This window comes from Palleronia sediminis, from assembly GCF_004358695.1.
In the GTDB taxonomy this organism is placed as follows: Bacteria; Pseudomonadota; Alphaproteobacteria; order Rhodobacterales; family Rhodobacteraceae; genus Palleronia; species Palleronia sediminis.
Genome location: NZ_SNAA01000009.1, coordinates 54,416 through 107,712 on the forward strand (window position 1 = coordinate 54,416; position 53,297 = coordinate 107,712).

The following is a 53,297-nucleotide window of genomic DNA, read 5'->3' on the forward strand; positions in this document are numbered from 1 at the left end:
AGATGCGGCGGTCGACGCCCTCGCCCAGCTCGGGATACTCGGCCACGCGGAACACCGGCTCGTCGCCCGCGCGACGCTGGGCGAAATAGTCGCGCGTCAGCTTGGCCACCGTCCGCGATAGGATCGCGATGGCCACGAGGTTGACCGTCGCCATCACCGCCATCGAGGCATCGGCGATATCGAACACCGTCGTCACCGCCTGCAACGACCCCCAGACCACCATGGCCACGACCAGCAGCTTGAGCGCCATCAACGGGCCGCGCCCGCCGAGGCCCAGGAACTCCATCGCGCTCTCGGCATAGGAGTAGTTGCCGATGATCGAGGTGAAGGCGAAGAACAGGATCGCCGCGGCGACAAAGACCGGCCCCAGCGCGCCGACATGGCCCTCGAGCGCGATCTGGGTCAGCGCCATGCCGGTCGGCGCGTCCGGGGAATGGTCGACCGCCCCCGACAGCAGGATCATCAGCGCCGTCGCCGTGCAGATCACCAGCGTGTCGATGAAGACGCCGAGGCCCTGCACCATGCCCTGGCTCGCGGGGTGGTGCGGATCGGGCACCGCGACGGCGGCGATATTGGGGGCCGAGCCCATCCCCGCCTCGTTCGAGAACAGCCCCCGCTTCACCCCGTTGAGCAGCGCGGCCATGATCCCGCCGGTGAACCCCCCGGCCGCGGCCTCGAACCCGAAGGCCGATTTCACGATCAGCACCAGTACGCCCGGCACCTCGGTCACGTTCAGCCCGACGACGACCACGGCCAGCAGGATATAGGCCCCCGCCATGGCGGGCACGACCTTTTCGGCCACCCGGGCGATGGAGCGGATGCCGCCCAGGATCACGACCCCCGCCAGCGCGCCGACCCCCAGCCCGGTGACGAGGCGTGGCACGGCAAAGGCTTCCTCCATCGCGACCGAGATCGAATTGGCCTGGACGGCCGAGAATATCAGGCCGAAGGACAGGATCAGGCAGATCGAGAACACGTATCCCATCGCGCGCGAGCCGATACCGCGCGCCATGTAGAAGGCCGGGCCGCCGCGATACTGGCCTTCGGCGTTGCGCACCTTGTAGAGCTGGGCGAGCGTCGATTCCGCATAGGCCGTAGCCATGCCCACCAGCGCCACCATCCACATCCAGAAGATCGCGCCCGGCCCGCCGAGATGGATCGCCACCGCCACCCCCGCGAGGTTGCCGGTGCCCACGCGGCTGGCCAGCGATACGGTCAGGGCCTGGAACGGCGATATGCCCTCGGATGTCGTCTCGCGCGAAAAGGCGATGACGCGAAAGAACTCGCCAAAGCGGCGGAACTGCACGAACCCCGTGATCCACGTGAACCAGAGGCCCACGGCGAGCAGGCCGTAGACGAGGACATGCCCCCAGAGGACGGTGTTCAGGAAATCGACGATCGCCGTCATGGCGGCTCCTCATGTTGCGCGCCGGCCCGCGCCACGCGGCCGGCCGCTCGTCTTTTCAGTCCGTGCGACCCGTGCTAGGGGCGCTGCGTCCGGGCGGGCCCGTCGCCTGCCCCCGAATGCACAACGAGGACGCCACATGGCCACCGAACGCACCCTGTCCATCATCAAGCCCGACGCCACCCGCCGCAACCTGACCGGCAAGATCAACGCCAAGTTCGAGGATGCCGGGCTGCGCATCGTCGCGCAAAAGCGCATCCACCTGACCAAGGCGCAGGCGGGCGAGTTCTACAAGGTCCATGCCGAGCGGCCGTTCTACGACGAGCTGTGCGAGTTCATGGCCTCGGCCCCGGTGGTCGTGCAGGTGCTCGAGGGCGAGGGCGCCATCGCCAAAAACCGCGAAGTGATGGGGGCGACCAACCCCGCCGATGCCGAGGCGGGCACGATCCGCGCCGAGTTCGCCGAGAGCGTCGGCGAGAACTCGGTCCACGGCTCGGACGCGCCCGAGACGGCGCGCGACGAGATCTCGTACTTCTTCTCGGGTCTCGAGATCGTCGGCTAGGCGATCCGGCTTCAACGCCCCGCGCGCCCGGCACCCGTCGGGCGCGCGGCATGGCCCCCGGCATCCCGCTCGGGGGCCGCTTGCGGCAGCGCGTCCATGTGGCGGCGCAGCAGCGCGACATTGCGGCGATTGGCCTTCCAGCCCACATCGAAGAGATCGCCGACCAGCGGGATCGAGCCGACGACGAAATCGACCCCGATATTGGCGCATTGCCGCGCGATGATGCTGCGCGGCGCGCCCATCCGATAGCTTTCGAGCACGATCCAGCCGGTGGGCACGACGGCGGCGGCGTCGCCGATCCCCGGTATCAGTCCCATGATCGAATCATAGCCGACGCGGATGCCGATACCGGGCACGCGGAACGCGGCGTCGAGGGTGTTGGCCAACCGGTCGAGTCGGTCGAGGCGGTGCGCATGGGGTCGGTCTGTCATGCGGGACAAATCGCGCGGACGCCCCGCCGGTTCCGCATCCGCCCCTCAGATCGAGGCGAAATCGCGAAAGCGAAACGGCGGCAGCGCGTGCTTGACGGGGCGCGTCCCGCCCTTGGCATCGGTCTTGCGGTGCGGGGTCTCGGGGCGGTGCATGGCGTCGGCCTTTCGGATCGGTGCGGTTGCGCGGTTCAGTCTGGGGTCACAATGCGGCACCCCCGTGGCACGGTTTCGTCGCCCGCGCGGAAAAATCCCGGCACGGCGGCGCTTGACGGACCCCGCCCCGGCGCGCTTGACTGCGGCGACGGGCCGATGCGCCCGGACGGGCAGGGGGGATGCGTCCGCGATGGAAATGACCGGCAGCAATCAGATCGACGCAGATCCCGACCGCGTCTGGGCGGGGCTGCTCGACCCCGAGGTGCTGAAATCCTGCATTCCGGGCTGCACCGAGATGACCGGCACGGTCGAGGACGGCTATGACGCGGTCGTGGTCCAGAAGGTCGGCCCGGTAAAGGCCACGTTCAGGGGCCAGATCCGCATCGAGGACATCGACCCTCCGCAAAGCTGCACCATCAGCGGCGAGGGCAAGGGCGGCGCGGCCGGGTTCGCCAAGGGCGGCGCCCATATCGTGCTGAGCGCGGCCGAGGGCGGCACGCGGCTCGACTACACGGTCGATGCCAAGGTCGGCGGCAAGCTCGCGCAGCTCGGCGGGCGGATCATCGACGGGTTCTCGAAAAAGATGGCCGACCAGTTCTTCGAGTGCTTCAAGGACAGGCTCGACGCCGCGGCTGCAGGCGAGGCGGCGGGGGGCGATGCGTCGAATGCGACGCAAAATACAGGTGACACGGGCGGCGACAGCGGCAAGGATCAGGAAGCGGGCGACGGAAAACGGCGCTGGTTCGGCACGCGACCGGCCGGCTGACCGCACGATCGCTTCGGGGGAGGAGACAGGCGATGCACAAGGTTTCGATGACGGTGAACGGCAGGCCCGTCTCGGGCGAGGTCGAGGGGCGCACGCTGCTCGTCGATTTCCTGCGGGTGAACCTGCGGCTCACGGGCACGCATGTGGGTTGCGACACCTCGCAATGCGGGGCCTGCACGGTCCATATGGACGATCAGCCGGTCAAGGCGTGCTCGGTGCTCGCCCTCGATGCCGAGGGGGCCGATATCGCCACGATCGAGGGCATGGCCAATGCCGACGGCTCGCTTTCGACGATCCAGCAGGCGTTCCAGGACTATCACGGGCTGCAATGCGGCTTTTGCACGCCCGGCATGGTCATGGCGGCCGCGGCGCTCCTGCGCGAGACGCCCCGACCGACCGAGGCCGAGGTGCGCGAATATCTCGACGGGAATATCTGCCGCTGCACCGGCTATCACAACATCGTCAAGGCGATCATGGCGGCCTCCGGCCAGGAGGTCGTGCCCGTCGCCGCGGAATGACCGGCCGCGGCCGCGCACCGACTGTCCGGCCAGTCGCCGGGTTTCCAGGGGAGGAGACATGACATGCCCAAGGATGGCGGCATCGGCAGCAGCCCGAAGCGGCGCGAGGATATCCGGTTCCTGACCGGAACCGGGCGCTATTCGGACGACATCAACCTGCACGGGCAGGCCTACGCGCATTTCGTCCGCTCGGACGTGGCGCATGGCCGGATCCTGTCCATCGGGACCGAGGCCGCGATGGCCATGCCCGGCGTCATCCGCGTCTTTACGGCCAGGGATTTCGAGGGGGCGGGCGGCATCCCCTGCGGCTGGCAGATCACCTCGCGCGATGGCAGCGTCATGCAAGAGCCCAAGCACCCGATCCTGGCCGAGGGCAAGGTGCGCCATGTGGGCGACCCCATCGCCGTCGTCGTCGCCGAGACGCTGGCCCAGGCCCGCGACGCGGGCGAGGCGCTCGAGATCGAGATCGAGGATCTGCCCGCCGTCATCGACATGCGCTCCGCGCTGGCCGAGGACGCGCCGCTGGTGCATGAAGATCTGTCGTCAAACCTTTGCTACGACTGGGGTTTCGTCGAGGAAAACCGCGAGGCCACGGACCGCGCGATCCGCGAGGCGGCCCATGTCACCACGCTGGAGCTGGTCAACAACCGCCTCGTCGCCAACCCGATGGAGCCGCGCGTGGCCGTCGGCGACTACGCCGCCCATAGCGACGAATCCACGCTCTACACCACCTCGCAGAACCCGCATGTCATCCGCCTGCTGATGGGGGCCTTCGTGCTCAACATCCCCGAGCACAAGCTGCGCGTGGTGGCGCCCGACGTGGGCGGCGGCTTCGGCGCCAAGATCTTCCACTACGCCGAAGAGGCGTTCTGCACCTTCGCCGCCAAGGCGCTGCGCCGTCCCGTGAAATGGACCTCCTCCCGGTCCGAGGCCTTCATGTCCGACGCCCATGGCCGCGATCACGTCACCCGGATCGAACTGGCGCTCGACGCCGATAACAACTTCACCGCGCTGCGCACCGAGACGCTGGCCAATATGGGCGCCTATCTCTCGACCTTCGCGCCCTCGATCCCGACATGGCTGCACGGCACGTTGATGGCGGGCAATTACCGCACGCCGCTGGTCTACGTGAACGTCAAGGCGGTGTTCACCAATACCGTTCCCGTCGACGCCTATCGCGGCGCCGGCCGCCCCGAGGCGACGTTCCAGCTCGAACGCGTGATCGACAAGGCCGCGCGCGAACTGGGCGTCGACCCGATCGCGCTGCGCCGCCAGAACTTCATCACCGAGTTTCCGTACCAGACCCCGGTCGCGGTGCAGTACGATACCGGCGACTACCACGCGACGATGGACAAGCTGCTCGAGATCTCGGACCACGCCGGGTTCGAGGATCGCGCGGCCGACTCGCGCGCCCGCGGCAAGCTCCGCGGCTTCGGCATCTCGCATTACATCGAGGCCTGCGGCATCGCGCCGTCGAACCTCGTCGGCCAGCTCGGGGCGCGCGCCGGGCTCTACGAATCGGCCACCGTGCGGGTGAACGCCACAGGCGGGCTGGTGGTCATGACCGGCAGCCACAGCCACGGGCAGGGCCACGAGACGACATTCGCGCAGGTCATCTCGGACATGATCGGCATCGACGCCGACATGGTCGAGATCGTGCATGGCGACACCGCGCGCACCCCGATGGGGATGGGCACCTATGGCTCGCGCTCGATCGCGGTCGGCGGCTCGGCTATGGTGCGTGCCGCCGAAAAGGTCATCGCCAAGGCGAAAAAGATCGCCGCCCACCTGATGGAGGCCGCCGATAGCGACATCGAACTGGCCGACGGCCGGTTCACAGTAGCGGGCACCGACAAATCCGTGGCCTGGGGCGACGTGACGCTCGCGGCCTATGTCCCGCACAACTACCCGCTCGAGGATATCGAGCCGGGGCTCGAGGAAACCGCGTTCTACGATCCGGCCAATTTCACCTTTCCCTCGGGCGCCTATGGCTGCGAGGTCGAGCTCGATCCCGACACGGGCGAGGTCACGGTTCTCGGCTTCACCGCCGCCGACGATTTCGGCAATGTCATCAACCCGATGATCGTCGAGGGCCAGGTTCACGGCGGGCTCGCCCAGGGCATCGGACAGGCCCTGATGGAGAATTGCGCCTATGACGAGAACGGGCAGCTCATCTCGGCCAGCTACATGGATTACGCCATGCCGCGCGCGGCCGACCTGCCGATGTTCCGGGTCGATCACTCCTGCGTCACGCCCTGCACCCACAACCCGCTCGGGGTAAAGGGCTGCGGCGAGGCGGGGGCCATCGGCTCGCCGCCGGCTCTGGTCAACGCGGTGCTCGACGCGCTCCACCGCGGCGGCCACCGGGTCGACCATATCGACATGCCGTTGACGCCCGCCCGCGTCTGGACGGCGATGCAGGGCTAGACCGCGTTCCGGCCGGGCGCGCGCCGCCCGGCCCTCCGCCTTTCCAGGAGAGACCGATGTACGATTTCGACTTCATCCGGCCCGCCAGCGTCGAGGACGCCGTCGCCGCGCTCGCCACCGACCCCGAGGCCATCGCCTTTTCGGGCGGCCAGACCCTGATGCCGGCGATGAAACAGCGCCTCGCCAGCCCCTCCGCCGTGGTCAGCCTGACCGGGATCGCCGCGCTCAAGGGCCTGCGCGACGAGGGCGGGCGCCTCTGGATCGGGGCCGCGACGACCCATGCGCAGGTCGCGCGCGAGGCCGCGGACAGCTATCCCGCCCTCGCGTCGCTGGCCGGGCGGATCGGCGACCCCTCGGTGCGCGCGCGCGGCACGATCGGCGGCTCGCTGGCCAATAACGACCCCTCGGCCTGCTACCCGGCGGCGGTGCTGGGTTCGGGCGCGACCGTCGTCACCGACCGGCGCGAGATCGCGGCCGACGATTTCTTCGAGGGGATGTTCACCACCGCGCTCGAAGAGGGCGAGATCGTGACCGCGGTGATCTTTCCGCGCCCCGCCCGCGCCCGCTATGAAAAGTTCCGCCAGCCTGCCTCGCGCTTTCCGCTGACCGCGGCCTTCGTGGCGCAGTTCGACGACGGGGTGCGCGTGGCGATCACCGGCGCCTCCGAAGGCGGCGTGTTCCGCTGGACCGAGGCCGAGCGGGCGCTCACCGGGAACTTCGCACCCGAAAGCCTGGACGACATCGCCCCGCCGGATGCCGAGGGGATGATCTCGGACCTGCATGGCAGCGGCGCCTACCGCGCGCATCTGGTCAAGGTCATGACGCGGCGCGCGGTCGCCAACGCCTGACCGGGCGCCGCCCGTGCCGGGCGCGGCGCGGACCGCGCCACGCCCCCATTCCGCCGTCACGCGACACCGGAACGGCCCGCATCCCCCCGGCCGCGCTCCATGGCGCTCCGCCCCGTTTCTCTGTTTCCCTAAATACTCACCTTCCGGTGCCCGGCCGGTCAGTCCTCGCTGACATGCACCGCGACGAGATCCAGCTCCGCCTCGCCGGGCTGGATCGCGCGAAAGCTCTCGCGCACGCCCGAGGCCGTCAGTTCGCGGTTCACCACGAGCAGCGTGTTGGGGTCGTGATCGGCGCAGAGCTCTTCCATGAAGGCGATCTCGTCCTCGGCCACGGGCCGCGCCGCGGCCAGGTCGGGGGCGCCGTAATGGCTGACGAAATGGGCGGCCAGCCCTTCGACCAGGGCCGCGCGCTCGGCCGGCTGTATCTGCGCCACCGCCACGAAGGTCGAGCGCCCGAACCCCTCGGCCGACAGCCACCCGTTCGCGAAGGCCTGCCGCGCCTTGCCCGACAGGTCGCCCTCGCCGAAATTCGAGAACTCGAACCCGCCGGCGATGGCCCATTCGCCTTCGGGGGCGGGGCGGGCGAAGACGTTGCCGTCGCTCTCGTCGAAACGGATCGTCCGGGCGAGCTTCATCATGGTCCGGTCTCCAGCATCGCGGTCAGGGGCAGGGCGCGGGTGCCGCTCTCCTGTCTTAGGATGAGCTCCCCCTCCGCGTCCATCCCGACGAAATGGCCGCGATGCGTCGCGCCCGCCACCTGCACCGTGCCGTCCTGTCCCAGTCCGGGCGCGCGGCCGGTCCAGTCGCGGTGGATGCGCGCGCGCTCGCCATCGACCCAGGCGTTGATCCAGACCAGCCCGTGCCGCCCCCAGGCCTCGAGCAGGTCCATCGGGTCGATATCGGCGCAGCCCTCGTCCCAGAGGGTCGTGCGGTCGGGCGCGGCGCCGGGCTCGTCATCGGCCTCGGCAAAGATCGGCACCTCGATCCCCACGGCCAGCCAGTCGATCCCGGCCGCCGGATCGGCATGGGGCGCCATGGCGCGCATGCCCCCGCAGGCCGCCCCGTTCACCAGGAACCCCGCGGGCCAGTTCAGTTGGAACGCGATCTCCGAGGGCGAGAGCACGCCGAAGGCGTCCGCGAACCCGTTGGCCAGCGCCAGCACCACCGTCAGCGCCTCGCCCAGCGGCGGCTCGGGCGCGAGCAGCATGGCCGCGCGCAGCCGGTCGGGGCGCAGCTCGTGGCAGATGAGCCCCGGATCCTCGCCCGCGGCGCCCGCGCGGGCCGCCGCGCGCATCACGTCGCCCGTGACCGCCCGCCCGCGCAGCAGCGGGGGCAAATGGGGGCGGTCGGGCTCAGACATGGCCATCGGCGATCAGCCGGCGCGCGATGTCGCGAAACGCCTGGGCCTGCGGGCTTTCGGGCTTGCTGGCCACGATGGGCGCGCCGCCATCGCCCGCGCTGCGGATCTCGAGGTCGAGGGGGATCTCGCCCAGGAACGGCAGGCCCAGCCGCTCGGCATCGGCGCGGGCCCCGCCGTGGCCGAAAATATGCGCCTCGTGCCCGCAATTGGGGCAGATATAGGCTGACATGTTCTCGATCATGCCCATCACCTTGACGTTCATCTTGCCGAACATGTCGAGCGCCTTGCGCGCGTCGAGCAGGGCGATGTCCTGCGGGGTCGACACGACGATGGCGCCCGCCACCTCGGTTTTCTGGGCAAGCGTCATCTGCACGTCGCCCGTGCCGGGCGGCAGATCGACGATCAGCACGTCGAGCTGGCCCCATTGCACCTGCGCCAGCATCTGCTGCAACGCGCCCATCAGCATCGGCCCGCGCCAGACGACGGCCTCGTCCTCCTTGGTCATGAGCCCGATGGACATGAGCGTGACGCCGTGGTTGCGCAGCGGCAGGATGGTCTTGCCGTCGGGCGAGGCCGGCCGCCCGGTGATGCCCAGCATCCGCGGCTGCGAGGGGCCGTAGACATCGGCATCGAGCATCCCGACCTTCTTGCCCTCGGCGGCCAGCGCCACGGCGAGATTGGCGCTGACGGTGGATTTGCCGACGCCGCCCTTGCCGCTGGCCACCGCGATCACCGCCTTGACCCCCGGCAGCTTTTGCGGGCCGGTCTGCGCGCGGGCCGCGCCCCCGATCTTGAGGTCGGGCGGCGGGCCCTTGGTGGCATGGGCCGTCATGATGGCCGAGACCTGCCCCTTGCCCGCCAGCGCCTCGAGCCGCTCGACCGCCTCGAGGCGCACCGGCTCCATCGCGGCGGCGTGCTCGGGCGCCACCTCGAGCACGAAGCGGATGCGCCCCTCGTCGACGGTCAGCGCACGCACGGCGTCGGCGGCGACAAGATCGGTGCCCGTGCCGGGATGCGTCAGCGCCTTGAGGATATCGAGAACCTCGTCGCGGGTGACGCTCAAGACTGGGTCTCCGTGCGGATGGTGCCCTCGACCTCGTGCTCGAGATCGAGCCCCTCGACCGTCAGGCGCACCCGCGCGACCATCGGCCCGTCGGGCAGGGTGCCGGCCTCGCGGGCGCGGGTGACGGCGTTCTCGATTTCCTTCTGCGAGGTCACGCCGACCTGCTTGAGGAATTTCCGCATCGACATGTTCAGGTCTTCGTCCATCGTCACGCTCCTTGCAGGCGGGGCCGCGGCGCGCCCTGCGATTGCCATTGCCGCCGTTTCGCGGTTTTCTCCCCCAAGACGTGGGCGAGGACAAGCGACAGCGCAAGGAGGCAGGGCGATGCAGGGACCGGTTTCATTCGGGCGCCGGGTGGCCCGCGCGGCGCTCGTGGCCGCCGCCGCGGCGCTGGCATCCCCCGCCGCGGCGCAGGACGGGCCGCTCGGGATCACGGGCGATGCGGGGCTGCGCGCGGCGGGGCTGCTCGACTTTCTCGCGCCGCGCTTTGCCCTGAAACACGCGCAGCCCGTCGAGATCGTCGAGGACGGCGCAGCGGTGGCGCTGACGCGCGACGGCGCCGGGCCGGTCGCGCTGCGCACCGCGGACGGGGCCGCGATCCACGTCGTCACCGCCCCCGATCCCCGCGCCGAGGCGTTCCGCGACTGGCTCCTGTCGGATATCGGGCAGCGCACGGTCGCCGCCTTCGTGGGGCCGCAGGGCGCGCGGTTCTCGCCGGCGGCGGCCGCCCCCGATGCCGCCCCGGCCGCGCCGGTAGCGGGCGATGCCGACGAGGGGCTGCGTCTGTCGAAACTGCATTGCGGGCGGTGCCATGTCGTCGATTCCGACAATCCCTTCACTGGCATCGGCTCGGCGCCGTCCTTTGCCGCGATGCGCAATTTCCCGGACTGGCGCCTGCGGTTCGACAGGTTCTACGACCTCAACCCGCATCCCTATTTCACGCAGGTCGCGGGCGTCACCGAGCCGTTCGACCGGGCGCCCCATATCGCGCCGGTGACGATGACCCCCGACGAGGTTGCCGCCGTCACGGCCTTTGCCGCCCGGATCGCGCCCAAGGATCTGGGCGCGCCGGTGGCCTCGCGCTGAGACGCTACTGCTTGTAGTCGTCCGTCGTGCGGGTGCGCGGGCGGTTCCCGGCCGCGAAGGGCGCGGCATCGGAATGGTACTGCGCCTTGACCCGGCAATCGTCGCACATCTGGATCAGCTTCACGTTGTCCGAGTTGATGAACATCGAATGGCTGGCGAGCTTTTCGACGATCCGCTCGATGGTCGAGGCCACGCCGAAGGGCGTGCCGCAGGAAATGCACTCGAAGGGCTCTTCCTCGTTCATGATCCGCGGGGCGAGCGCCGCGTCCGACGGATCGAGCCGCGGATCCAGCGTGATCGCGTCCTCGGGGCAGATGTTGGCGCATAGCCCGCATTGCAGGCAGGCATCCTCGGTAAAGGTCAGCTGCGGCTTGTCGGGATTGTCGAGCAGCGCCCCCGACGGGCAGAGCGAGACGCAGGACAGGCACAGCGTGCAGGCGTCGCGGTCCACCGCCACCGCGCCATAGGGCGCGCCAGCGGGCAGGGCGATGGGCGCGGTGCCCTCGGGCGCCAGCGCGCGCACGGCAAGCCGCGTCACGTCGCGGCGTCGGCCCAGCGGCAGGATCGGTTCGGCGTCGATGGGGTCGGGCGCCCCGGCATAGAGCGCATCCGACAGCGCATCGGGATCGGCGAGGTCGAGCAGCCGCATCCGCCCCGTGCCCAACCCCGCGCCTTCGGTCAGCGCGTCGACCAGCGCGGCCTGCGCGCCCAGCGTGTCGCGATCCGCGCGCGGGCCCAGCACGATCTCGACCCCGTCGAACCCGCAGGCAAGCGCGGCCATCGCCTCGGCATGGCCGAAGGCGGCCAGCGACCCGATCTCGAAGGGGATCACCGCGGCGGGCAGGCCGCGCCCCATCCGCGCGGCCAGCGCGATCATCTCGCGCCCGTGGCCCGCATCGTGCACCAGCAACCGCGCCGCGCGGCCGCCCGCCTCGCGATAGGCCGCGCCGAGCGCGCGGATCTGGCCCATGATCTCGCCCACCGGCGGGTCGTCATAGGCGATGGCCTGCGACGGGCACACGGCCGAGCACGCCCCGCATCCCGCGCAGATATCGGCATCGACCGTCACCGCGTCGCCATCGGGCAGGATGGCACCCGTCGGGCAGACGTCGAGGCATCGCGTGCAGCCGGTCTGCCGGGCGCGCGAATGGGCGCAGAGCGACGGCTCTAGCTCGACGAACAGCGTCTTTTCGAACGTGCCCACCATCTGCGCCGCCTCGAAGACGGCACGGGCCACGGCGCGCGGATCGCCGGGATCGGGACGCAGGTAGCCCTCGCGCTTTTCATGGGCGGGAAACAGCGGCGTGCCCCCGGTCAGGTCGAGGATGACGTCGCAGGTCGATTTCGCCCCGTCGCGCGGCGCGTCGAAGCCGAGCGGCCCGCGCCCCTCGGGGCGGGCGGCGCGAAAGCCGTCGATGGCGATCTCGAACCGCCCGAAGGCGCCCGCGGCGCGGCGCAGCCGGCCATGGACCACGTCGAACCGCCGCTCGGGGCCGGGCAGGATCTCGGGCAGGTCGGTGACGAGCGCCGTCACCGCCAGCGCATCGGCCAGGTCCTCGGCCGCGGCCAGCGCCGCCTCGGACGGCCCGATGACGAGGCATACGCCATCCGACACCACGTCGCGCGTCTTGGCCGGCGTGCGGGGCCGCGCGCCCAGCGCCAGCAGCGCGGCCATCTTGGGCGCGGCGGCCGCGCCCTCGTCCGACCACCCGGCGCGGTCGCGGATGTCGATGCAAAGGGGCGCGGGCACGTCCAGTTCCTCGGCCAGCGCCTCGAAGGCCGGGGCCTCCTGCCGGCAGGCCACGATCACGTCGGCCTCGGGCGCCGACAGAGCCTCGGCCACGCGCGCGGCCTGGGTCGTGCACAGCGCCGTGCCGACCTTGGGGCAGGAGTGGCCGGTCGCGCGCGCGATGGCGTCGCGGTCGACGGGCTGGGTGCCGCCGCAATCGCACAGAAGTAACGTGGTCGGCATCGTGCGGCTCCTTCGCTGGACAAGCCCCCCGGCGCGCTGGCATCCTGAGGGGCCGGCGCGCAGACTAGGCGCAGCGGCAGGGGAGAACAAGTTGACCCGACCTCACGATCGCGAACGTACCGAAACGCTGCCCGTGGGCGTCGTGCTCAGGCGTGCGCCCGGCGTCACGCGATGGGCCGCCCATAGTTGGCGCGCGATCGCGGTCCTGCCCGGCGCGGGGCCGGGGCGCTGGACCGAGCTGCGCCGCGAGGGCGAGATCGTCGACTACCACGCCGCGACCGTCCCGCTCGAGCTGTTCCGCGCGGAAACGGAAAGCTATCTCGTCGCGCTGAACGGGCGGCCACCCTCGGTCTATGCGATCCTGCGCAAGCCCGGCCCCGGCGCCGCGGCCCGCCCCGAGGTCGTCAAGGTCACGGCCTCGGCCTACGAGGCGCAGGATTACGGCGACAACGGCGAGGATATCGTCGAGCCTGTGCCGATGCCGCCCGGTCTCGAGGCCTGGATCGGGGATTTCTGCCGCGCCCATCACAAGGACGAGGCTTTCGTGAAACGCCGCCGCCAGCCGCACGAGGACCGCCATGACGAAGGCCGCGGCGACGCGCGGGTGCGCCAGCCCGCCGACGTCTATCGCGCGCCGGGCATGCTCAGGCGGGGGGGCGACGAATGAGCCGGGGCCGCAAGGACGATCCGGGCGGCGGCGATTTCCTGTCGCGCTGGTCCCAGCGCAAGCGCGCCCGCCCCGAGGCCGAGGCCGAGGCGCCCGACCCGGCCGACGCGCCCGCGCCGCCCGACCCGGTCGATCACGAGACCGAGGCCGAGACGCTCGAACGGCTGGGCCTGCCCGATCCCGATACGCTTGAGGCGGGCGACGATTTCCGCGCCTTCATGGCGCGCGCGGTGCCCGAATACCTGCGCCGCCGCGCGCTGAGAAAGCTGTGGGTGTCGAACCCGGTGCTCGCCAATCTCGACGGGCTGAACGATTACGACACCGATTTCACCGGCGGATCGGTCCCCACCGGCACCCTCAAGACGGCCTATACCGTGGGCAAGGGGATCTTTGCGCGCGTGGTCGAGGCGGCCGGTCCCGACGATGATGCGGCCCCCGATGCCGACACCCCCGAGCGGGTCGCCGATGCGGGCCGCGACGCTCTGCCGCGGGACACGATGCCGCCCAATCCGGTCCGGCTCGGCCCCGCGCCCGCGGCGCCCGAGACCGCCCCTGAGCCGGTCGAAATTGCTGCGGCCAACCCCGCCGAAACCCCCGAGGATTCCCCGCCCGCGCCGCGCCGCCGCATGAGATTCGACTTCGACGCGGAGTGAAAACCTGAGCAATTTCATCGGGTAACGGGACGCAAAAGTGACGACGATTTGACTTGATCGCCGGCAAGCTCCGACGCCATATGATTGGATGCAATGGTGTGCGATACGCGTGAGGAGGCGACGGTCGACGTGCAAACAGAGCCCATGACACCGGAAATCGGCGAAGAGGACGCGCTGCGCGCGGATCTCTACGACTTCCTGTCGGCGCTGCTCTCGCGGCCGCCGCGGGCCGATCTGCTGGCGCGCACCCGTGCGCTGTCGGGCGACGAGACGCCGCTGGGCCAGGCCTTTGCGACGCTGGCCAAGCTGGCCGGGCAGGCGACCGAGGCCTCGGTCGAGCGCGAGTTCAACCGCCTCTTCATCGGCGTCGGCCGGGGCGAGCTGCTGCCCTATGCCAGCTACTACATGACCGGGTTCCTCAACGAAAAGCCGCTGGCCGCGCTGCGCCAAGACATGGCGCGCCGCCGGATCGCGCGGGCGCCCAACGTGTTCGAGCCCGAGGACAACATGGCCAGCCTGTGCGAAAGCATGGCGGGGCTGATCCGCGGGCGGTTCGGCGCGGTGGCGTCGCTGCCCGACCAGCGGGCGTTCTTCAACCGCCACCTCGCCCCCTGGGCCGCGCATTTCTTTACCGATCTCGAGGGCGCGAAGACCTCGGTATTCTATGCCCCGGTCGGCGTGATCGGCCGGATCTTCATGGGAATCGAACGCGATGCGTTCCGAATGATCGGCGAGAGCGGCACATGACCCGCCCCGCCGCGACGAAAACCACTCACCGCACGAAGGAGGAGAGGATGAGAAAGATCACCACGCCGGCAGAGGCCGGGACCGATACGGGGCGCCGCGGCTTTCTCAAGCTCGCCATCGCCGCCGCGCCCGCCGCGGCCGTGACCGCCGCGGGCGGCCAGGCCGCCGCCGCCACCGCCGAGACGGAAACCGCCGGCTCGGGGCTGCGCAAGACCGCGCATACCAAGGCTTATTGGGACAGCGCGCGCTTTTGAGGCGCGGGCCGACCGAACCACGTTCCAAGCGGCCCCTCGCGGCCAGCCAGGGAGGATAAGATGCTCAAGAAAAAGACAAATGCAGCCCCCGCACGCGGCCGCGCCGCCGGGCTCGTGGGCCGGATCGCCGAAAAGACCGTCGACCGCCGCGCCTTCCTGCGCAGCTCGGGGCTTGCCGTGGGCGGGCTCGCCGCGCTCGGCGCCACGGGCGGCACCGTCACGCAGGCCAGCGCGCAGACCGCCGTCGACAACGCCGTGCAGACCGTCAAGACCGTCTGCACCCACTGCTCGGTCGGCTGCACCGTCATCGCCGAGGTCAGCAGCGGCGTCTGGACCGGGCAGGAGCCCGGCTGGGACAGCCCGTTCAACCTCGGGTCGCATTGCGCCAAGGGTGCCTCGGTGCGCGAGCACACCCATGGCGAGCGTCGCCTGAAATACCCCACCAAGCTCGTCAACGGCGAGTGGGTGCGCGTGAGTTGGGAAGAGGCCATCGACGAGATCGGCGGCCAGATGCTCGACATCCGCGAGAAAAGCGGCCCCGATTCGGTCTATTGGCTCGGTTCGGCCAAGCACAACAACGAACAGGCCTACCTGCTGCGCAAGTTCGCCGCCTATTTCGGCACGAACAACGTCGACCACCAGGCGCGCATCTGCCACTCGACCACCGTTGCGGGCGTCGCGAATACATGGGGCTACGGCGCCATGACGAACTCGTATAACGACATCCACAACTCCAAGGCGATCTTCATCATCGGCGGCAACCCCGCCGAGGCGCATCCGGTGTCGCTGCTGCACCTGCTGAAGTCCAAGGAAGAGAACAACGCCCCGCTGATCGTCTGCGATCCGCGTTTCACCCGCACCGCGGCCCATGCCGACGAATTCGTGCGGTTCCGGCCCGGCACCGACGTGGCGCTGGTCTGGGGCATCCTCTACCACATCTTCGAGAACGGCTGGGAGGATCGGGAGTTCATCCGCACCCGCGTCTGGGGCATGGACCAGATCCGCGAGGAGGTCGCGCAATGGACCCCCGACAAGGTCGAGAACGTGACCGGCGTGCCCGGATCGCAGCTCGAGCGGGTGGCGCGCACGCTTGCCAACAACCGCCCCGGCACCGTGATCTGGTGCATGGGCGGCACCCAGCACACCAACGGCAACAACAACACCCGCGCCTATTGCATCCTTCAGCTCGCGCTGGGGAACATGGGTCGCGCGGGCGGTGGCACGAACATCTTCCGCGGCCATGACAACGTGCAGGGCGCGACCGATCTCGGCGTCCTCGCCGACACGCTGCCGGGCTATTACGGCCTGTCGGACGGCTCCTGGGCCCATTGGGCCCGCGTCTGGGAAGAAGACCTCGACTGGCTGCGCGGCCGCTTTGCCGTGATGGAGGGGGCCGGCGCCGACGGGGCCGACCGCATGATGATGAACGAAAGCGGCATCACCGTGCCGCGCTGGTTCGACGGCGTGCTCGAGCCGGCCGAGAATCTCGACCAGCCCGACGCGGTCCGCGCCATGGTGTTCTGGGGCCATGCGCCCAACTCGCAGACGCGCCTGCCCGACATGCGCCGCGCGATGAGCAAGCTCGACCTGCTGGTGGTCATCGACCCCTATCCGACGGTGACGGCCGTGCTTCAGGACCGCCAGGACGGCGTCTACCTGCTGCCCGCCTGCACCCAGTTCGAGACCAGCGGCTCGGTCACGGCGTCGAACCGGTCGCTGCAATGGCGCGACAAGGTCGTGGACCCGATCTTCGAGTCCAAGCCCGACCACACCATCATGAAGCTCTTCGCCGACAAGTTCGGGTTCACCGACCGGATGTTCCGCAATATCGAGATCAACGGCGACGAGCCGCTGATCGAGGACATCACCCGCGAATACAACCGCGGCATGTGGACCATCGGCTATACCGGCCAGTCGCCCGAGCGGCTCAAGACCCACATGGCCAACCAGCACACCTTCGACCGCACGACGCTGCGGGCGCTGGGCGGCCCGGCCGATGGCGACTATTACGGCCTGCCATGGCCGAGCTGGGGCACCGCCGAGATGAACCATCCCGGCTCGCCCAACCTCTACGACATCTCGATCCCGGTGAAGGACGGGGGCATGGGCTTCCGCGCCCGCTTCGGGGTGGAGCGTGACGGCGACAACCTTCTGGCCGAGGGCGTGGCGCCCGTCGGGTCCGAGATCATGGACGGCTATCCCGAGTTCACGATGCAGATGCTCATCGACCTGGGCTGGGACGGCGACCTCACCGCCGAGGAACGCGCCACGATCGAGACCATCGCCGGGGTGGATGCCAACCGCACCACCGATGTCGGCGAATCCGCCGAGGCCGGGCCCTACAACTCGGACGATCTCGAAAAGGTGGGCGCCGTCAACTGGAAGACCGACCTTTCGGGCGGCATCCAGCGCGTCGCGATCAAGCATGGCTGCGCCCCCTACGGCAACGCCAAGGCCCGCTGCGTCGTCTGGACCTTCCCCGACCCGGTGCCCGTCCACCGCGAGCCGCTCTATACCCCGCGGCGCGATCTGGTGGCCGAGTATCCCACCTATGACGACAAGAAGTTCTGGCGCGTGCCGACCATGTATGCCTCGATCCAGCAGCAGGATTTCAGCAAGGAATATCCCATCGTGCTGACTTCGGGCCGCCTGGTCGAATACGAGGGCGGCGGCGACGAGACGCGGTCGAACCCGTGGCTCGCCGAGCTCCAGCAGGAGATGTTCGTCGAGGTGAACCCGCGCGACGCCAACGATCTGGGCATCCGCGACGGCAGCAACGTCTGGGTTCAGGGCCCCGAAGAGGGCCGCGTGCTGGTCAAGGCGATGGTGACGGAACGCGTCGCCCCCGGCGTGGCCTTCATGCCGTTCCACTTCGGCGGCTGGTACCAGGGCGAAGACCTTCGTCACAAATATCCCGAGGGGGCCGATCCGATCGTCCTCGGGGAATCGTGCAACACCGCGCAGACCTACGGCTACGACTCCGTCACCCAGATGCAGGAGACCAAGGCCACTCTCTGCAAGATCTGGGCTGCGTAAGGGAGGAATGAGACATGGCAAGAGCTAAGTTTCTCTGCGATGCCGAACGATGCATCGAGTGCAACGCCTGCGTCACCGCATGCAAGAACGAGCACGAGGTGCCCTGGGGCATCAACCGCCGGCGCGTGGTGACGATCCAGGACGGCAAGCCGGGCGAGCGGTCGATCTCGGTCGCCTGCATGCACTGCTCGGACGCGCCCTGCATGGCGGTCTGCCCGGTGGACTGCTTCTACCAGACCGCCGACGGCATCGTGCTGCATTCCAAGGATCTGTGCATCGGCTGCGGATATTGCTTCTACGCGTGCCCCTTCGGCGCGCCGCAATACCCGCAGGCGGGCAATTTCGGCAGCCGCGGCAAGATGGACAAATGCACCTTCTGCGCCGGCGGGCCCGAAACGGACATGTCCGAGATCGAGTTCCAGAAATACGGCCGCAACCGGATCGCCGAGGGCAAGCTGCCCATCTGCGCCGAGATGTGCTCGACCAAGGCGCTGCTGGCGGGCGATGGCGACGACGTGTCGGCCGTCTATCGCGAGCGTGTCGTGGCCCGCGGCTTCGGCTCGGGCGCCTGGGGCTGGGGCACCGCCTACGACCAGAAGGGCGGCTGAGCCGTCGGAACGCGGCCGGGCCCCGCGGCGGGCCCGGCCAGCCGCTGCCGATCCGGCATCGGGGGCGGGCCTGAGGTCCGCCCTTTCGCGCAATGGAGTTCACGATGACGACGATTACACGCCTCATGCTCGCGCTGTCGCTGGTCTTCGCAGGCGCGCTTGCCGCCCCCGCGCAGGACTACCAGACCGAGATGGTCCCCCCCGACGCCACCGCCGAGATGCCGGGCCAGACGCTCGAAGATATCCTGGCGCGGCAGGAGGGGCTGACCGGTCACGGCCGAGAGCCCCGCGATTTCGAGGCGGCTGTCGACAACGCGGCCTCGGGCCCGCTGGGCACGCTCGGCGGGATCTCGGATTCGGTGATGTGGGACGGCCTGCGCTTCGGCACCGCGCCCGACATGCGCGTGTCGGCCGGCGGCGATGTCGCCAAGGTCATCATGCAGGATGGCGGCATGTGGTGGTGGGATTTCCGCGCCGGCCAACTGGCCACATGGGGCGGCTACTGGCTGCTGGCCGTGATCGGGCTGATTGCGGTGTTCTATTTCGTCAAGGGCCGCATCAAGATCTCGGGCGGCCTGTCGGGGCGCGAGATCCTGCGCTTTGACTGGGTCGAGCGGTTCGGCCATTGGCTCATCGCCAGTTCCTTTTTGATCCTCGGTGTAACGGGGCTACTGCAACTCTATGCGCGCAAGCTGTTGATGACCCCGCCCGACACGCCCGGCGATCTCGGCAACGTGCTGGCGCGGCAGGACGGGTTCTCGGCCGCCACCGTGCTTGGCTATACCAAGTGGATCCACAACAATATCAGCTGGGCCTTCATGATCGGGATCGTCATGATCTTCGTGCTGTGGATCGCCCATAACATCCCCAACAAGACCGACCTGAAATGGCTGGCCAAGGGCGGCGGCTTCATCGGCAACACGCACCCCCCCGCCAAGAAGTTCAACGCCGGGCAAAAGCTGATCTTCTGGTCGGTCATCCTGCTGGGCGGGTCGATCTCGGTCTCGGGGCTGTCGCTGCTGTTTCCATACCAACTGCCCATGTTCGAGCCGACATTCGCCAAGCTCAACGATTTTGGCATTCCCGAGCTTCTGGGCCGCGCGCAACCCTTTCCGGGCGAGCTGACCCCCCAGGAAGAGATGCAATACGCACAGCTTTGGCATTCCATCGTCAGCTTCGTGCTGCTCGGCATCGTGATCGCGCATATCTATATCGGCTCGATCGGGATGCAGGGTGCCTGGGCCGCGATGGGCCGGGGCCGCGTCGATTACAACTGGGCCAAGGATCACCACTCGCTCTGGGTCGAAGAGGTCGAGGCCCGCCAGGAGGGCAAGGCCGGTCGACCCAAGGCCGCCACCCCGGCGGAGTGATCGCGCCGATGCGGCGGCTCGCGCTCGCATTCGCGGCGTCGCTGGCCGCCGCCCCGCTTTGGGCCGATCCGGCCGCGACGCTGGTCGGCCATGGCGGGCCGGTCATGGATATCGACGTGCGCGCCGACCGCGTGCTGACGGCCAGTTTCGACTATGCCGCCGGGCTGTGGCGCCTCTCCGATCCCGAAACCCCCGTCTGGCTGGACGGGCACCGCGCCGCGGTCAACGCCGTCGCGTTTCTCGATGACGCGAGGGCGCTGTCGGGGGGCGACGATTTCGACGCGATCCTGTGGGATCTCGACCGCGCGCAGCCGATCCGCCGGTTCACGGGGCACAAGGGCAAGGTTGTCGCGGTCGCCCCTTCGCCGGACGGGGCGCGCCTTGCCACGGCAAGCTGGGACGGCACCGCGCGCATCTGGGACATGGCCACGGGCGCGGTGCTGGCCACGCTCGACGCGCATCGCGGCCCGGTCAACGATATCGCCTGGGGGCAGGGTGCGCTGTTCACCGCCAGTCAGGACGGGCGCATCCTCGAATGGGATCCCGCGGACTGGAGTCTCGTGCGCGTCGTGGCCGAGCACGGGTTCGGCATCAACGTGCTGGCGCTGGACGAGGCGGCGGGGTGGCTGGCCTTTGGCGCGCTCGACGGGGGAACGCGGGTGCTGGCCCTGTCCGACCTGGCGCCGCTGGCCGACCTGACCGCCGACCGCCGCCCGGTCCTCGCACTCGCCCTTTCGCCCGATGGCGCACGGCTGGCCGTGGGCGACGGCGAAGGTTACCTGATGGTCGTGGCGACCGCCGACTGGTCGGTCGAGCGTGACATTCGCGCCGCGCTGAACGGCCCCGTCTGGGCGCTGGCCTTCGCCGATGGCGACACGGTGATTTCGGGCGGGATCTCGGATGCGGCCACGATCTGGCCGCTGGGCAGCGACGTCGCGCGCCCCGATACGGCCGAAACCGCGCGCGCCTTTCAGGCCGATCCCGCGACGCTCGGCAATGGCGAGCGGCAGTTCCAGCGCAAATGCTCGGTCTGCCATACGCTGACCGGCGACACGGCCCGCCGCGCCGGCCCGTCGCTGGAAAATGTCTTTGGCCGTCGCGCCGGCACCTATCCGGGCTATGCCTATTCCGACGCGCTTGCCGGGTCGGACATCGTCTGGACCGCCGAGACCGTCGCCCGCCTGTTCGAGATCGGCCCCGACCACATGACACCGGGCAGCAAGATGCCCATGCAGCAGATCGCTTCGGCGCAGGACCGTGCCGACCTGATCGAGTTTCTCGAAATCGCAACACGCCCGGAGTGACCCGCCATGAAGATGATCGTTCTCGGAACCCTCGCCAGCTTTGCCATCGCCGCCGTGGCCTGGTTCGTGCTCGACACCATCCCCTATAGCAGCGCCGACAGGGGGACCGTCGGCGGGTCGGTCCGGCTCGACGGCACCGACTGAGCCGCCGCTTGCGCGGGGCGGCCGCGCGGCGCACCATCCCCCGGCACGATGGCCGGAGGGTTCATGCCCCGTTTCACCCGCAGCTTTACCCAGCAGGAGCCTTTGCCCCCCGAGGCGCAACGCGCCGCGCTGGCGGTGATGCAATCGGGGCGGCTGCACCGCTATAACACCGCGCCCGGCGAACGGTCCGAGGCCGCGGCGCTCGAGGCCGAGTTCGCGGAATGGCAGGGCGCGCGTTTCTGCCTCGCGGTCGGATCGGGCGGGCAGGCGATGCAGATCGCACTGCGCGCCGGCGGGGTCGGGCCGGGGGATAGCGTTCTCACCAATGCCTTCACGCTGGCCCCGGTGCCCGGCGCGATCGCGGCGGTGGGGGCGCGACCGGTGCTGGTCGAGATCACGCCCGACCTCGTGCTCGACCTCGACGACCTTGCGGCGCGGGCCGCCGCCAGCGGCGCGCGGGTCCTGCTGCTGTCGCATATGCGCGGGCATCTGTGCGACATGGAGGCGCTGATGGCGCTGGCGGATCGGCTGGGCCTGACCGTGATCGAGGATTGCGCCCACACGATGGGCGCGCGGTTCAAGGGGCGCCGCGCGGGCGGGTTCGGGCGCGCGGCCTGTTTTTCGACCCAGACCTACAAGCATATCAATTCGGGCGAGGGCGGGCTGCTGACCACCGACGACGCAAATCTCGCCGCGCGCGCCACGATCCTGTCGGGCAGCTACATGCTGTATGACCGGCACGGCGCGGGGCCCGATCCGGCGGCATTTGTCGATATCCGGCTCGACACGCCCAACATGTCCGCGCGGATGGACAATCTGCGTGCCGCGGTGCTGCGCCCGCAACTGGCGACGCTCGAGGCGAATGTCGCGCGATGGGGGGGCTTGTACGACCGGCTGGCGCGGGGGTTGCAGGGCATTCCGGGCGTGGCGTTGCCCCGCGCGGTCGAGGGGGCCGCGCGGGTGGGCTCGTCGCTGCAGTTCCGGCTCGACGGAATCGATGCCGGGGCCGCGCGCGCCGTGGTGGCGCAGGCCGCCGCCGAGGGGGTGGAGCTCAAATGGTTCGGCGCGCCCGAGCCCGCCGGGTTCACCTCGGCCCATCCGAGCTGGCGCTATGTCGCGGCGCAGCACATGCCCGCGACCGACAGCATCCTTGCCGGGCTGTTCGACCTGCGCCTGCCGCTGACCTTCACGCCCGAGGATTGCGACGTGATCGCCGCGGTGATCGCGGAGGCGATTGCCAAGGCGACGGGATAGGCCCGAAGGCGGTCAAAGCAGCGGCACATGCGGGGCGGCGGCACGGTCGAGCGTGCCGTCGAACCGCGGATCGACCATGATTTCGACCTGCCGCCGCGTGGCGGCAAAGCCCGCGCCCTGGTAGAACCGCAGCGCATGCGGGCTGTCGAGCGTGCAGGTCTGCACGGTGAACGCCTCGATCGGGCCGGCAAAGGCGCGGTCGAACGACCTGGCGACCAGCCAGCGGCCGATGCCGCGCCCCGCGAACCGCCCCGACAGTCCCAGAAAGGCGAGGCAGGGCCGGCCCGGCAGGCGAAAGTCGAGCTCGAGCAGGCCCGCGGCCTCGTCATCCACCGTCACGCGGTAGATCTCGACCAACGGATCGGCTAGCAGCGCCGACAGCGTCCGCGTGTCCATATGCAGGCGCGATTGCCATAGCCAGTCGCGCCCGATCTCGGCGAAAAGCCTGCGATAGGTCTCGGGCGACATGGTGCGGTCGCGGTGCAGCGCCACGCCCTCGGGCGCGGGGCCGGCAGGCGTATCGGGGGGGCTGCGGCGTTCGAGATGGGTGACGACGGCCGCGACATGGCCCGAAGGCAGGTCGTAGAGGCCGGGCGACAGGGCGGGGGGGCGTGAGGGCGATTCGGTCATGCGCGCGACATTAGCGCGGGGCGCCCCCGCTGTTCGACCCCCGTTCGCGGGTGCGATGCACATGCGACCGCCCGGCATCCGCCAGTCTCGGCGGGCCGGGTCGGTCCGTGGTCTTGGGGGAACGGCGCCGTTCACTGTATGGAGTGGCGCCGTTCCGTGGCGTACCGGTCAGCGATCCGCATCGGGGCGTCCGCCGCATCCGGTTGTCAGCCCGGACGCGTCGATCGGTGGACCGGGGCGGCCGATGAGCCGCCCCCCTTGGATCTGTCCGCCACGGGTCGTAAGGCCGGGGCGCGGGAGCTCTTGCCCCCGTCATAGCGCCCTGCCGGTTAAGATCGCGTAACCGCCGCGCACGCCTTCAGCGCAGGATCGACGCCCCGGCATAGCGCGCCGTCTCGCCCAGCATTTCCTCGATGCGGATCAACTGGTTGTACTTGGCCAGCCGGTCCGACCGCGACAGCGAACCGGTCTTGATCTGCCCGCAATTCGTGGCGACGGCCAGATCGGCGATGGTCGCGTCCTCGGTCTCGCCCGAGCGGTGCGACATGACGTTGGTATAGCGCGCGCGATGCGCGATATCGACCGCGCGCAGCGTCTCGGAGAGCGTGCCGATCTGGTTCACCTTGACCAGCATCGAGTTGGCGCAGCCGCGCGCGATGCCTTCTTGCAGGCGGGCGGGGTTGGTCACGAAAAGGTCGTCGCCGACAAGCTGGACGCGCTGGCCCAGCCGCTCGGTCAGCAGCTTCCAGCCGTCCCAGTCGTCTTCGGAGCAGCCGTCCTCGATCGACAGGATCGGGTAGTCGGCGCAGAGCTTTTCAAGGTAGTCGACGTTTTCCTCGGAGGTGAGCGACGCACCTTCGCCGGCCATCTCGTAGCGGCCGTCGCGGTAATATTCGGTGGCCGCGCAATCGAGCGCCAGCATGATCTCGTCACCGGGCTTGAACCCGGCGGTCTCGATGGATTTCAGCACGAAATCGAGCGCATCGCGAGTCGAGCTGATATCAGGGGCAAAACCGCCCTCGTCGCCGATCCCGGTCGAAAGCCCGGCCTGCGACAGCTCTTTCTTGAGCGTGTGAAAGATCTCGGCCCCCATCCGCACCGCCTCGCGGATATTGGCGGCGGCCACGGGCATGATCATGAATTCCTGGATGTCGATGGGATTGTCGGCATGTTCGCCGCCATTGATGATGTTCATCATCGGCACGGGCAGGGTGCGCGCGGCGGTACCGCCGACATAGCGGAAAAGCGGCTGCATCGTGAACTCGGCCGCGGCCTTGGCGGCGGCGAGGCTGACGCCCAGGATCGCGTTCGCGCCCAGCCGGCCCTTGTTGTCGGTGCCGTCGAGCTCGATCATGGTGGCGTCGAGCGCCTCCTGCTCGGTCGCGTCCAGCCCGACCACGGTCTCGGCGATCTCGCCGTTCACCGCCGCCACCGCCTCGAGCACGCCCTTGCCCATGTAGCGGCCCTTGTCGCCGTCGCGCCGCTCGACCGCCTCGTAGGCCCCGGTCGAGGCGCCCGAAGGCACCGCCGCGCGGCCCATCGAGCCGTCTTCGAGGATCACGTCGACCTCGACCGTGGGATTGCCCCGGCTGTCGAGGATCTCGCGGGCGGTGATGTCGATGATGGTGCTCATGGGGGCCTCTTTCGCGGTCAGGTTGGGTCGCGCGCAGGCTTACGCCCCTCGGGCGCGGGTGGGAAGGCCCCTGCGCAGCCGCCTTTCGCGCCAGAGCGCGTAGAGCCCGCTGCCCACGACGAGCCCCGCGCCCAGCAGCGTCAGCAGGTCCGGCCGCTCGCCCAGCAGCACCACCCCCAGCACCATCGCGAACAGGAGCCGCGAATAGCGAAAGGGGATCACCGTCGCCACGTCGCCGATCCGGGTGGCGCCGACCAGCAGCGAATAGGCAAAGACGCCGATGCCGACCGCCCCCGCCGTGGCGATCCAGGCGGGCGCGTCGCCCGCCACCGGCCCCGGCCCCAGCACGAGCAGCACCATCGCCGCGGGCGTGAGCGACAGGTAGGCCCAGAAGGACAGTTGCAGCGACGGGATCTCGGGCGGGATTCGGCGCGAGGCCACGTCGCGCACCGCCAGCATCAGCGCGGCAAAGGCCGCGAGCAGGGCGGGCGGGCGGAACCCCTCGAGCCCCGGCCGCAGCATGACGAGCACACCGGCCAGCCCCACCCCCACCGCGGTCCAGCGCCGCCAGCCGACCGTCTCGCGCAGCCACAGCGCGGCGCCCATGGTCACGAAGAGCGGTGTCGCCTGGAGGATCGCGGTGTTGAGCGACAGCGGCACCAGCCCCAGCGCGGTGACATAGGACAGGGTCGCGACGATCTCGGCGCCGTTGCGCGTCAGGACCAGCGGGTGGCGAAAGGCGGGCGCGGCGAGCGGCAGGCCCCGCGCGCGGCACAGCGTGGCAAAGATCACCGCGCCGCCCAGCGCCAGCACGGTCAGGATCTGCGCGGTGGGCAAGGCGGCCGAGGCGACCTTGATGAGCATGTCCTCGGCCGCGAAGGCCGCCATGGAGCCGACCATCAGCCCGATGGCGCGCAGGTTGTCGGGGTTCATCGCCGCCGCTTTCCGCGCAGCTCGAGCCGGTGCCCGACAAGGTCATAGCCCAGCCGCCGCGCGATTTTCTCTTGCAGCTTCTCGATCTCGGGATCGACGAACTCGATCACGTCGCCGGTCTCGATGTCGATGAGGTGGTCGTGATGCTGGCGCTCGGCATCCTCCCAGCGGGTGCGGCCGTCGCCGAAGGCGTGCGATTCCAGCAGGCCGCTATCCTCGAAGAGGCGCAGCGTGCGATAGACCGTGGCCAGGGACAGGCTCGGCTCGACCTTCTGGGCGCGCTTGTGCAGCTCTTCGGCGTCGGGGTGGTCGTCGGCGGCGTCGAGCACGCGGGCGATCACGCGGCGCTGGTGCGTCTGGCGCAGGCCCGCCGCGGCGAGCCGGTCGAGGATGCTGTCGGACATGGCCTGCCTTTCCTGCGGGAGCAGCCTGCCTTCTAGCGGTCGTTCGCCCCGGTGAGAAGGCGCCCCTCCATCACGGGCACGGCCTGTCCCGAAACCGTCACGCCAGATGGCCCGGCGGCGACGCCGATGCGGCTGGGGCGGCCCATGGCGACGCCCTGCGAGATCTCGATCTCGACCGGGCCGCCCTCGCTATGGGCGATCCATGCGCCCAGCGCGGCCGCGGCGCTGCCGGTGGCGGGATCCTCGGGGATGTCGTCGAGCGGCGCGAACATCCGCGCCTCGATCCGGGGGCCGTTGCGGACATGGGCATAGATCGCGAAGTCGAGCGGCAGCCTGTAGCGGTCCTGCGCCGCGCGAAAGGCAGCCGTGACCGGGGCGGCGGCGTCGAGATCGGGCAGCGACGCCAGCGGGGCCAGCACGAAGGGCAGCCCGACCGAGGCCACGGCGGGCGGCCCGGCCAGCCGGCTCGCGTCGAGGCCGAGACAGGCGGCGACGGTGGCCGCGTCGATCTCGGGGCCGAGCTCGAGCGCGCGGGTCTGGGTAAAGCGCGCGTGCGCGCCATCCACCTCGCAAGCTATGCGCCCCGCGCCGGTGGACAGATCGAACTGCCCCGCGGCGCGGCCCATGTCGCATAGCGCGACCGCGGTGCCGATCAGCGGATGCCCGGCAAAGGGGATCTCGGTGCGGGGGGTGAAGATGCGCAACCGCGCCACCGTGCCGGGGGCGTCCGGGGGATAGACGAAAACCGTCTCGGAAAAGCCGAACTCGGCGGCGATCCGTTGCAGATCACACTCGGGCAGGGGGGCCGCGTCGGGGACAATCGCCAGCGGATTGCCCCCGAAGGGCGCGTCGGTAAAGACGTCGTAGACGCGATAACCCGTCATCCGCCGCTCAGATCGTGTAGAGGGGCGGCTTGCCGTTCGCCTCGTGGATCTCGTTTACGGTGCGTCGCTCGATCTTGAGGGCGCGGGCCAGTGCGTCGAGATATTCGGCCTCGGCGCGGTTGTCGGGCTCGATGGCCAGAACGCTCGCGGTATAGACCTCGATCTCGTGCCCCTCGGGCACGTCGCGAGCCAGCGTCTCGGCATTGACGGGCGCGGTCATCTGCCGCTGGATAAAGGCGGTTTCCTCGGGCGAGGCGTCGCCGATCACCTCCATCAGGGTCGCGCGCTCGGCCTCGTCGATCTCGCCATCGGCGCGTGCGGCAAAGATCATCGCGCGCAGCATCAGGCCCGAAACCTGTTCCTCTTCGGGGGTGTTCTCGGGGGTGGGGCGGGTCGTGTCGAGCAGCCCGCGCATCCGTTCCGACCCCTGCGCGCCCGCCGTGGCGCCCGCAAGCGCGCCCAGCAGCCCGCCGATACCCGATTGCGTGCCGCCGCCCGTGCCGCCGCCGCGCCCGCCGAGCCCGGCCATGCCGAGCCCCGCGCCGCCGCCACGGGCCGCGCCCGCGCCCGCCGCGCCGCCGAGGCCGAGCTGGCCCAGCATGTCGCCGATGCCGCCGCCCGACAGGCCCCGCTGTCCGCCGCCGCCCTGCTGGCTTTCGGCGAGCTTGCGCTTGACGCCTTCGAGCCCGCCGGCGCTGCGGAACGCCTGCACACCCTTGGCCGCGGCAAAGGCCAGCGCCATTTTCACGGCCATCTTCTTGAGCGACATCTTGGAAACCTCGCGATCATGTCATTCAGCCCAATGTGGGGCCGGTATGGCAAGGCGGCAAGCCTTGCCGAGGGGTCGCGGGAAAAAGCTGGAGCGGGTGAAGGGAATCGAACCCTCGTCTTAAGCTTGGGAAGCTCCTGCTCTACCATTGAGCTACACCCGCCGCGCCGCCCGATTAGATCGACTTGGCCCGTGCGGTCAAGCGCGATCCGCGCCTTTCGCCGGCCCCTCTGCCACCAGCCGCGCGACATAGCCCGGCAGCGCAAAGGCCGCGTGATGCACCTCGGCCGTGTAATAGCCGAAGGACAGGCCCGATGCGGTCACCCGCGCCGCGACGGTGGCGGGATCGGTGCGCCGCGCGTCGCCGTCGCTGCCCCAGCCAAAGGCCATCGGCCCGCCGGTATAGGTCGGCACGGTGGCGAGATAGCAGGTCGCGTCGGCAAAGAGGGTGCGAAAGGCGCGCATGGTGCCGGCAAGCTCGTCGCCCTGCATGAAGGGCACGCCGTTCTGCGTCACGAGGATGCCGCCGGGCGCCAGCGCGCGTTTCGCATGGCCGTAGAAATGATCGGTGAACAGCACCTCGCCCGGACCGACGGGGTCGGTCGAATCGACGATGATGACGTCGAACCCGCCATCGGTGTCGCGCATGAAATCGGCGCCGTCGGCGATGACGAGGTTCAGGCGCGGATCGTCGAAGGCCCCGTCGGAAATGCCCGGCAGGTAGGTTTTCGAGAACTCGACCACGCCCGCGTCGATCTCGACCATCACCACCTCGTCCAGCGGATGGCGCAGCGCCTCGCGCGCCATGCCGCCATCGCCGCCGCCCACGATCAGCACGCGACGCGCCGCGCCATGCGCGAAAAGCGGCACATGGGTCAGCATCTCGTGATAGATGAAATTGTCGCCCTCGGTCACCTGCACCACGCCGTCGAGCGTCAGCACCCGCCCGAAGCGCGCGTTGTGGAACACGCGCAGGCGCTGGTGATCGGTCTGGCTGTCATAGAGCAATTCGTCCTCGCGCAGCGCCTGGGCATAGTCGCCATGCAGCGCCTCGACGGTCCAGCCGGTCAGGTTGGTCATTCGCTGTCTCCTCGGAACGGGAAGGTTCCCGCGTCTTCCCACGGGCCGCCCCGGTAATGCCAGAGGCGGAGCGCGTCGAAAACCCCGCTCCAGGGGGTGAAACCGGCCCGCAACTGCGCTTGGGTGGCGCGCGCCGTGTCGCGGTCGACCTTGTTCTGCACCGTCGCATGCAGTTTGCGCGCGCGGTCGTCGCTCGTGCTCAGCATGTCGCGCCAGGCGTCGCGCAGATCGCAATGCAGCGCGCGTGCCGGCGGGCAGTCGAGCGCCACCGCCGCGCCGCCGCCGAAATCGACGATGCCCGTGGCCGCGAAGGGCAGGGGCGCGTGGCGCGCGGCGGCCGCGGCCAGATCGGCCAGCACGCGGGCGATCGCATCGGACGGGAGCTGCTGGAACAGCGTGACATGAACGGGGATGAAGTTGCGCGCGGGCGGGAAGTGGCGCTGGCGCAGCGGCTCGAGCCGCGCAAAGCTCGGGGCGTCGAAGCCGAGGGTGAGGATCAGGGCCATGGGCGCCAAGATGCGGCGCCGCGCGGGCGCGTCAACAGGCGGGGCCGCGGAACGGAAAACGGGCGGCGCAGGGTGCTGCACCGCCCGTCGGGATCGCGGGGCCAGAGGCTCAGGCGGCGGCGGTTTCCGTCACCAGCCCCTCGCCGCGATAAAGCTCGCGCACGCGAACGTCGCGCGTCGCGAAGGCCTGTTTCAGCACGTCGACCGCCAGCCAGGGCCGGGCATCGCCGCACATGAACACGTCGAAGGCGCCATAGCCGATCTCGGGCCATGTGTGGACGCTGATATGGCTCTCGGCCAGGACCGCCACGCCCGAGACGCCCTGCGGGCTGAACTTGTGCGTGTGGATATGCAGCAGGGTCGCGCCGCAGGTGTCGACGCAATCGCGGAACGCCTGCTGGATACGGGCCTCGTCGTCGAGCCCGTGGCCGTTCACGACCTCGATAATGAGATGACGGCCCGCGAAAACACGGCCCTCTTCCCGGATGAAGTGATCGTCACGATCGTCACGCATGACGTCGATTGCGGGTGTATCTTCCGCTTGGGCGCCTGTCTCCAGACCGATCCCCAGTTGGAAGAGGTTGGCTCCGTCCATGGAGTGCCCCTTTCAGCCAGTAGATTGAATCCGTGGGTCCTTAGCGCCCCCCCAGGTCGTATCGTATAACGTCGCCTGAAGTTGGGATCGTCCCCGTTGGTATCGGCGGACCTAAGACGCCCGGACCGGCGGTGCAAGGATTATTTCGAGAAAAATGCAAAAGGCGCGGGAAAGCGCGCGGTCGGGGCGCGCGGGCGGGGGCCGGTGCGGCCCGATTGGTGGGGTATCTAGATACCTTATTTGCAAGTTACTGATCTGCAATGGTTTTGCGAGAGGATGCGCGCTTGACTGTGCCGCGCTGCGCTGTAGAACCCGCCCATTCCCTTTCACGGGGCGGCGTGCCGTCCCCCAGGACAGGATCCGTCATGAAAACCTTTACCGCTACCCCGGCGGATATCGACAAGAAATGGATCGTGATCGACGCCGAGGGCGTCGTTCTCGGCCGTCTCGCCTCGATCGTCGCCATGCGCCTGCGCGGCAAGCACAAGCCCACCTTCACCCCGTCGATGGACATGGGCGACAACGTCATCGTCATCAATGCCGACAAGGTCCAGCTGACCGGCAAGAAGCGTGACAAGCCCAATTACTGGCACACCGGCTATCCGGGCGGCATCAAGTCGCGCACCACGGGCCAGATCCTCGAGGGTGCCCATCCCGAGCGGGTGGTCATGCAGGCCATCAAGCGGATGCTGCCCGGCGGGCCGCTCAGCCGCAAGCAGATGACCAACCTGCGCGTCTATGCCGGGGCCGAGCACGGGCACGAGGCCCAGCAGCCCCAGGTCCTCGACGTCAAGGCGATGAACAAGAAGAACACGCGGGAGTCCAACTGATGGCCGAGCAAGTCAATTCCCTCGACGAGCTGAACCAGGCCGTGTCGGGCACCGCCGCCGGTCTCGACACCGAGACCCCGCGCGAGCCCGTCCGCGACGACCTGGGCCGCGCCTATGCCACCGGCAAGCGCAAGGACGCGGTCGCCCGCGTCTGGATCCGCCCCGGCTCGGGCAAGGTCACGGTCAACGGCAAGGACGTGAACACCTATTTCGCGCGTCCCGTGTTGCAGATGATCCTCAAGCAGCCCTTCTCGATCGCCAATGTCGAAGGGCAGTTCGACGTGACCGCCACGGTCAAGGGCGGCGGGCTGTCGGGACAGGCCGGCGCGGTCAAGCACGGCGTCTCCAAGGCGCTGCAGCTCTACGATCCCAGCCTGCGCGCCGCGCTCAAGGCGGCCGGGTTCCTGACCCGCGACAGCCGCGTGGTCGAGCGCAAGAAATACGGCAAGGCCAAGGCCCGCAAGAGCTTCCAGTTCTCCAAGCGCTGATCCCCGCGCCCCTGCCGACCGTCAAAGGCCCCGCAAGCGCGGGGCCTTTCTCGTTGCGGCGATGGCGCGATTGCGCCGGCGACCCGCGCGACCTAGTCTGCGCGAAACAGCCAGGGGGGGGCGACATGGCCAGGCAGACCGGGCCGCGGAACGGATCGTGCCATTGCGGCGCGGTCCGGTTCACCGTGCATCTCGGCGACGGGTTCGACACGATCCGGCGATGTTCGTTTTCCTGTTGCCGCATGAGGGGGCCATCGCGGCGAGCGCTCCGCTCGACGGTATCGCGTTCTCGCAGGGTGAAGAGCTTTTGACGCTGTATCGGTTCAACACCGGCACGGCAAAGCACTGGTTCTGCCCGGTCTGCGGGATCTACACCCATCATCAACGCCGCTCGAACCCCGATGAGCTGGGCACAAACGTCGCATGTCTCGAGGACGTCAGCCGCTTCGATTTCCCCGAGGTGATTGTCGGCAACGGGGTCCGGCACCCCTCCGACGACCCCGACGCCCCGAAGGTCGCGGGGGTGCTGCGGTTCACGGCGGCATGAAGGAGAGAAAACGCACATGACGGCATCCACCCCATTCGACCCGGCGGCCATCGACGCGGCGTTGCGTCTCGTCGTCGAGGATGTCGCGCCCGATGCACGGTATCTGGCCAAGTATGGCGGGGAGCTGATCTTGCCCGATCCCGGTAGCGACACGGCCATCGGCGGGATCTTTGCCTACGGGGCGCATGTCTCGCTCGAGTTCAGCCGTGGCGCGTTTCTCGACGACCCGCACGGCCATCTCGAAGGGCGCGGCAGGCTGCGCCGGCATCTCAAGTTCCGCAGCGTCGCCGATGTCGCGGCGAAGGACGCGCGCGGGTTCCTGAAACAGGCCATCGTGCGCTGAAGGGGGGGGCGGTGCCGCCCCCGCCTTACATGAAGCCCAGTTCGAGCCGGGCCTCGTCGGACATCATGTCCATGCCCCAGGGCGGGTCCCAGGTCAGTTGCACGTCGACGGTCTTGACGCCCGGCAGCGGCTCGATCGCGTCGGCGACCCAGCCGGGCATCTCGCCTGCCACGGGGCAGCCGGGCGCCGTCAGGGTCATGATGACCGAGACGTCGTTCTCGGGGGTGATGTCGATGGTGTAGATCAGGCCGAGATCGAAGATGTTGACCGGGATCTCGGGGTCATAGACGGACCGGCAGGCCTCGACGATGGGTTCGTGGAGGGGGTGGTCGGTGCTCGACGGCTGGATCAGCGGCGCGCCTTCCATCTGGTCGGTCTGGGTCATGGAACCTGTCCTTCGGGAAATCCGACTGAATATATATGGATCACGCGCGCCGAGATAAAGCCCCCTCGCGCCAGGGCCCCCGCGCCTAACCCGGCTGGTCGAAGCCGATTTCGGGCAGGACGGGGCGGCCGGTCTCGGCCTCCATCCGCTGTGCCGCGGCGATCAGGCGTTCGCGCATCGCCGTCTCGGTGGGCCAGCAAGTATCGGGGTCGGGCACGGGGGCCTGGAACCGGACCTTCTGGCCAAAGGCGTCCTGCGACATGACATGGACCGCGCATTGATCCTTGGGCGTGATCTCGTCCTCCTCCTCGCAGAGTTCGAAGAACCGTTTGCGCATCGCGTCGATATCGGCATGATGGTGCAGCGTCAGCGTGGCCGAGATGGTCATGCCGTCCTCGGTCATGGACCAGTTCTCGAACCGGCCCGAGACGAACTCGGCCACCGGCACGACGAGGCGGTTGCCGTTCCAGATCCTGAGCTGGACAAAGGTGAAGTGGATGCGCTCGACCGTGCTGAAATAGCCCTCGTAGATGACCCGGTCGCCGATCCGGGCCGAGCGGTTCATCGCGATCTGGAGGCTGGCGAGGATGTTGCCCAGCACCTGCCGCCCCGCAAAGCCGAAGACCAGCGTCAGCGCGCCCGCCGAGGCGAGGAGCGAGAAGCCCAGCGAGCGGAACACGTTGGACGAGGCGAGCACGATCCCCACCCCCACGATCACCGCCAGCACGATCACGATGCGCCGACCCGCCGTCATCAGGGTGGCCATGGCCCGGACCGAGGTCTTGCCGGAATCGGCCAGCGCGTCGCTGTCGAAGGTCACGATGCGGTCGAGCACCTCGTCGATCAGCGTGATGGCAAAGATCAGCACCGCCGCGACATAGCCCAGCAGCGAGACGGGCGTGACGATGGCCGTCACGAGGCCCGGAAAGGTGAATACGTGCTGCGAGGCGACGACGATCATCGTGGCCACGGCGAGGATGATCGACGGCCAGCGCAGCGCGCGCAGCACCAGCCGCGCCCAGCCCCATTGGGCCACGCGCGACAGCCGGTCGAAGATCAGCCAGACGAGCCAGCCCGCCAGCGCCGCGCCGATCGCGATCACGGGCAGGCCGATGACCTCCCACAGGCGCAGGCCCATGGGGGTCTCGATCTTGAGCCACGGGGGCAGGGCGTTTTCGAGCCGCGTCGGCCCGTAAAGCTCGTAAAGCGCGGGCACATCCGTCACGGTCTCGGACGAGAACACCCAGACGGGCGGTTCCTCGCCCACGCGCAGGCGGTTGAGCCGGATCGCCGTCTCGCGCGGTCCGCGGTCAAGCACGCCCAGCAGGAGCGAGCGGCGCGGCTCTCCGGCCATGGTGGCGTTGGAGGAGAGCTGGGCGTTCAGCGCGTCGGGCCGCTCGAGCAGGGTGCGCCAAGTCAGGATTGCGCGCCGGTCGAGCAGCTCTTTCAGCTTGCGCGCCAGTTCGGGGCCGCGCGTCGCCTGTTCGACGGCCGGAATCTCGCGCAGGTCGAGCATGTGGGCGGCGGCGGCGTAATCGTCGCGATCCACGGCATCGAGAAAGGACTCGACCGCCGATTGGGGCGTGTCGCGCTGCATCGTGTCGGGCGGGGCGCCGAGGCCCGCGTTCAGCGCGTCGATCTCGAAATAGGTGCCCACGGGGCCCGAGGCGCCCTCCTGCGCGCGGGCGGGCAGGGCGAGGGCTGCGACCAGCGCCACGAGGATGGCGAGGACGCGCAAGATCGGGGGCCGCGACATCATGTCATGGCGATATGGCGCGCGCGGCCGCGAAGTCAGGGGGGGGCGGGACGCTTGCACCGCGCGGGCGGGGGCGGCAAGACGAAGGCCCGCGACAGGAGCCTCGCCCCCATGCCCCGATTCGGCTTTACGCTGCACGCCACGGACGGCACCGCCCGGACGGGCACGATCGCGACCCCGCGCGGCGAGATCCGCACGCCCGCCTTCATGCCGGTGGGCACGGCCGCCACGGTCAAGGGGATGCTGCCCGAAAGCGTGCGTGCCACGGGCGCCGATATCCTGCTCGGCAACACCTATCACCTGATGTTGCGCCCCGGCGCCGAGCGGATCGAGCGGCTGGGCGGGCTGCACCGCTTCATGAACTGGGAGCGGCCGATCCTCACCGATTCGGGCGGGTTCCAGGTGATGAGCCTCGCCGATCTGCGAAAGCTCACCGAAGAGGGTGTGACGTTCCGCAGCCATATCGACGGCTCGCGCCACACGCTCACCCCCGAGCGCAGCATGGAGATCCAGCGCGCGCTGGGCTCGGATATCGTCATGGCCTTCGACGAATGCCCTGCGCTGCCGGCCGACCGCGACCGGATCGCCGGGTCGATGCGGCTGTCGATGCGCTGGGCGCGGCGGTCGCGCGACGCCTTCGGCGACCGGCCGGGCCATGCGCTATTCGGGATCGTGCAGGGCGGGCTGGAACGCGACCTGCGCACCGATTCGGCCGAGGCGCTGCGCGAGATCGGGTTCGACGGCTATGCCATCGGCGGCCTCGCCGTGGGCGAGGGGCAGGCGGCGATGTTCGACTGCCTCGACTACGCGCCGGGCCTGCTGCCGCAGGATCGCCCGCGCTACCTGATGGGGGTCGGCAAGCCCGACGATATCGTGGGCGCGGTCGCGCGCGGCGTCGACATGATGGATTGCGTGCTGCCCTCGCGGTCGGGGCGGACGGGGCAGGCCTGGACGCGGCGCGGGCAGGTCAACATCAAGAACGCCCGCCATGCCGACGATCCGCGCCCGCTGGACGAGGATTGCACCTGTCCCGCCTGCCGCGGCTATTCCCGCGCCTACCTTCACCACGTCTTTCGCGCCGGAGAGATGATTTCGGGGATGCTGCTGACCTGGCACAACCTGCATTATTACCAGCAGATCATGGCCGGAATGCGCGAGGCCATCGCTGCGGGCCGCTTTGACGAATGGCAGGCCGCTTTCCACGCGCTGCGGGCCGAGGGCGATATCGACCCGGTCTGAGCGGGGGGGGGCCGGGACGCGGCGGCGCATTGACAAGCCGGGCGCGCTCGTTACCTGACCGGGGCCATGTCCAAAGCCTCCAAGATCACCATGGGCGGCGCGCCCGAAGGGTTCGATGCCCGCCTCGTCCTGTCCGAACTCGGGTCCGGGGGCGCCGTCATCCACGTCGCCCGCGACGACAAGCGCCTCGCCGCCATGCAGGCCGCGCTGGCCTTCTACGACCCCGGCCTGCCGGTTTTTGCCTTTCCCGCCTGGGATTGCCTGCCCTATGACCGGGTGAGCCCCAATGCCGATATCTCGGCCGAGCGGATGGCGACGCTGGCCGCGCTGACCCACGCGATGCCCAAGCGGTTCGTCCTGCTGACCACGGTGAACGCGGCCACGCAAAAGATCCCCCCACGCGACACGGTGGCGGGCGCATCCTTTACCGCGACGGTCGGCAACCGCCTGGACGAGGCGGCGCTGCGCGCGTTCCTCGTGCGGATGGGGTTCACCCAGGCGCCGACCGTGCTCGAGCCGGGCGACTATGCCATCCGCGGGGGCATCATCGACATCTATCCGCCGGGCCAGTCGGGGCCCGTGCGGCTCGACCTGTTCGGCGACACGCTGGACGGCGCGCGCCGTTTCGACGCCGCGACCCAGCGCACCACCGAGACGCTGCGCGAGGTCGAGCTTGCGCCCGTCTCGGAGGTCATCCTCGACGAGGACGCGATCACCCGGTTCCGCCAGAACTACCGCATCGAGTTCGGCGCGGCTGGCACCGACGATCCGCTTTACGAGGCGGTCAGCGCGGGGCGCAAACATGCCGGGGTCGAGCATTGGCTCGGCTTTTTCCACGACCGGCTCGAGACGATCTTCGACTACCTGCCCGAGGCGCGGATCACGCTCGACGACCAGGTGACGCCCATGCGCATCGCGCGCTGGGACCAGATCGCCGACCAGTACGACAACCGCCGCGACGCGATGACCAAGAAGGGGCGGGTCGATTCGGTCTACAAGCCCGCGCCGCCCGCGACGCTCTATCTCGACGATGACGGCTGGGAGGCCGCGACGGCGAACCATCGCCGCGTGCGGTTCCACCCGCTGCCGCAGGCCTCGGGGCCGGGGGTGGTCGATGGCGGCGGCCGGATCGGGCGCAGTTTCGCCCCCGAGCGCCAACAGGAAAACGTCAGCCTTTTCGGGGCCTTGGCCGACCACGTGAAAGCGCGCCGCGGCGAGGGGCAGGTCATCGTCGCCTCCTATTCCGAAGGCGCGCGCGAGCGGCTGACCGGCCTGCTCGAGGACGAGGGCGTGACCGGCGCCACCCCGATCGACAGCTTTCGCGACGTGCCCGAGGGGCGCGGGGGGCTCTACCTCGCGGTCTGGGCGCTCGATGCGGGGTTCGAGGGGCCGGGCGATGGCGGGCGGCTCACCGTCATCTCCGAACAGGACGTGCTGGGCGACCGGCTGGTGCGCAAGGGCCCGCGCAAGCGCCGCGCCGACAATTTCCTGACCGAGGCGCAATCGCTCAGCCCCGGCGACCTTGTGGTGCATGTCGATCACGGGGTCGGACGGTTCACCGGGCTCGAAGTCGTGACCGCCGCCGGAAGCCCGCATGAATGCGTGCTGCTCGAATATGCGGGCGGCGACCGGCTGTACCTGCCCGTCGAGAACGTCGAGCTGCTCAGCCGGTTCGGCCACGAGGAAGGGCTTCTCGACAAGCTCGGCGGCGGCGCGTGGCAGGCCAAGAAGGCCCGCCTCAAGGAACGTCTGCGCGAGATCGCCGACCGCCTCATCCGCATCGCCGCCGAAAGGCTGTTGCGCAGCGGCCAGATCCTCGAGCCGCCCGATCACGCGTGGGAGGATTTCAGCGCCCGTTTCCCCTACGAGGAAACCGACGACCAGATGCGCGCCATCGACGACGTGCTGACCGACATGGCCTCGGGCACGCCGATGGATCGGCTGATCGTGGGCGACGTCGGGTTCGGCAAGACAGAGGTGGCGATGCGCGCGGCCTTTGTCGCGGCAATGTCGGGCGTGCAGGTGGCGGTGATCGCGCCCACCACGCTGCTGGCGCGGCAGCACTTTAAATCCTTTGCCGAACGGTTCCGCGGTTTTCCGGTCGAGGTGCGGCAACTGTCGCGCTTCGTCTCGGACAAGGAGGCCAGGCTGACCCGTCAGCGCGTGGCCGAGGGCACCTGCGACATCGTCGTGGGCACCCATGCGCTGCTCAGCAAGAGCGTGAAATTCAAGCGGCTGGGGCTGCTCGTCGTCGACGAGGAACAGCATTTCGGCGTCTCGCACAAGGAACGGCTCAAAGGGCTCAAGACCGATGTGCATGTGCTGACCCTGACCGCGACGCCCATCCCGCGCACGCTGCAACTGTCGCTGACCGGGGTGCGCGACCTCTCGATCATCGGCACGCCGCCGGTCGACCGCCTGGCGATCCGCACCTATGTCTCGGAGTTCGACGAGGTGACGATCCGCGAGGCGCTGCTGCGCGAACATTACCGCGGCGGGCAGAGCTTTGTCGTGGTGCCGCGGATCAAGGATCTCCCCGAGATGGAGGCGTTCCTCAAGGAGCAGCTCCCCGAGCTCAGCTATGTCGTGGCGCATGGCCAGATGGCGGCGGGCGAGCTCGACGACCGGATGAACGCCTTTTACGACGGGGCCTACGGCGTTCTGCTGGCCACGACCATCGTGGAATCGGGGCTCGACATCCCGACCGCCAACACGATGGTCATCTGGCGCGCCGACATGTTCGGACTGGCCCAGCTCTACCAGATCCGGGGCCGGGTGGGGCGCGCCAAGACCCGCGCCTATGCCTATCTCACCACCAAGCCGCGCGCGAAACTGACGCCCGCCGCAGAAAAGCGGCTGCGCGTTCTGGGCTCGCTCGACAGTCTCGGGGCGGGCTTCACCCTGGCCAGCCAGGACCTCGATATCCGCGGCGCGGGCAACCTTGTCGGCGAGGAACAATCGGGCCAGATCCGCGAGGTGGGCTACGAGCTCTACCAGTCGATGCTCGAAGAGACGATCGCCCGGCTCAAGGCGGGCGAGCTCGAGGGGATCGACGGGCTGGGCGAGGCGGGCGACTGGTCGCCGCAGATCAATCTCGGCGTGCCGGTGCTGATCCCCGATACCTACGTGCCCGATCTCGACGTGCGGCTGGGGCTCTACCGGCGGCTGTCGGACCTGACCTCCAAGGTCGAGCTCGAGGGGTTCGCCGCCGAGCTCATCGACCGGTTCGGAGAGCTGCCGCGCGAGGTCAACACGCTGCTGCTGGTCGTGCGCATCAAGGCCGAGTGCAAGAAGGCCGGCATCGCCAAGCTCGACGCAGGGCCCAAGGGCGCAACGGTGCAGTTCCACGAGGATCGCTTTGCCAATCCCGCGGGGCTGGTGCAGTTCATCGAGGCGCAGCAGGGGCTGGCCAAGGTGAAGGACAACAAGATCGTGGTGCGGCGCGACTGGGACAAGGCACGCGACCGCATCAAGGGATCCTTCGCCATCGCGCAGGACCTGGCGCGCTATGCAAGGAAGCCGGAGACCAAGGCGGCGGCCGCGGGCTGAGCCGCCGGCGGGCGGTAAGCGAACCGCGCGGACTTGCGTGCGACTTGCCTAGAACGCGAGGACTTGCGCGCGACCTTGCCTGGAACGCGCGGACTTGCGCGCGATAGACGTCATGCAAGGCGCCGAAGCGGCGGGCGAGCGCGCGGTCCTCGGCATATCCCGCAGGGGCGAGGGCCGCGACCCCCGCCGCGGCCGCGGCCAGCACCTGCGGCGCGGCGGCAAGGATGCCGAGCCCGATCAGGCTGATCGCCTGCCCGGCATATTGCGGATGGCGGCGGCGGGCATAGGCGCCGCCGGTGACGAGCCCCGCATCCCAGCCGCTCGTGCCCTTCAGCCCCGCGTCGACGATGCCGCGCCCCTGCACGACAAAGGACATGAGCGTCAGCACCGCCCCGCCGATCCCCCAGCGCAGCCATGCGGCCCAGCCGAGCGCGTTCCACTCGGCCGCGCCGGCGCGGATCAGCCCGACATAGATGGCGACGGTCAGGCCCCAGGCCCAGGCGGCGGTGAACCAGTGCCCCGCGCGCGGGGCGGGCGGAACCCCCGCCTGCCGCGCCCGCGCGATTTCCGTTGCCCGCCGCACGATCGCGGATATGGTTAATAATTATTGACGGAGGCGATCATGGTCGGACGGGCCTGTCTTCGGATCCTGGCGCTGGCAATGCTGACGGCGGGCGCGGCGGTCGCCGGGCCGCTCGAGCTGTCGGACACGCCCTTTGCGCCCTATCTCACGGCGCAGACCTTCACCTGCTCGAACAAGACCTGCGGCGAGATGCGCTCCTGCGCCGAGGCCTGCCACGCGCTGCTCGTCTGCGGCGAGACGGCGCGCGACCGCGACCGCGACGGCATCCCCTGCGAAAGCCTCTGCTCGGCCCCGTGCTGAGGGCCTTGCGTCAAATCTTCTCTTTCCAAATACCCGGATACCGTGCCGCCGCCCGCGCGGCGCGTTCAGGTGGCGCGCAGCGCGGCGAGGTCGTCCATGACCCGCAGCCAGAGCTCGGTCGGCTGGGCGCCCGGCACGACATGGCGCTCGGCCACGACGAATGTCGGCACCGCCGTGACCCCGCGGGCGCGGGCATGCGCATCGCGGCGCGCGATCTCGTCGCGATCCGCGTCCGAGGCAAAGAGCCGGGCGACCAGCGCATCCTCCATCCCGATGGCGCGGGCGATGGCGCAAAGCTCGTCAGAATCGCCGATATCGCGCCCCTCGCGGAAATAGGCCGAGAACAGGGCGGCCACGGCGGCCTGCTGGCATCCCTCGAGCCCCGCCCAATGGATCAGCCGGTGCGCGTCGGTGGTGTCGGGGGTGCGCGCGATGCGGTCCCAGGCGATGTCGAGCCCGGCCTCCTCGGCGGCCTCCATCACCGGGGCATAGGCGCGCGCGACCCCGTCGCGGCCGCCGAACTTGCCCTCGAGATAGGCGGCGCGGTCCATGCCGCCGCGTGGCATCTCCGGATTGAGGCGGAACGGGTGCCAGGCGATGTCGAACCCGTGGTCGGGCCGTTCGGCCAGCGCCGCGTCGAGCCGCGCCTTGCCGATATAGCACCACGGGCAGATCGGATCCGACAGGATGTCGAGCGCGACGCGATCCGGTGCAGCGCGCCCCGCACGGGGAAAGAGGCTCGGGGGGAAGTCGTCGGTCATGGCGCGTCTGCCCGGTCGGGATCGCCGGCCCCGAGGGCGGGATCGAGTATTTCAGGAAACAGAGAAGGGCCGGGCGCGCGAGGGGGGCGCGGCCCGGCACGCGGTTCAGTCGGTGCGGCCGATGGGGCTGTCGGGCACCTGTTCGTCGCCGAAATCCTTGTCGTCGGCATAGACGTCCTCGCCCACGCCGATATGGGCGGCCGAGGCGCGGATGTTCGCGCTGTCGCGGGATTCGTCCATCGCGATATCGGCGGGCACGGCGCCCTGGGTCCATTCGGTGAGCTGTTCCTCGGCCTCGGCGCGGGTCAGCTCGTGGCGCCGGGCGAGGTAGTCGACCAGCCGCTCGCGGTCGCCGTCGAGCGTGAGCAGGTCGTTCTCTTCGGTCTGGGGCCAGCGTTGCATGATCGCCGCCACGAAGGCCGGCCAGTTCCGTTTCACGGCGTTCCACTGCATCGGATCGTCCTTTTTGCTGTATCGGGCGCGAGTGAGGGGCAATGCGCGGGCGGTGGCGATGTTCCGCGCCGCCGCTCAGAAGGCGGCGTCGTCGGGATCGGGCGTGACCAGCCTGACCGCGCCCGTCGTCGCGTCGGCCGCGATCCGCACCGGGGCGAGCACCAGACCGCAGCCTGCAGGCCAGAGCGCCATCAGCGCCAGCGCGAGCCTAGCCCTCTTCATACCACCACAGGTCGGGCTGGAACCCGTTCCAGTCGCCATAGGCGGGCAGGGTGTCGGGATAGTGCAGCGCCGACGAATGGGCGAGGTAGGAGACGGGGTTGAACCAGATCGGCACGACATAGCGCCCCGCCGTCAGCACCCGGTCCAGCGCCTTGACGGTGGCCACGAAATCCGCGTCGTCGGCGGCGTTCACCAGCCGGTCGGTCAGCGCGTCGATGGCCTCGGACTGGACGCCCATCCAGTTGCGCGACCCCTCCTGACCCGCGGCCTCGGAGCCCCAGTAGAGCTTTTGCTCGTTGCCGGGGCTGAGCGAGAGCGCGCGCCAGTACCACGTCATGTCGAAATCGAAGGCGTTTGTGCGTTCGGTGAACTGCGCGCCGTCGACCGTGACCACCTCGGGCTCGATCCCCAGCCGCTGGAGCGCCGAGGCGTAGAGATCGGCGATCTGGCGCGTCTCGGACGCGCCCGCCGCGCTCTGGCTGAGCAGGATCTCGAAGGTGAAGGGCCGCCCATCGGCGTCGCGCAGCCGGCCCGCGTCGCCCACCGTCCAGCCGGCCTCGGCCAGCAGGTCGAGCGCCGCGCGCGTGCCCGCGCGGTTGCGTTCGGACCCGTCCGAGACGGGCAGGGCATAGCCCTCGATCGTGCCGGGCAGGAGGCTGTCGGCAAAGGGTTCGAGCAGGTCGCGCACCGCGCCCTCGGCGGGGCCGTGCGACATGCCGAGGATCGAGTTCGAGAAATACGATCCGATGCGCGGCAGCTCGCCGTCATTGAGGACCTGGTTCACGAATTCAAAGTTGAAGGCCTGGATCATCGCCTCGCGCACCCGCCAGTCGTCGAAGGGCGGGCGGCGGGTGTTCATCACGAAGCCCTGGATGCCCGAGGGGCGTTCATGCGCGATCTCGGACAGCACCACGTCGCCCGAGCGCACGGCGGGGAAATCGTATTGCGTGTTCCACTTGCGGGGGTTCGTCTCGCGCAGGGTGGTGAGCTGGCCGCCCTTGAACGCCTCGAACATGACCGAGGCGTCGCCGAAGAACTCGAGCCGGATCTCGTCGATATTGGCCTGGCCCGCCATGTAGGGCACCACGCCATATCCCCAGTAATCGGGATCGCGGCGGAGCGAGACATAGGCGCCGGCCTCGAAATCGTCGATGACATAGGGGGCGGTGGTGATGGGGATCTCGGTCAGGCCGGACTGGGTGAAATCCTTGCCCTCCCACTGGGCCTTTTTCAGGATCGGGCGCATCCCCATGATGAGCGCAAGCTCGTCATCGGCGGTGTTGAAGGTGATGCGGACGCTGCGCTCGCCGGTCTGCTCGATCCGCTCGACCTTGTCCCAGGTGCCGAGATAGCGGGGGTGGCCGACCGTGCCCAGCGTCTCGTAGGACCAGATCACGTCCTCGACCGTGACGGGCGTGCCGTCGGAAAACCGCGCCTCGGGGCGGAGCGTGTATTCCACCCACGAGCGGTCCGGCGCGGTTTCCACCGACTCGGCCAGCAGCCCGTAGAGCGTGAAGGGCTCGTCGAGCGAGCGGCCCATGAGCGATTCGTAGGCGACGAAGCGCAGCATCCACGGCGCCGTGCCCTTGAGGATATGCGGGTTGAGCGAATCGAAGGCGCCGATCTCGCCCTGGACGATGCGCCCGCCCTTGGGCGCGTCGGGATTGGCATAGGGCATATGGGTGAAATCGGGCGGCAGGGCGGGGCTGCCGAACATGGCGATGCCATGGGCGGGCTCGGCCCCGGCGGGGGGCGCGAGAGCGGCGGTGCAGGCCAGCGCCAGCGCCAGACCCGAGGCGCGGATCGTTTCCCTGAGCATGACGGCAATTCCCTTGGGGTGGCTTTGCGGCCAGACTAGAGACGGACGGCGCCCGATTCAAACGCGGAACGCCGCGAAAACAGGTTTTTACGTTTGATTTCTGAATCGAATGGCGTATAGATGAGGCACTGCTCGATAGGTTTCTTGCCTGTATGAAACCTGCCTCAATAACTTGACGCCCGCTTTGCGCGGGCGTTTTTTTTTGGCTGTGCGGCCTCGGTTGGGTGGATTGCCTTGCGCCTGCAATAACGGCCGAGCTTGGCCGCGCAACCCCCCGGACGCCAAGGAAACTTCAAGGAAATCGGCGGCTTGGGCGGGGTGGGCTGGCTTGTCTTTCCGCAGGGGCGCATAGATTGCCCGGTTGAAGAGACGCAGCAGGAAAGGACAGGCCATGACCTTGAAGGGCAAGACCGCCATCGTCACCGGATCGAACTCGGGAATCGGGCTCGGGGTGGCGCGCGAACTGGCGCGGGCGGGCGCCGATATCGTGCTCAATTCCTTTACCGACCGGGACGAGGACCACGCCCTGGCCGAGCGGATTTCCGCCGAGTTCGGCGTCGGCGCGCGCTATATCAAGGCGGACCTGTCGCGCGGCGACGAGGCGCGGGCGCTGGTCGAGACGGCCGGGCGCTGCGACATCCTGATGAACAACGCCGGCATCCAGCATGTCGCCCCGATCGAGTCGTTTCCGGCCGGGAAATGGGACGCGATCATCGCCATCATGCTGAGCTCGGCCTTTCACACGATGGCGGTCGCGGTGCCGATGATGCGCGAGGCGGGCTGGGGGCGGATCATCAACCTCGCCTCGGCGCACGGGCTGCGCGCCTCGCCCTACAAATCGGCCTATGTCGCGGCCAAGCACGGGGTGGTGGGGCTGACCAAGGTCGCCGCGCTCGAGACGGCGGAGGACCCGATCACGGCCAACACGATCTGTCCGGGCTACGTGATGACGCCGCTGGTCGAGGACCAGATCCCCGACACGATGGAGCAATACGGCATGGATCGCGAGACGGCGATCCGCGAGGTGATCCTTGCCCGGCAGCCCTCCAAGGAGTTCGCGACGGTCGAGCAGATCGGCGGGGTCGCGACGTTCCTGTGTTCGGACGCGGCGGCGCAGATCACCGGCACGTCGATCAGCGTCGATGGCGGCTGGACCGCACGCTGAAGCGCGCGGCCCCGCGGGGGCTATTCCAGCGCGTGGCGGTAGAGGTGCCAGCTTGCATGGCCCAGCACGGGCAGCACCACGAAGAGCCCCAGGAACCACGGCACCAGCGCCAGCAGCGTCAGCACCGCGATGATCGCGGCCCATGTGCCCATGACGACCGGGTTCGCGCGGGTGACGCGCAGGCTGAGCCGCATGGCGGTGACGAAGTCGATCTCGCGCTCGAGCAGCATCGGCAGGGCGATCGCCGTCATGGCGAACAGGAAGAACGCAAAGATGGCGCCGAAGGCGAGCTCGGCCACGACGAGGACCAGCCCCGCGCCCGAAAGATAGCTCGCCAGGTCGTCGGGCGGCCCCAGAAGCGCCTGCGGCCCCATCACGAGGGCGAAGAGCATGTGGGCGAAAAAGCTCCAGAACAGGAAGTAGAACGCGATCACCGCGCCCGCCCAGGGGATCTGGCGGTTCCGTTCCTCCCAGATGACGGACAGCACCTCGGGAAAGGACAGGGGCGCGCCGCGTTCGAGCCTGCGGCTGACCTCGTAGAGGCCGACGGCGAGGAAGGGGGCGAGCAGTGGGAAGCCCAGCGACAGCGTCAGCGTCCAGGTGAACAGCCCCGCGCCCAACTGCGACAACACCAGCCCCCCCAGCGCATAGACCGCCGAGAAGAATAGCCCGTAGAGCGGCGCGGCGCGGAAATCGGCCCAGCCGCGGCCGAGGATATAGACGATATGGCCGAGATGGAGCCGCGCGGGGCGGGGCAGGTCCTCGGGTGTCTGGTAGTCGGGGTGGAGCGTCATGCGGTCCCTTTCACGCGGCCCTTGCACCCGGAGCCTAGCCGATTCGGACGGGCGATGTCGCGTGTTCATCGGCGCGGCGGCCGGGGGGCTGGTCACGCGCGCCGCGCGGCACAGGTAGGGCGGCAGCACAGGACGGGGAAGGGAGCCGCATGGCAAAGCCGATCAACCTGGCCCTTCAGGGCGGCGGGGCGCACGGGGCCTATGCCTGGGGGGTGCTCGACCGCATCCTCGAGGGCGGAGAGCTGCGGATCGCGGCCATCTCGGGCACCTCGGCGGGGGCGCTGAACGGGGCCGCGCTCAAGGCGGGGTTCGCCGCCGGCGGCCCCGAGGGCGCGCGCGCCGCGCTCGCCGCGCTGTGGGGCCGTGTCGCGGGGGTGGGCGGCCCGGCGCTGGCGTCTTGGCTTGCGCCCTTCACCCCCGGCAACCGCGCGCTGAGCGCGGCCCTGTCGCAATCGCCCGCCTATATCTGGGGCGAGGCCGTGTCGCGCGCGACCAGCCCCTATGCGCTGGGTCCGTTCTACGCCAACCCGCTGCGCCCGATCGTGGAGGAGTTCGATTTCGACGGGGTGTGCGGTGACAATGGCCCGGCCCTGTTCGTCTGCGCGACGCGGGTGCGCGACGGGCGGGCGCGGGTGTTTTCGGGCGACGAGATCGACACCGACGCGATCCTCGCCTCGGCCTGCCTGCCGACGCTGTTCCAGGCCGTCGAGATCGACGGCGAGGGCTATTGGGACGGCGGCTATACCGGCAACCCGGCGCTGTTCCCGCTTTACGAGACGCGGTTTCCCGACGACGTGGTGATCGTCAACATCAATCCGCTGCGCCGCGAGGAGCTGCCGAAAAGCGCGCCGGAAATCCTAAACCGGATCAACGAGGTGAGCTTTAACGCGTCGCTTCTGGCGGATCTGCGGGCGATCCGTTTCGTGCAGCGGCTGATAGATGCGGGGCGGGTGCCGCGGGGGGCGATGAAATACGTGCTGGTCCACATGATCGACGACACGGCGATGATGGCCGATCTGTCGGTCGCGACCAAGGTGCTGCCGTCGCCGGTGCTGATCGACCGGATGTTCCGGGCCGGGCGCGCCGCGGCCGAGGGCTTTGTCGCGGCGCATCTGGGCGATGTCGGCGAACGCTCGACCGTGGACCTGGCGGGGATGTACGATTGAGCGGGTGGCGGGTCATCGGCGCGGTGGCGGCCCTGTTGCTCGTCACGGGCGCCGCCGCGCCGGCCGCGGCGCAGGCGCGTTGCACCATCGAGCGGCTGGGCACGGCGGCCTGCGATCCGGTCGAGCGTCCCGCCGGCTCGAAGCCGACCGAGGGGCCGGGGGCGCCGGGGATCGACGCGGGCGCGGCGGGTCTCGGCGCCGAGGGGATGCTGCCCGAGACGGAGCGCGAGAGCGTCATAGGCGACAGCGTGACGCCCGTCCTGCCGGGTGCGGGGCCGATGCCCTGCGCGGCGAACTCGCTGGGCATCACCGCCTGTTGAGGGCCGGGGCTGCGCGAGGGGGCTATTGCGCCGCTTCGAGCCGGGGCTTGGTCGGATCCTTGCCATTGGGATAGACGAGCCCCGCCGAGATCACGAGCTTGGCCGCATCCTCGACCGTCATCTCGAGCTCGATCAGCTCGGAGCGGGGCACGAAAAGCAGGAAGCCCGAGGTCGGGTTGGGCGTCGTGGGCAAAAACACCGCCGCCTTGTCGTCGCTGGTGGGGATGATCTCGGCCACCTCGCCCTTGGCCGAGGTCGAGACGAAGGCGATGGCCCATATGCCCTTGCGCGGGTATTCGATCAGCACGGCCTTGTCGAACGAGGTCTCGGTCTGGGCGAACACGGTCTCGGCGATCTGTTTCAGCCCCGAATAGACCGAGCGCACGATGGGCGTGTAGAACACGATGCTTTCGGCCCAGCGCAGCAGCGAGCGGCCGATCAGCCCCTTGGCGAGCCAGCCGATCGCCACCGTGAACACCAGGAAAAAGATGACGCCGACGCCGCGCAGGTTGATCCCGATATATTGCTCGGGGCGGAAACGCATCGGCACGAAGGGCAGCACCACCGCGTCGATCCAGCCGATGGTGGCCCAGATCAGCCAGACGGTCAGGCCGATGGGGGCGATCACCACCAGCCCGGTCAGGAAATTGCCCCGGAACCGGGACAGGATGCCCGGCCGTCGCGGCAGGGCGGGCGCATCGGGGAGCTTCATCTTGGACGATCTGGCCACGGGGGAAGATCCGGCTGGGTCAAGGGGTGGACGCGATTGTGTCGGCCGGTGAGGGCGGCCGACAGGTCAATCTAGGCCCCGCGCCCGGCCCTTACAACGGATCAATCTGCGCGCCCGCGACCCGGTCGCGCAAACCGGCTATTTCGCGGGCGATCGCCGCGCCCAGACACGCATTGTTGAGCACGAGCGCGATATTGGCCTCGAGCGAGCGGCCGTCGGTCAGCTCGTAGAGGCGGGCGAGCAGGTAGGGCGTCACCGATTTCGCGGCGATGCCGTCGGCCTCGGCATCGGCGAGGGCCTGCTCGATCAGCGGCGCCAGAGTCTCGGCGGGGATCTCGTCGGCCTCGGGGATGGGGTTGGCGGCCAACTGCCCGCCGGGCAGGCCCAGCGCGCCGCGCATGACATGGGCCGCGGCGATCTCGGAGGCGGTGTCGAGCCGGAGCGGCGCGGGATGGGGCGAGCGGCGCGACCAGAAGGCCGGCAGCACGTCCTGGCCCACGGCGATCACGGGCACGCCGTAGGTCTCGAGCACCTCCCAGGTCTTGGGCAGGTCGAGAATGGCCTTGGCGCCCGCGGCCACCACGGTCACGGGGGTCTCGGCCAGTTCGCGCAGGTCAGCAGAAATGTCGAAGCTGAGCTCGGCGCCGCGATGCACGCCGCCGATGCCGCCGGTGGCGAAGACCTCGATCCCGGCGAGGCGCGCGGCGATCATGGTGGCCGAGACGGTGGTGGCGCCGGTGCCGCCGGTGGCCATGCAGGCGGCGAGATCGGCGCGGCTGAGCTTGGCCACGTTCTCGGCGCGGGCGAGCTGGGACAGCGCCTCGTCGGTGAGCCCGACATGCAGCGTGCCCTCGATCACGGCGATGGTGGCGGGCACCGCGCCCTCGTCGCGGATCACGGTCTCGATGCGGCGCGCGGTCTCGAGATTGCGCGGCCAGGGCATGCCGTGGGTGATGATGGTGCTTTCGAGCGCGACCAGCGGCGTTCCGGCCTCGCGCGCGGCGGCGACCTCGGGGGAATAGGCGATGGGTCCGGTCATGGGGCGAGCTCCTTGGAGATGTGGGAGGCGGCATAGGCGAGCGCCGCATCGAGGGCCGCGGCGCGGTCGGCGCCGCCGCGTTCGGCGGCGATATGGGCCGCCATGAAGGCATCGCCCGCGCCGGTGACGCCGACCACGCGCACGGGCGGGGGCGTCGCGATGAGCAGCCCCTCGGCATCGGCCATGGCCGCGGGGGCGGCGCCGTCGGTGACGATGGCGCGCGCGGCACCGGCGGCGACCAGCGCGGGGGCCGCGTCGGCGGCGTCGGGCGCGCCGGTGGCGCCCAGCAGGATCCCGGCCTCGGCGCGGTTGACGTAGAAGGTCGCGCGGGGGTGCGACAGCAGCGGGATCAGCCGCTCGGCCTTGCCCGGAGAGGCGGGGGCCACGCGCAGATCGGCGCGGGCGAGCCAGGGCGCATCGGCCAGGCGCGCGAGCAGGTCGGCGGGCAGGTTGCCGTCGAGCGCCGCGCAGCCCTCGAAGGGCACGTCGGGGGTGGCGAGGCGGCCATCCTCGAGCGGGGCGAGGATGCGCGCGCCGGCGGCCTCGAGCGTATGGGCATCGGCGATGGCGGCGATCAGGCCGTTGGTGCCCTCGATCGCCATGTAGCGGTCGGTGGGCAGGCCCTCGGGGCGGTGGACATGGGCGATGCCGATGCCGTGGCGGGCGATGAGCGCCAGCAGCGCGTCGCCCTCGGGGTCGCAGCCCACGGCGCTGAGCAGGTCGGGCGCATGGCCGAGGCGGGCGAGCCCCATGGCGATGTTGAGCGCCACGCCGCCGGGCTGGGCGCGGATGCGGCCGGGGCGGTCGTCGCCCGCGCGCATGGCGGTGGGCGCGCAGCCGATGAGATCCCACAGGACGCTACCGATGCAGAGGGGGGCGGTGCTCATGCGCGGGCATTTGCGTCATGGGCGCCGCCGAAGCAAGCGCCGATCTGCGCGAATGCGGGCGGTCGGCGCGGTCATGGTTGGGTGAGGCGGTTCGCGTGGTGGGTGAGGTTCGGCGCGCAAGTTGTTGATGGGGATCGTTTCCAAGGGCGTTTCCCCTTCGTGATGGCACCGCGCGGCGACTTGGCGGCGTGGCAAGCCCGGCGTGGCAGGGTGGTCGGGCTGGAGACGGGGACCGCTCGGGGAATGACGGAGGGCAGGCATGGGGAGCAGGCGGCATGACGGTGACGCGGGTGCAGGACGAGGGCGGGGAGCGCGCGGAGGCGCTTCTCGACCTGGCGGAGGAACAGGTGGTCGAGATCCTCGGCGACCTCGAAGGGGCGAAGCTGCGGCTGCGCGCGGAGGATGCGCTGGTCGAAAGCGAGTTGCGGGGGCTGTCGGAGGCGCTGAGGCGCGCGGTGCAGACCATGTTCACCGAGCGCGAAAGGCTCGACGCGCTCAGGCGCAAGCAGGCGGGGATCGCGCATGATTACGCGATGGATTTCGAGGCGGCGCGGGCCGAGATCGGCCGGAGGCTGGCGCGCTTGCGCGCGGCGGGCCATGGCTGAGCGCGCGGGGATGGGGGCATGAGCTGCGCCGATTGCGCGCCGCCGCCCGTGCCGCTGGGCGGAGGGGCCGCCGCGATCGCCGCGGCGGCGCCCGAAGTGCAGGCCGCGTTCCTGTCCGACCTGACGGAGGGGGAGTTGCTGGCGCTGCCCTATCTCTTCGGCTTCTGGGCGATGCGCCACCAAGTGCCGCCGCCGGGCGACTGGCGGTCCTGGGTGATCCTGGGCGGGCGCGGCGCGGGCAAGACGCGGGCCGGCGCCGAATGGGTGCGGTCGATGGTCGAGGGGCCGCGGCCGATGGACGGGGGCGCCGCGCGGCGCATGGCGCTGGTCGGCGAGACCATCGAGCAGGTGCGCGAGGTGATGGTCTTTGGCGAGAGCGGGATCATGGCCTGCGCGCCACCCGACCGCCGCCCGGCCTGGGAGGCGACGCGCAAGCGGCTCGTCTGGCCCAACGGTGCGGTGGCCCAGGTCTTTTCCGCGCATGAGCCCGAGGCGCTGCGCGGGCCGCAATTCGACGCGGCCTGGGTGGACGAGCTGGCCAAGTGGCGCAAGGCCGAGGCCGCCTGGGACATGCTCCAGTTCTGCCTGCGGCTGGGCGATCTGCCGCGGCAATGCGTGACCACGACGCCGCGCAACGTGCCGGTGCTCAAGCGGTTGCTGGCGGCGCCCTCGACGGTGGTGAGCCGGGCCGCGACCGAGGCCAACCGCGCCAACCTCGCCGCGTCTTTCCTGGCCGAGGTGGAGGCGCGCTATGGCGGCACGCGGCTGGGCCGGCAGGAGTTGTCGGGCGAGCTGCTGGAGGAGGTCGAGGGCGCGCTGTGGACGCGCGCCGGGCTCGACGGGTGCCGGGGCGGGTTCGCGCCCGCGCGGGTGGTCGTCGCCGTCGATCCGCCGGCGACCGGCGCGGGCGATGCCTGCGGGATCGTCGTGGCGGGCGTGTCAGCCTGCGGCGAGCGGGCCGTGGTGCTGGAGGATGCGAGCGTCGAGGGCGCCTCGCCCGACACATGGGCGCGCGCGGCGGTGGCCGCCTATCACCGCCACGGGGCCGACCGGCTGGTGGCCGAGGTCAACCAGGGCGGCGACATGGTCGAGACCATCGTGCGCCAGGTGGACCGCACGGTGAGTTACCGCGCCGTTCACGCCAGCCGTGGCAAGGTGGCGAGGTCGGAACCGGTGGCCGCGCTCTACGAACAGGGGCGGGTGGTCCACCGGGGGCGGCTCGACGCGCTGGAGGGCGAGATGTGCCTGATGAGCGTGGCGGGTTTCCAGGGGGCGGGCAGCCCCGACCGGGTCGATGCGCTGGTCTGGGCGCTGACGGAACTGATGCTGCGCGGCCCGGCGGCCCGGCCGCTGGTGCGCAGCCTGTGAGGGGAGAGGCGATGTTTGGACTGGGAAAACGCGAGGGCGCGCGTGCGGCGCCCGAGGCCAAGGCGAGCGCGGCCGGGCGGCTGGTCGCGCAGCGCAGCCTCGGGGGCGGCGGCCGGGTCGCCTGGTCGCCGCGCGATACCGGGTCGCTGATGCGCAACGGGTTCCAGGGCAACCCGGTGGGGTTCCGCTGCGTGCGGATGGTGGCCGAGGCCGCCGCCGCGCTGCCGGTGGTGCTGGAGGCGGGCGGCGCGCGGATGGCGGCGCATCCCGCGCTCGAGCTGCTGGCGCGGCCCAATGGCGGGCAGGGCCGGGCCGAGCTGTTCGAGGCGCTGTTCGGGCAGATCCTGCTGTCGGGCGATGGCTATGTCGAGGCGGCCGGCACGCGAGGCGGCGGCTTGCCCGAAGAGCTGCACGTCCTGCGTTCGGACCGGATGTCGGTCGTGCCCGGCGCCGACGGATGGCCGGTGGGCTATGAATACGCGGTGGGCGCGGCGCGGCACCTGTTCCGGGTCGAGGGCGGGCTGTCGCCGGTGTGCCATATCCGCAGCTTTCACCCGACGGACGACCATTACGGTCTGTCGCCGATGCAGGCGGCGGCGGGCGCGATGGACGTGCATAACGCCGCGTCGCGCTGGTCCAAGGCGCTGTTGGACAATGCCGCGCGGCCGTCGGGAGCGATCGTCTACCAGGGCGGCGAGGGGATGCTGCCGCCCGAGCAGTTCGACCGGCTTTTGTCCGAGATGGAGGCGCATCACCAGGGCGCGCGCAATGCGGGGCGGCCGATGCTGCTCGAAGGGGGGCTCGACTGGAAGCCGATGGGGTTCTCGCCCTCGGACATGGAGTTTCGCCAGACCAAGGAGACGGCGGCGCGCGAGATCGCGCTGGCCTTCGGGGTGCCGCCGATGCTGCTGGGGATACCGGGCGACGCGACCTATGCCAATTACGCCGAGGCGCATCGGGCGTTCTATCGCCTGACGGTGCTGCCGCTGGCCGGGCGCGTGCTGGGCGGGCTGTCGCACTGGCTGGGCCGCTTCGCGGGCGAGGCGCTGGCGCTGGGCGTCGATCTGGACGCGGTGCCGGCGCTGGCGGCCGAGCGCGAGGCGCGTTGGCGCCGGATCGGCGCGGCCGCCTTCCTGAGCGACGACGAGAAGCGGGCCCTGTTGGGGCTGGGACCGAAGGGGGGTGAATGATGGAGCTTGAGCGGAAGTTCTGCGCGGGCGGCGACGGGCCGGGGCTGGTCGTGGAGGGCGCCGGGATCGAGGGCTATGCCTCGATTTTCGGCGCGGTGGACCAGGGCGGCGACGTGGTCGAGCCGTGCGCCTATGGCGCGTCGCTGACGGCGCTGGCCGCGCGGGGCGGCAAGGTGCGGATGCTGTGGCAGCACGATCCCGCCCAGCCCATCGGCGTCTGGGACGAGGTGCGCGAGGATGGGCGCGGGCTGTGGGTGCGCGGGCGGCTCTTGCCCGAGGTGGCGCGCGCCCGCGAGGCGGCGGCGCTGCTCGAGGCGGGGGCCATCGACGGGCTGTCGATCGGCTATCGCACCCGGCGCGCCACCCGCGATGCGGGCGGCGGGCGGCGGCTGACGGAGCTTGAGCTTTGGGAGGTGTCGCTCGTGACCTTCCCGATGCTCGGAGAGGCGCGGGTCGGGGCCAAGGGCGACGCGCCCGGCGCCCCCGATCCGATGCGCGACCTGGCGGCGGCGCTGCGCGACGCCCGGCAGGCATTGGCGACGGGCGGCTGAGGCCCGGCGCGCAAACCGACAGGAGACGAGCGATGGATGCGACCGGGACAGGATCCCGGCCGGAGGAGGCATGCCTTTCCCCGGCCCAGGAAATGAAAGCCGCAATGACTGATTTCGTCAGCGATCTCAGGGGCTTTCAGAACGA

At 69.9% G+C, this 53,297-nt stretch carries 58 protein-coding genes and 1 tRNA gene (2 of these 59 running past the window's edge); 31 read left to right on the plus strand and 28 right to left on the minus strand.

Features of this window, described 5'->3' with window-relative positions; all coding sequences use genetic code 11:
• A protein-coding gene (locus tag E2L08_RS09335) for an alanine/glycine:cation symporter family protein (protein WP_133396804.1) crosses the window boundary here: on the minus strand, nucleotides 1–1,408 show its 5' portion. It extends 35 nt beyond the left edge of the window; only the first 1,408 of its 1,443 coding nucleotides appear in the window; its start codon is at nucleotides 1,406–1,408; its stop codon lies off the left edge, out of view.
• 136 nt (nucleotides 1,409–1,544) lie between these two features.
• Here E2L08_RS09335 and ndk point away from each other — a divergent pair, with 136 nt between their 5' ends.
• Nucleotides 1,545–1,967 carry a nucleoside-diphosphate kinase gene (gene ndk, locus E2L08_RS09340; RefSeq protein ID WP_133396805.1) on the plus strand — a complete coding sequence of 141 codons (423 nt, stop codon included), beginning with the start codon at nucleotides 1,545–1,547 and terminating at the stop codon, nucleotides 1,965–1,967.
• A gap of 11 nt (nucleotides 1,968–1,978) precedes the next feature.
• On the opposite strand, the gene E2L08_RS09345 is transcribed toward ndk, so the two are convergent.
• Complete coding sequence (locus E2L08_RS09345) at nucleotides 1,979–2,398, minus strand: DUF4112 domain-containing protein (RefSeq protein WP_133396806.1); 420 nt, start codon at nucleotides 2,396–2,398, stop codon at nucleotides 1,979–1,981.
• A 343-nt stretch (nucleotides 2,399–2,741) separates the two neighbouring features.
• On the opposite strand from E2L08_RS09345, the gene E2L08_RS09350 reads away from it, so the two are divergent.
• The 4 genes from E2L08_RS09350 to E2L08_RS09365 all read left to right on the plus strand — a co-directional run bounded on the left by E2L08_RS09350 (nucleotide 2,742) and on the right by E2L08_RS09365 (nucleotide 7,110).
• Nucleotides 2,742–3,317 carry an SRPBCC family protein gene (locus tag E2L08_RS09350; RefSeq protein WP_133396807.1) on the plus strand — a complete coding sequence of 192 codons (576 nt, stop codon included), beginning with the start codon at nucleotides 2,742–2,744 and terminating at the stop codon, nucleotides 3,315–3,317.
• Between the two features lie 32 nt (nucleotides 3,318–3,349).
• A complete protein-coding gene (locus E2L08_RS09355; protein WP_133396808.1) occupies nucleotides 3,350–3,835 on the plus strand; it encodes a (2Fe-2S)-binding protein in 486 nt (161 codons plus the stop codon).
• Between the two features lie 63 nt (nucleotides 3,836–3,898).
• Entirely contained in the window at nucleotides 3,899–6,262 is a 2,364-nt protein-coding gene (locus tag E2L08_RS09360; RefSeq protein ID WP_133396809.1) for a xanthine dehydrogenase family protein molybdopterin-binding subunit, read from the plus strand.
• 56 nt (nucleotides 6,263–6,318) lie between these two features.
• Complete coding sequence (locus E2L08_RS09365; protein ID WP_133396810.1) at nucleotides 6,319–7,110, plus strand: FAD binding domain-containing protein; 792 nt, start codon at nucleotides 6,319–6,321, stop codon at nucleotides 7,108–7,110.
• Nucleotides 7,111–7,268: 158 nt separating this feature from the next.
• On the opposite strand, the gene E2L08_RS09370 is transcribed toward E2L08_RS09365, so the two are convergent.
• Genes E2L08_RS09370 through E2L08_RS09385 form a run of 4 tightly spaced genes read right to left on the minus strand, consistent with a single transcriptional unit; the run spans nucleotide 7,269 to nucleotide 9,739 of the window.
• Nucleotides 7,269–7,745: a DUF6505 family protein gene (locus tag E2L08_RS09370; protein WP_133396898.1), complete on the minus strand. Its 477-nt coding sequence runs from the start codon at nucleotides 7,743–7,745 to the stop codon at nucleotides 7,269–7,271.
• Nucleotides 7,745–8,470: a biotin/lipoate--protein ligase family protein gene (locus tag E2L08_RS09375; RefSeq protein WP_168771108.1), complete on the minus strand. Its 726-nt coding sequence runs from the start codon at nucleotides 8,468–8,470 to the stop codon at nucleotides 7,745–7,747. Before E2L08_RS09375 ends, E2L08_RS09370 begins: the two co-directional genes overlap by 1 nt.
• Nucleotides 8,463–9,533 (minus strand): Mrp/NBP35 family ATP-binding protein, encoded by a 1,071-nt coding sequence (locus E2L08_RS09380; protein ID WP_133396812.1) that lies wholly within the window; start codon nucleotides 9,531–9,533, stop codon nucleotides 8,463–8,465. Before E2L08_RS09380 ends, E2L08_RS09375 begins: the two co-directional genes overlap by 8 nt.
• Nucleotides 9,530–9,739 (minus strand): DUF6494 family protein, encoded by a 210-nt coding sequence (locus E2L08_RS09385; protein WP_133396813.1) that lies wholly within the window; start codon nucleotides 9,737–9,739, stop codon nucleotides 9,530–9,532. Before E2L08_RS09385 ends, E2L08_RS09380 begins: the two co-directional genes overlap by 4 nt.
• 118 nt (nucleotides 9,740–9,857) lie before the next feature.
• Here E2L08_RS09385 and E2L08_RS09390 point away from each other — a divergent pair, with 118 nt between their 5' ends.
• A complete protein-coding gene (locus tag E2L08_RS09390; protein ID WP_133396814.1) occupies nucleotides 9,858–10,619 on the plus strand; it encodes a cytochrome c family protein in 762 nt (253 codons plus the stop codon).
• Between the two features lie 4 nt (nucleotides 10,620–10,623).
• On the opposite strand, the gene E2L08_RS09395 is transcribed toward E2L08_RS09390, so the two are convergent.
• Nucleotides 10,624–12,591: a 4Fe-4S binding protein gene (locus E2L08_RS09395; protein WP_133396815.1), complete on the minus strand. Its 1,968-nt coding sequence runs from the start codon at nucleotides 12,589–12,591 to the stop codon at nucleotides 10,624–10,626.
• Nucleotides 12,592–12,682: 91 nt separating this feature from the next.
• Between E2L08_RS09395 and E2L08_RS09400 the strand changes: the two genes are divergently transcribed.
• The 10 genes from E2L08_RS09400 to E2L08_RS09440 all read left to right on the plus strand — a co-directional run bounded on the left by E2L08_RS09400 (nucleotide 12,683) and on the right by E2L08_RS09440 (nucleotide 22,628).
• Nucleotides 12,683–13,258: a DUF3305 domain-containing protein gene (locus E2L08_RS09400; RefSeq protein ID WP_240758182.1), complete on the plus strand. Its 576-nt coding sequence runs from the start codon at nucleotides 12,683–12,685 to the stop codon at nucleotides 13,256–13,258.
• Complete coding sequence (locus E2L08_RS09405) at nucleotides 13,255–13,911, plus strand: DUF3306 domain-containing protein (protein WP_133396817.1); 657 nt, start codon at nucleotides 13,255–13,257, stop codon at nucleotides 13,909–13,911. Before E2L08_RS09400 ends, E2L08_RS09405 begins: the two co-directional genes overlap by 4 nt.
• Before the next feature lie 144 nt (nucleotides 13,912–14,055).
• The gene (locus E2L08_RS09410) at nucleotides 14,056–14,658 is read left to right on the plus strand and encodes a TorD/DmsD family molecular chaperone (protein WP_133396818.1); all 603 of its coding nucleotides are present in this window, start codon (nucleotides 14,056–14,058) and stop codon (nucleotides 14,656–14,658) included.
• Between the two features lie 47 nt (nucleotides 14,659–14,705).
• A complete protein-coding gene (locus E2L08_RS09415; RefSeq protein ID WP_133396819.1) occupies nucleotides 14,706–14,912 on the plus strand; it encodes a twin-arginine translocation pathway signal protein in 207 nt (68 codons plus the stop codon).
• A gap of 60 nt (nucleotides 14,913–14,972) precedes the next feature.
• Nucleotides 14,973–17,948 (plus strand): formate dehydrogenase subunit alpha, encoded by a 2,976-nt coding sequence (locus tag E2L08_RS09420; RefSeq protein WP_133396820.1) that lies wholly within the window; start codon nucleotides 14,973–14,975, stop codon nucleotides 17,946–17,948.
• A 14-nt stretch (nucleotides 17,949–17,962) separates the two neighbouring features.
• The gene (gene fdh3B, locus E2L08_RS09425) at nucleotides 17,963–18,556 is read left to right on the plus strand and encodes a formate dehydrogenase FDH3 subunit beta (protein WP_133396821.1); all 594 of its coding nucleotides are present in this window, start codon (nucleotides 17,963–17,965) and stop codon (nucleotides 18,554–18,556) included.
• Between the two features lie 104 nt (nucleotides 18,557–18,660).
• Nucleotides 18,661–19,926 carry a formate dehydrogenase subunit gamma gene (locus tag E2L08_RS09430; RefSeq protein ID WP_240758183.1) on the plus strand — a complete coding sequence of 422 codons (1,266 nt, stop codon included), beginning with the start codon at nucleotides 18,661–18,663 and terminating at the stop codon, nucleotides 19,924–19,926.
• An 8-nt stretch (nucleotides 19,927–19,934) separates the two neighbouring features.
• Nucleotides 19,935–21,230 (plus strand): c-type cytochrome, encoded by a 1,296-nt coding sequence (locus tag E2L08_RS09435; RefSeq protein WP_133396823.1) that lies wholly within the window; start codon nucleotides 19,935–19,937, stop codon nucleotides 21,228–21,230.
• 6 nt (nucleotides 21,231–21,236) lie between these two features.
• The gene (locus E2L08_RS17010) at nucleotides 21,237–21,374 is read left to right on the plus strand and encodes a hypothetical protein (RefSeq protein WP_168771109.1); all 138 of its coding nucleotides are present in this window, start codon (nucleotides 21,237–21,239) and stop codon (nucleotides 21,372–21,374) included.
• A 63-nt stretch (nucleotides 21,375–21,437) separates the two neighbouring features.
• On the plus strand, nucleotides 21,438–22,628 hold the full coding sequence (locus E2L08_RS09440; protein WP_133396824.1) for a DegT/DnrJ/EryC1/StrS family aminotransferase: 1,191 nt from the start codon (nucleotides 21,438–21,440) through the stop codon (nucleotides 22,626–22,628).
• 12 nt (nucleotides 22,629–22,640) lie between these two features.
• Here E2L08_RS09440 and E2L08_RS09445 read toward each other — a convergent pair whose 3' ends face one another.
• The 10 genes from E2L08_RS09445 to speD form a co-directional block, all read right to left on the minus strand.
• Nucleotides 22,641–23,258 (minus strand): GNAT family N-acetyltransferase, encoded by a 618-nt coding sequence (locus tag E2L08_RS09445; RefSeq protein WP_133396825.1) that lies wholly within the window; start codon nucleotides 23,256–23,258, stop codon nucleotides 22,641–22,643.
• Between the two features lie 358 nt (nucleotides 23,259–23,616).
• On the minus strand, nucleotides 23,617–24,891 hold the full coding sequence (gene eno / locus E2L08_RS09450) for a phosphopyruvate hydratase (protein ID WP_133396826.1): 1,275 nt from the start codon (nucleotides 24,889–24,891) through the stop codon (nucleotides 23,617–23,619).
• A 39-nt stretch (nucleotides 24,892–24,930) separates the two neighbouring features.
• A complete protein-coding gene (locus E2L08_RS09455) occupies nucleotides 24,931–25,824 on the minus strand; it encodes a DMT family transporter (RefSeq protein WP_133396827.1) in 894 nt (297 codons plus the stop codon).
• Entirely contained in the window at nucleotides 25,821–26,228 is a 408-nt protein-coding gene (locus tag E2L08_RS09460) for a Fur family transcriptional regulator (protein WP_133396828.1), read from the minus strand. Before E2L08_RS09460 ends, E2L08_RS09455 begins: the two co-directional genes overlap by 4 nt.
• Before the next feature lie 32 nt (nucleotides 26,229–26,260).
• Complete coding sequence (locus E2L08_RS09465; protein ID WP_133396829.1) at nucleotides 26,261–27,112, minus strand: PhzF family phenazine biosynthesis protein; 852 nt, start codon at nucleotides 27,110–27,112, stop codon at nucleotides 26,261–26,263.
• Nucleotides 27,113–27,119: 7 nt separating this feature from the next.
• Nucleotides 27,120–27,881 (minus strand): DUF533 domain-containing protein, encoded by a 762-nt coding sequence (locus tag E2L08_RS09470; protein ID WP_133396830.1) that lies wholly within the window; start codon nucleotides 27,879–27,881, stop codon nucleotides 27,120–27,122.
• Nucleotides 27,882–27,970: 89 nt separating this feature from the next.
• Nucleotides 27,971–28,044, minus strand: a tRNA-Gly gene (locus E2L08_RS09475).
• Nucleotides 28,045–28,079: 35 nt separating this feature from the next.
• The gene (gene speE, locus E2L08_RS09480; RefSeq protein WP_133396831.1) at nucleotides 28,080–28,961 is read right to left on the minus strand and encodes a polyamine aminopropyltransferase; all 882 of its coding nucleotides are present in this window, start codon (nucleotides 28,959–28,961) and stop codon (nucleotides 28,080–28,082) included.
• Complete coding sequence (locus E2L08_RS09485; protein WP_133396832.1) at nucleotides 28,958–29,467, minus strand: 2'-5' RNA ligase family protein; 510 nt, start codon at nucleotides 29,465–29,467, stop codon at nucleotides 28,958–28,960. The genes speE and E2L08_RS09485 overlap by 4 nt, the downstream gene beginning before the upstream one ends.
• A gap of 109 nt (nucleotides 29,468–29,576) precedes the next feature.
• Nucleotides 29,577–30,062: an adenosylmethionine decarboxylase gene (speD, locus tag E2L08_RS09490; protein WP_133396833.1), complete on the minus strand. Its 486-nt coding sequence runs from the start codon at nucleotides 30,060–30,062 to the stop codon at nucleotides 29,577–29,579.
• Nucleotides 30,063–30,427: 365 nt separating this feature from the next.
• Between speD and rplM the strand changes: the two genes are divergently transcribed.
• The 4 genes from rplM to E2L08_RS09510 all read left to right on the plus strand — a co-directional run bounded on the left by rplM (nucleotide 30,428) and on the right by E2L08_RS09510 (nucleotide 32,270).
• Entirely contained in the window at nucleotides 30,428–30,892 is a 465-nt protein-coding gene (gene rplM / locus E2L08_RS09495; protein ID WP_133396834.1) for a 50S ribosomal protein L13, read from the plus strand.
• On the plus strand, nucleotides 30,892–31,380 hold the full coding sequence (gene rpsI / locus E2L08_RS09500; RefSeq protein ID WP_133396835.1) for a 30S ribosomal protein S9: 489 nt from the start codon (nucleotides 30,892–30,894) through the stop codon (nucleotides 31,378–31,380). Before rplM ends, rpsI begins: the two co-directional genes overlap by 1 nt.
• A gap of 220 nt (nucleotides 31,381–31,600) precedes the next feature.
• Complete coding sequence (locus tag E2L08_RS09505) at nucleotides 31,601–31,927, plus strand: GFA family protein (protein ID WP_370450683.1); 327 nt, start codon at nucleotides 31,601–31,603, stop codon at nucleotides 31,925–31,927.
• Nucleotides 31,928–31,943: 16 nt separating this feature from the next.
• Nucleotides 31,944–32,270, plus strand: a complete 327-nt coding sequence (locus E2L08_RS09510) for a DUF1801 domain-containing protein (protein ID WP_133396836.1) — start codon at nucleotides 31,944–31,946, stop codon at nucleotides 32,268–32,270.
• 25 nt (nucleotides 32,271–32,295) lie between these two features.
• On the opposite strand, the gene E2L08_RS09515 is transcribed toward E2L08_RS09510, so the two are convergent.
• Complete coding sequence (locus E2L08_RS09515; protein ID WP_133396837.1) at nucleotides 32,296–32,655, minus strand: SUF system Fe-S cluster assembly protein; 360 nt, start codon at nucleotides 32,653–32,655, stop codon at nucleotides 32,296–32,298.
• Between the two features lie 85 nt (nucleotides 32,656–32,740).
• Nucleotides 32,741–34,393 carry a mechanosensitive ion channel family protein gene (locus E2L08_RS09520; RefSeq protein ID WP_168771111.1) on the minus strand — a complete coding sequence of 551 codons (1,653 nt, stop codon included), beginning with the start codon at nucleotides 34,391–34,393 and terminating at the stop codon, nucleotides 32,741–32,743.
• 129 nt (nucleotides 34,394–34,522) lie between these two features.
• Between E2L08_RS09520 and tgt the strand changes: the two genes are divergently transcribed.
• Complete coding sequence (gene tgt, locus E2L08_RS09525) at nucleotides 34,523–35,650, plus strand: tRNA guanosine(34) transglycosylase Tgt (protein ID WP_133396839.1); 1,128 nt, start codon at nucleotides 34,523–34,525, stop codon at nucleotides 35,648–35,650.
• Between the two features lie 66 nt (nucleotides 35,651–35,716).
• Entirely contained in the window at nucleotides 35,717–39,199 is a 3,483-nt protein-coding gene (mfd, locus tag E2L08_RS09530; protein WP_133396840.1) for a transcription-repair coupling factor, read from the plus strand.
• Here mfd and E2L08_RS09535 read toward each other — a convergent pair.
• On the minus strand, nucleotides 39,120–39,782 hold the full coding sequence (locus E2L08_RS09535; RefSeq protein ID WP_133396841.1) for a methyltransferase family protein: 663 nt from the start codon (nucleotides 39,780–39,782) through the stop codon (nucleotides 39,120–39,122). The genes mfd and E2L08_RS09535 overlap by 80 nt on opposite strands.
• A gap of 39 nt (nucleotides 39,783–39,821) precedes the next feature.
• Here E2L08_RS09535 and E2L08_RS09540 point away from each other — a divergent pair, with 39 nt between their 5' ends.
• Complete coding sequence (locus tag E2L08_RS09540; protein WP_133396842.1) at nucleotides 39,822–40,082, plus strand: excalibur calcium-binding domain-containing protein; 261 nt, start codon at nucleotides 39,822–39,824, stop codon at nucleotides 40,080–40,082.
• Nucleotides 40,083–40,147: 65 nt separating this feature from the next.
• On the opposite strand, the gene E2L08_RS09545 is transcribed toward E2L08_RS09540, so the two are convergent.
• The 4 genes from E2L08_RS09545 to E2L08_RS09555 form a co-directional block, all read right to left on the minus strand.
• Nucleotides 40,148–40,843 carry a DsbA family oxidoreductase gene (locus E2L08_RS09545; RefSeq protein ID WP_133396843.1) on the minus strand — a complete coding sequence of 232 codons (696 nt, stop codon included), beginning with the start codon at nucleotides 40,841–40,843 and terminating at the stop codon, nucleotides 40,148–40,150.
• 105 nt (nucleotides 40,844–40,948) lie between these two features.
• The gene (locus E2L08_RS09550) at nucleotides 40,949–41,296 is read right to left on the minus strand and encodes a CsbD family protein (protein WP_133396844.1); all 348 of its coding nucleotides are present in this window, start codon (nucleotides 41,294–41,296) and stop codon (nucleotides 40,949–40,951) included.
• A 75-nt stretch (nucleotides 41,297–41,371) separates the two neighbouring features.
• Entirely contained in the window at nucleotides 41,372–41,518 is a 147-nt protein-coding gene (locus E2L08_RS17015) for a hypothetical protein (protein ID WP_168771112.1), read from the minus strand.
• On the minus strand, nucleotides 41,505–43,337 hold the full coding sequence (locus E2L08_RS09555; protein WP_133396845.1) for an extracellular solute-binding protein: 1,833 nt from the start codon (nucleotides 43,335–43,337) through the stop codon (nucleotides 41,505–41,507). The genes E2L08_RS17015 and E2L08_RS09555 overlap by 14 nt, the downstream gene beginning before the upstream one ends.
• Nucleotides 43,338–43,728: 391 nt before the next feature.
• Here E2L08_RS09555 and E2L08_RS09560 point away from each other — a divergent pair, with 391 nt between their 5' ends.
• Nucleotides 43,729–44,502, plus strand: coding sequence for a 3-hydroxybutyrate dehydrogenase (locus E2L08_RS09560; RefSeq protein ID WP_133396846.1), 774 nt, complete (start codon nucleotides 43,729–43,731; stop codon nucleotides 44,500–44,502).
• 20 nt (nucleotides 44,503–44,522) lie between these two features.
• On the opposite strand, the gene E2L08_RS09565 is transcribed toward E2L08_RS09560, so the two are convergent.
• Complete coding sequence (locus tag E2L08_RS09565; RefSeq protein ID WP_133396847.1) at nucleotides 44,523–45,296, minus strand: DUF2189 domain-containing protein; 774 nt, start codon at nucleotides 45,294–45,296, stop codon at nucleotides 44,523–44,525.
• 149 nt (nucleotides 45,297–45,445) lie between these two features.
• Between E2L08_RS09565 and E2L08_RS09570 the strand changes: the two genes are divergently transcribed.
• Nucleotides 45,446–46,462, plus strand: a complete 1,017-nt coding sequence (locus E2L08_RS09570) for a patatin-like phospholipase family protein (protein WP_133396848.1) — start codon at nucleotides 45,446–45,448, stop codon at nucleotides 46,460–46,462.
• Nucleotides 46,459–46,782: a hypothetical protein gene (locus E2L08_RS09575; protein ID WP_133396849.1), complete on the plus strand. Its 324-nt coding sequence runs from the start codon at nucleotides 46,459–46,461 to the stop codon at nucleotides 46,780–46,782. Before E2L08_RS09570 ends, E2L08_RS09575 begins: the two co-directional genes overlap by 4 nt.
• A 22-nt stretch (nucleotides 46,783–46,804) precedes the next feature.
• On the opposite strand, the gene E2L08_RS09580 is transcribed toward E2L08_RS09575, so the two are convergent.
• The 3 genes from E2L08_RS09580 to E2L08_RS09590 form a co-directional block, all read right to left on the minus strand.
• Nucleotides 46,805–47,494, minus strand: coding sequence for a DUF502 domain-containing protein (locus E2L08_RS09580; RefSeq protein WP_133396850.1), 690 nt, complete (start codon nucleotides 47,492–47,494; stop codon nucleotides 46,805–46,807).
• 109 nt (nucleotides 47,495–47,603) lie between these two features.
• Nucleotides 47,604–48,551, minus strand: coding sequence for a pseudouridine-5'-phosphate glycosidase (locus tag E2L08_RS09585; protein WP_133396851.1), 948 nt, complete (start codon nucleotides 48,549–48,551; stop codon nucleotides 47,604–47,606).
• A complete protein-coding gene (locus E2L08_RS09590) occupies nucleotides 48,548–49,438 on the minus strand; it encodes a PfkB family carbohydrate kinase (RefSeq protein ID WP_133396852.1) in 891 nt (296 codons plus the stop codon). The genes E2L08_RS09585 and E2L08_RS09590 overlap by 4 nt, the downstream gene beginning before the upstream one ends.
• 275 nt (nucleotides 49,439–49,713) lie before the next feature.
• Here E2L08_RS09590 and E2L08_RS09595 point away from each other — a divergent pair, with 275 nt between their 5' ends.
• The 5 genes in view from E2L08_RS09595 to E2L08_RS09615 are tightly spaced (at most 32 nt apart) and all read left to right on the plus strand, a layout consistent with a single transcriptional unit that may run on beyond the window.
• Nucleotides 49,714–50,043, plus strand: a complete 330-nt coding sequence (locus E2L08_RS09595; RefSeq protein WP_240758184.1) for a hypothetical protein — start codon at nucleotides 49,714–49,716, stop codon at nucleotides 50,041–50,043.
• An 18-nt stretch (nucleotides 50,044–50,061) separates the two neighbouring features.
• Nucleotides 50,062–51,411 carry a DNA-packaging protein gene (locus E2L08_RS09600; RefSeq protein WP_133396853.1) on the plus strand — a complete coding sequence of 450 codons (1,350 nt, stop codon included), beginning with the start codon at nucleotides 50,062–50,064 and terminating at the stop codon, nucleotides 51,409–51,411.
• 11 nt (nucleotides 51,412–51,422) lie between these two features.
• The gene (locus tag E2L08_RS09605; RefSeq protein ID WP_133396854.1) at nucleotides 51,423–52,601 is read left to right on the plus strand and encodes a phage portal protein; all 1,179 of its coding nucleotides are present in this window, start codon (nucleotides 51,423–51,425) and stop codon (nucleotides 52,599–52,601) included.
• A complete protein-coding gene (locus E2L08_RS09610; protein WP_133396900.1) occupies nucleotides 52,601–53,152 on the plus strand; it encodes an HK97 family phage prohead protease in 552 nt (183 codons plus the stop codon). Before E2L08_RS09605 ends, E2L08_RS09610 begins: the two co-directional genes overlap by 1 nt.
• 32 nt (nucleotides 53,153–53,184) lie before the next feature.
• Nucleotides 53,185–53,297, plus strand: the beginning of a protein-coding gene (locus E2L08_RS09615) for a phage major capsid protein (protein ID WP_133396855.1). Its footprint extends 1,072 nt past the window's final position; only the first 113 of its 1,185 coding nucleotides appear in the window; its start codon is at nucleotides 53,185–53,187; its stop codon lies beyond the right edge, outside the window.

What these genes read in the sequence shown, in the direction of transcription:
- ndk (WP_133396805.1), top strand. Translation starts at nt 1,545, where the DNA reads ATGGCCACCGAACGCACCCTGTCCATCATCAAGCCCGACGCCACCCGC.
- E2L08_RS09345 (WP_133396806.1), bottom strand. Translation starts at nt 2,398, where the DNA reads ATGACAGACCGACCCCATGCGCACCGCCTCGACCGACTCGACCGGTTG.
- E2L08_RS09350 (WP_133396807.1), top strand. Translation starts at nt 2,742, where the DNA reads ATGGAAATGACCGGCAGCAATCAGATCGACGCAGATCCCGACCGCGTC.
- E2L08_RS09355 (WP_133396808.1), top strand. Translation starts at nt 3,350, where the DNA reads ATGCACAAGGTTTCGATGACGGTGAACGGCAGGCCCGTCTCGGGCGAG.
- E2L08_RS09360 (WP_133396809.1), top strand. Translation starts at nt 3,899, where the DNA reads ATGCCCAAGGATGGCGGCATCGGCAGCAGCCCGAAGCGGCGCGAGGAT.
- E2L08_RS09365 (WP_133396810.1), top strand. Translation starts at nt 6,319, where the DNA reads ATGTACGATTTCGACTTCATCCGGCCCGCCAGCGTCGAGGACGCCGTC.
- E2L08_RS09370 (WP_133396898.1), bottom strand. Translation starts at nt 7,745, where the DNA reads ATGAAGCTCGCCCGGACGATCCGTTTCGACGAGAGCGACGGCAACGTC.
- E2L08_RS09375 (WP_168771108.1), bottom strand. Translation starts at nt 8,470, where the DNA reads ATGTCTGAGCCCGACCGCCCCCATTTGCCCCCGCTGCTGCGCGGGCGG.
- E2L08_RS09385 (WP_133396813.1), bottom strand. Translation starts at nt 9,739, where the DNA reads ATGGACGAAGACCTGAACATGTCGATGCGGAAATTCCTCAAGCAGGTC.
- E2L08_RS09390 (WP_133396814.1), top strand. Translation starts at nt 9,858, where the DNA reads ATGCAGGGACCGGTTTCATTCGGGCGCCGGGTGGCCCGCGCGGCGCTC.
- E2L08_RS09395 (WP_133396815.1), bottom strand. Translation starts at nt 12,591, where the DNA reads ATGCCGACCACGTTACTTCTGTGCGATTGCGGCGGCACCCAGCCCGTC.
- E2L08_RS09405 (WP_133396817.1), top strand. Translation starts at nt 13,255, where the DNA reads ATGAGCCGGGGCCGCAAGGACGATCCGGGCGGCGGCGATTTCCTGTCG.
- E2L08_RS09410 (WP_133396818.1), top strand. Translation starts at nt 14,056, where the DNA reads ATGACACCGGAAATCGGCGAAGAGGACGCGCTGCGCGCGGATCTCTAC.
- E2L08_RS09415 (WP_133396819.1), top strand. Translation starts at nt 14,706, where the DNA reads ATGAGAAAGATCACCACGCCGGCAGAGGCCGGGACCGATACGGGGCGC.
- E2L08_RS09420 (WP_133396820.1), top strand. Translation starts at nt 14,973, where the DNA reads ATGCTCAAGAAAAAGACAAATGCAGCCCCCGCACGCGGCCGCGCCGCC.
- fdh3B (WP_133396821.1), top strand. Translation starts at nt 17,963, where the DNA reads ATGGCAAGAGCTAAGTTTCTCTGCGATGCCGAACGATGCATCGAGTGC.
- E2L08_RS09430 (WP_240758183.1), top strand. Translation starts at nt 18,661, where the DNA reads ATGACGACGATTACACGCCTCATGCTCGCGCTGTCGCTGGTCTTCGCA.
- E2L08_RS09435 (WP_133396823.1), top strand. Translation starts at nt 19,935, where the DNA reads ATGCGGCGGCTCGCGCTCGCATTCGCGGCGTCGCTGGCCGCCGCCCCG.
- E2L08_RS17010 (WP_168771109.1), top strand. Translation starts at nt 21,237, where the DNA reads ATGAAGATGATCGTTCTCGGAACCCTCGCCAGCTTTGCCATCGCCGCC.
- E2L08_RS09440 (WP_133396824.1), top strand. Translation starts at nt 21,438, where the DNA reads ATGCCCCGTTTCACCCGCAGCTTTACCCAGCAGGAGCCTTTGCCCCCC.
- E2L08_RS09445 (WP_133396825.1), bottom strand. Translation starts at nt 23,258, where the DNA reads ATGACCGAATCGCCCTCACGCCCCCCCGCCCTGTCGCCCGGCCTCTAC.
- eno (WP_133396826.1), bottom strand. Translation starts at nt 24,891, where the DNA reads ATGAGCACCATCATCGACATCACCGCCCGCGAGATCCTCGACAGCCGG.
- E2L08_RS09455 (WP_133396827.1), bottom strand. Translation starts at nt 25,824, where the DNA reads ATGAACCCCGACAACCTGCGCGCCATCGGGCTGATGGTCGGCTCCATG.
- E2L08_RS09460 (WP_133396828.1), bottom strand. Translation starts at nt 26,228, where the DNA reads ATGTCCGACAGCATCCTCGACCGGCTCGCCGCGGCGGGCCTGCGCCAG.
- E2L08_RS09465 (WP_133396829.1), bottom strand. Translation starts at nt 27,112, where the DNA reads ATGACGGGTTATCGCGTCTACGACGTCTTTACCGACGCGCCCTTCGGG.
- E2L08_RS09470 (WP_133396830.1), bottom strand. Translation starts at nt 27,881, where the DNA reads ATGTCGCTCAAGAAGATGGCCGTGAAAATGGCGCTGGCCTTTGCCGCG.
- speE (WP_133396831.1), bottom strand. Translation starts at nt 28,961, where the DNA reads ATGACCAACCTGACCGGCTGGACCGTCGAGGCGCTGCATGGCGACTAT.
- E2L08_RS09485 (WP_133396832.1), bottom strand. Translation starts at nt 29,467, where the DNA reads ATGGCCCTGATCCTCACCCTCGGCTTCGACGCCCCGAGCTTTGCGCGG.
- speD (WP_133396833.1), bottom strand. Translation starts at nt 30,062, where the DNA reads ATGGACGGAGCCAACCTCTTCCAACTGGGGATCGGTCTGGAGACAGGC.
- rplM (WP_133396834.1), top strand. Translation starts at nt 30,428, where the DNA reads ATGAAAACCTTTACCGCTACCCCGGCGGATATCGACAAGAAATGGATC.
- rpsI (WP_133396835.1), top strand. Translation starts at nt 30,892, where the DNA reads ATGGCCGAGCAAGTCAATTCCCTCGACGAGCTGAACCAGGCCGTGTCG.
- E2L08_RS09505 (WP_370450683.1), top strand. Translation starts at nt 31,601, where the DNA reads ATGTTCGTTTTCCTGTTGCCGCATGAGGGGGCCATCGCGGCGAGCGCT.
- E2L08_RS09510 (WP_133396836.1), top strand. Translation starts at nt 31,944, where the DNA reads ATGACGGCATCCACCCCATTCGACCCGGCGGCCATCGACGCGGCGTTG.
- E2L08_RS09515 (WP_133396837.1), bottom strand. Translation starts at nt 32,655, where the DNA reads ATGACCCAGACCGACCAGATGGAAGGCGCGCCGCTGATCCAGCCGTCG.
- tgt (WP_133396839.1), top strand. Translation starts at nt 34,523, where the DNA reads ATGCCCCGATTCGGCTTTACGCTGCACGCCACGGACGGCACCGCCCGG.
- mfd (WP_133396840.1), top strand. Translation starts at nt 35,717, where the DNA reads ATGTCCAAAGCCTCCAAGATCACCATGGGCGGCGCGCCCGAAGGGTTC.
- E2L08_RS09540 (WP_133396842.1), top strand. Translation starts at nt 39,822, where the DNA reads ATGGTCGGACGGGCCTGTCTTCGGATCCTGGCGCTGGCAATGCTGACG.
- E2L08_RS09545 (WP_133396843.1), bottom strand. Translation starts at nt 40,843, where the DNA reads ATGACCGACGACTTCCCCCCGAGCCTCTTTCCCCGTGCGGGGCGCGCT.
- E2L08_RS09550 (WP_133396844.1), bottom strand. Translation starts at nt 41,296, where the DNA reads ATGCAGTGGAACGCCGTGAAACGGAACTGGCCGGCCTTCGTGGCGGCG.
- E2L08_RS17015 (WP_168771112.1), bottom strand. Translation starts at nt 41,518, where the DNA reads ATGAAGAGGGCTAGGCTCGCGCTGGCGCTGATGGCGCTCTGGCCTGCA.
- E2L08_RS09555 (WP_133396845.1), bottom strand. Translation starts at nt 43,337, where the DNA reads ATGCTCAGGGAAACGATCCGCGCCTCGGGTCTGGCGCTGGCGCTGGCC.
- E2L08_RS09560 (WP_133396846.1), top strand. Translation starts at nt 43,729, where the DNA reads ATGACCTTGAAGGGCAAGACCGCCATCGTCACCGGATCGAACTCGGGA.
- E2L08_RS09565 (WP_133396847.1), bottom strand. Translation starts at nt 45,296, where the DNA reads ATGACGCTCCACCCCGACTACCAGACACCCGAGGACCTGCCCCGCCCC.
- E2L08_RS09570 (WP_133396848.1), top strand. Translation starts at nt 45,446, where the DNA reads ATGGCAAAGCCGATCAACCTGGCCCTTCAGGGCGGCGGGGCGCACGGG.
- E2L08_RS09580 (WP_133396850.1), bottom strand. Translation starts at nt 47,494, where the DNA reads ATGAAGCTCCCCGATGCGCCCGCCCTGCCGCGACGGCCGGGCATCCTG.
- E2L08_RS09585 (WP_133396851.1), bottom strand. Translation starts at nt 48,551, where the DNA reads ATGACCGGACCCATCGCCTATTCCCCCGAGGTCGCCGCCGCGCGCGAG.
- E2L08_RS09590 (WP_133396852.1), bottom strand. Translation starts at nt 49,438, where the DNA reads ATGAGCACCGCCCCCCTCTGCATCGGTAGCGTCCTGTGGGATCTCATC.
- E2L08_RS09595 (WP_240758184.1), top strand. Translation starts at nt 49,714, where the DNA reads ATGACGGTGACGCGGGTGCAGGACGAGGGCGGGGAGCGCGCGGAGGCG.
- E2L08_RS09600 (WP_133396853.1), top strand. Translation starts at nt 50,062, where the DNA reads ATGAGCTGCGCCGATTGCGCGCCGCCGCCCGTGCCGCTGGGCGGAGGG.
- E2L08_RS09605 (WP_133396854.1), top strand. Translation starts at nt 51,423, where the DNA reads ATGTTTGGACTGGGAAAACGCGAGGGCGCGCGTGCGGCGCCCGAGGCC.
- E2L08_RS09610 (WP_133396900.1), top strand. Translation starts at nt 52,601, where the DNA reads ATGGAGCTTGAGCGGAAGTTCTGCGCGGGCGGCGACGGGCCGGGGCTG.